Origin of the sequence: Bacillus sp. CGMCC 1.16607 (genome assembly GCF_042683745.1) — a bacterium.
Lineage (GTDB): Bacteria > Bacillota > Bacilli > Bacillales > Cytobacillaceae > Pseudoneobacillus.
On sequence record NZ_JBHUJX010000003.1, the window covers coordinates 57,672 to 115,342 of the forward strand.

Sequence of the window (57,671 nt, forward strand, 5' to 3'; positions counted from 1 at the left end):
TTTGGTATTGGAACGTTCTTATACTCTTCTCTTAAAGATTCCAGTTTCTTATCCATTTATTAGCTCCTCCTCAGTAATTGCGATACGTAATAGCTTTAATCCTTTGTATAGCCTCGTTTTTACTGTATTAGTATTTTCTTCTAGAATCTCAGCGATTTCCTCCAACTTCAAATCCTCAAAGAAGCGTAGTGTGATGACGGTTTTGTAAATAATCGGCATTTCATCTAAAGCCTTGTGAAGGTCCATATCCTTATAACTGTCTTCTTTACCTTTACTTAAAAAATCAATCATTTCATCATCAGCAACAGTTAATTTCTTTTGTTTTCTTAAAAAGTCAATTGCTGTTCGAACAACAATCTTATAAAACCAGCTTTTCATCGAGTGTGGGTCTTTTATTTTGTTCAAAGAGCTCAATGCTTTTTTTATTGATTCTTGAACAATATCCAATGCATCCTCTTGATTTTTCACATAGCTGTAGGCTAAACGGTAGAAATCATCTTTGTGATCGGTAATACAGACGCTAAATCGTGCATGTATATCATTTATTTCCATTTACCAAGAGCTCCTTTTTTAAAAAGTACAGTTCATAACCGGTTATATAGTATTGACGTAGTACCCTATATAAAAAGTTTTCATAAAAATAATAAACAATTATTCATATATGGGTCGACGTGCTAATTGGGTTAGTTAAAAGAACACAATGGAATTCTGAGTATTCCCACAAATAAATTGATGGGTTTACTAATTATAGGTAATATAAGAATGGAAAATAAATGCAAATTTTGGGAGAGCTAACAATGATTGAAATAAGAAATTTAACTTTAGATAGAGCTAAACGGACGATCATCATATCCGATATTCACGCAAATTTAACTCTATTAGAAAAATTATTAAAAAAATTGAATTATACAGACGAAGATTACTTGTTTATAAATGGTGACCTATGTGAAAAAGGATCAAATAGTTTAGAAGTAGTTGAATATATGCGAGCCTTGTCCAAACAAAGAAACAATGTATATATTACAAAAGGAAATTGCGATGTCGTTTTTCGCTATGTCTTTAACGGTGTAGAAGGAATTTTTCCCTATATGCAAAAACAAAAGAACTCGATATTAAATGAGATGCTTTTTCAACATGGGAAATCAATTGAAGATTTTACAGATCTACAGGACTTAGCCGAATTCTACAGACAACATTTTCATGAACAACTAGAATGGTTAGAATCTTTACCGATTGCTTATGAAACAGAGGATTTCATTGTGATTCATGCTGGGGTGGATGATATTGAAAATTGGCAACTTACCGATGAAAAATTTGCCTTATATAATCAAGCATTCTATGAAAAAGAGCATCAAGCGAATAAAGTCGTCATCGTTGGACATTGGCCAGTCGTTAATTATCGTTCTACACAGATAAGTTCACATAACCCCATTATTGATATTCATAAAAGAGTGATTGCATTAGATGGGGGTAATCAAATTAAAATGGAAGGACAATTAAACGCGGTTATTTTTGAAAATAACACCTATTCTTTTACATATGTTGATGAGTTATCAGAGGAAATCCTTGTCCGAAAAGATCATTTGGATACAACAGGAAGAATAGGAACCGTAACCTATCCGAATTATGAAATGACAGTCCTACAAAGAGAGGACTTCTTCACACTTTGTGAAAATAGCAAACTCGGAATCAAACAATGGGTGAAAAATGAATATCTTATTTCAAAAGACGGCCAAGCATGCTGCAAGGGCGATTTCAGCACAACCTTCTTATCCGTTTTGCAAGGTGAAAAGGTCTGGATTGTCGACCAAGAATGTGAGGGATATATGCTTGTTAAAAAGGAGAATGGCGAAGTAGGTTGGTTGCCAAAAAATATATTTGAAAATTAAACTAAAAAGGAAAGAAAAAATAAGTGAAGTCTTCATTTTTTCTTTCCTTTTTAAAATTAGGTTTTTTCTATCATTTTCTCTTTTCTTGGAGAATAACTAATCCCGACAAATACAAGTAATATTCCTAGGATTTGATAGAAGTCAGGACGGTAATTCAAAATCATCACATCAAGTAAAATAGCAACAATCGGATCAACAAAAACTAATATGGCTATAGTTTGGGCTTTCAGTTCACGTAAACTACTAAAAAACAAGTAGTAAACAAATCCTGTGTGGAAAAATCCTGTCACTATAATATAGAGCCAATTTTCAAGGGTAATGTGTTGAAAATTGGACCACTTCACTAAAGGTAACAGTAGTATAACCCCTAGAATCATTTGGATCACCGTTGCAGGCAACGGTTTAAGAATATGAATTCCCTTCCCTGCAATGGAGGTAAGGGCGTAAAAAAGTGCTGCTGCAAATCCCCACAGAACCCCAGTCGATAAAAATCCTGAAAACGAGGTATGCTGATGAATGCCACCAACTAACAATGTTCCTAAGAAACAGATAAAGAAAAAAATAAATCCTGTTCTAGTTATTTTTTCTTTAAAAATAAAGGATCCTAGGAGCAGCACAATGACAGGTGCTAAATGATAGATAGATATGGCAACCGTAATAGGCATTACCTCAATGGAACGAAAGAAAAAGACCCAGTTTACAATCAAAAACACACCACATAGAAAGGTAATTAGATATTCCCGACGAGGAATAGGTTTTTTCTCCTGTGACTTCATCTTTATTGACTGAAAGCCCCATATAGTACCAAGTAAAACACTTGCACAAAGACAACGCACAAACACCAATTCAAGGGAAGGCAGTCCTGTTTTTACTGAGAATAAACCAATTGAACCAAAAATAGCCATAGCGACGGCAAACTTTAATTTTGCGTACATCTTTCACTTCCTCCCTGAAGATTGCTCCAATTCTACTATTCATAGTTTAAATTACTATTATTCTAGTTATTCGTTATACAAATAGCAATTGCGATGATACACTTTATTTTGAGGAAATATTTAGATATATTAAGTTTTTTACAAATAAGGTGGGAACAACTTGAAGGCGATACGCTTATTATTAGTAAATTCATTTCTTATGAATGTTAGTTTTTTTGCTTTTATTCCATTTTTATCAGCCCATATTACGGGAACCTTAGCACTTTCTGCTGGGATTGCAGGACTTGTCCTTATGCTGCGCCAATTAACACAACAAGGAACATCCTTTTTGTCTGGGGTATTGGCAGATCGATTTGATTATCGTTTGATGATTAGTGTAGGTATGGTATTACGTGGAGCGGGCTTTCAATTGTTTGCCATATGCGATACACCACTTGAGTTGGTTACTGCTGCCATTATTACAGCTATAGGTGGTTCACTATTTGAACCAACAAGTAAAGCGGCATTTTCAATCTTTACACCTCCAGAAAAACGCGGTGATATTTTTGCACTTGATAAGATCGTTCGCCATTCGGGGATCATTTGTGCTGGAGTATTAGGAGGGATTTTATTACAGCTTGACTTCTTTTTTTCCTCACTCGTATGTGGTGGAATCTTTATTTTCAGTGGGGTTATCACCTTTCTCATTCTTCCAAGTGAGAAAGTAGTGGTTCCGAAACAGTCCCTAGCTAATTCATGGGGAAAAGTGAAATCCGATCGAAAATTCATCTTTTTTACCATTAGCATGATTGGGTTTTGGTTTATGTTTATGCAATTGTATTTGACGATTCCATTACATGCAGGGAAAATATTCAATAGTGCATCATTTGTCTCTAGTTTATTTATTGTATATGGAGTAATCGTCGTATTTCTTCAATATCCGCTGCAAAGATGGACGAAGAGGTTTCAAAGATTGTCCGTTATTAAAATTGGGATGATCATAATGGGGGTAGGGATATTACTATTTGGCATGACTGATAACTTTATATTATTTTGGATAGGGTTCACGACATTTGCAGTCGGCATTATGCTTGTAGAGCCAACCTCCTATGAATACACAGCAGAAATTGCTCCCCCCGAATTTTCCGCCAGCTATTTTGGGTTTGCCTTACTTGCCATGGCGATTGGCGGTGGAATTAGTCAAGGAGCAGGTGGGTGGTTGTTTGAACATATGCCCCAGGTTAATTGGTTGATTGGGGCATTAGCTGGAATAATCTCTGCCTTATGCATTCAGGTATTACAATGGAAGACAAATAGACTTCATTCATTAAAGGGATTACAAGGTTAAAATACTAAAAGTCTGTAGATAAGACAGAGAATTTTTCCTATCTTGCGGAAAAGGTGGGAATATTTCAGTTTTAGTCGAATAGATGGAAAAAGAAGTCTAAAGTGGACTTCTTTTTTCCATTACTTATTTTTTTATGCAATTAGGCCAATTATTATAGGAATACTCGTGCTTGAAATCGTTAGCGGTAAAAACCATTTCCCAAAACCACTTCCCCAGCCCAAAGCGATGGAGATTGTTTCAAATAAGATGAGCGAAAAGAGAACTTACAGATGACGTTGTACCGCTTATATTGTGATTCTGATATCCGATTATCTATTTAACTATCTTTTCCCATTTTCACCTTTACAATCTTATGATTGAGATAGCGGTAGTTTAATAGATACTTTCGTACCTACTCCCTGCTTACTTTTAAATTCAATCCTTCCATTATGTTCATAAATGATTCTAAAAGACAGCATTAATCCAATACCCGTACCTTTATCCCTTAAAGTAAATAAAGGTTCTCCTAATTTTGAAATGATATCTGGTTCTATTCCACACCCCTGATCTGCAATCTCAACACATATTTGATGGTCTTGTGAACACCCTATAAATATTGAAATGATCCCCCCTTTTGTCATTGATTCAATAGCATTTTCTACAATATTAACAAACGCAACTTTTAGCTGGTTTTTATCCCCGATCATTGAGATATTATTATTTTCAATATGAATAGCAAATTCAACGTTGTTAAAATGTGCCTCTTGTTTCAGAATTTCAATTACTTCTGTCATTATCGTTACAACATTGCAACGCTGGACTAAGTTTATGTTCGGATTTGCCAATGCTAAATATTCTTTAATCGTTGTCTCAATTTGATTAATTTCACTTGTAAGAACAGTTAATATCTCTTCATTTTCTATTTTTGATTCTACAAGTTTAAAAAAGCCTTTTATCGAAGTAAGCGGATTTCTTACATGATGGGCAAAACCTCTAGCAAGTTGGCCAGCTACCATTAACTTTTCAATTTTCGCTGATAATTCCTCTGCTTTTTTTCTATCCGTTACATCTCTTGCTACAATCACTACATATCTTGGAATGTTTGAGTCATGAATTACTGGGACGACCTTTGACTCGATAACTTTCCACTCACCATTTTTATGCTTTGCCCTATACTCTATAAAAAAGGGTTTTCCAGTATTTAATGCCTTTTCATGCAATAAAGCTATTTGCTCTTTGTCCTCAGGATGAAGTATGTTAAAAGCTATTTCCCCTTTATATTCACTAATGCTGTATCCTAACACTGAAAAAATGGATGGAGAAACATATGTTACAATCCCTTCACGATTTACAATACAAATAACATCTGACACATTATCTTCTACTATTTGAAGCATCTTTATTTTATCTTCGTCAAGTTCCTCTAATTTAATTTCCTTGATACTCGGAAATAAATGAAACAACTTCCATTCCTCCAATAAATGCAAAATTAATTACTGCAATTTATGATTTGTAGAAAAATCAGAATATTTTTATAATACTAAAGTACCATAAAAGTGCCTTAGTCTAATCTGTTAAATTTTTTGCTGCGTGATATCGCTATTAAAAAAGAACTGAATACTCAGCTCCTTCAAATCTTTTTTATTATCTTTTATAAATGATACTCTAAGCTTCCATCATTCTTTGATATTTTTTTTTCACACCACAAGTGGTTCTTTGTAATGACTCACTAATTTGTTGATATGTTTTACCAGCATTTAATAGCTCAATAAGAAGTTGTTCTTCCTTTTTAGTCCAACTTTTATAATGTCTAGAATTCCTATTTTCCAATCGCTCTTTTGCTACCCATAACGGTTCAGGCGGAAGAGAATTCTTTTCAATTCTAGAAAAATCTATTTTATCTCGATTCTTTTCAGCCCACTGCCAAAATAAATTTATTTCCACAAAAGTAAAGCGCTTCTTTATTCTTGTAATTCTTCGAGTAAAAGGTAACCCATGTCTATTCATCCATCCTAAGACGGTATTCCGATCAACACCTATAATTTTGGCAAGTTCACCAGCAGTAACCATTCCAGTACTTGCTTTTGTATTAGAAGTTCCTGTTATTCGTTTCAACAAAATGATTATAGATTGAATGGAACGACCCGTTTTCTTAGCTAAGGTTTCAATCGAATACTTACCCAAATTTTCCAAAATAAATTGTACATCTTTATTTTTTTTATCCAATCCTTCATTTTCCCCTTTACTATTGTTTTGATACTTTGGTGATCTGGTTTAGATATTTCGTTAAAGATTATTGGATTTTGCAAAATACTATTATTGAAGTACATTAGTAAGATTGAACTTTTCAAGAAATATCTGAATCTGATTACTGTCTAGTGGCTTACTTATAAAATAACCTTGAATGGAATGGCAACCCATCTCTTCTAAGATTACTAATTGGTTTACGGATTCTACCCCTTCAGCAACAACTTCCAAATCTAATCGATTAGCTAAATCAATAATTAGCTTAATAATTTCTTTAGATTTAATGCTTTTATCCATTTCTTTAATAAATGATCGATCAATTTTAAGGTAATCTATTGGAAGAATCTTCAAGTAATTGAGAGATGAATGCTCGATCCCGAAATCATCTATTGCTATGGTTACTCCTAAATCTTTTATTTCATTTAAAACAGATGTTATTTCATTTACATTATCTACTGTTGCTGATTCTGTAACTTCTAATGTTAATTGGGACGCATCAAAACCAATGGATTGCAAGATTTCATTTATTCTCGTTGGTAACTTTGAATCTAACAATTGGATTTTAGATAAGTTAATAGCAATTCGCTCTAATTCCAAACCTTCTTTTTGCCAATTTTTAAATTGTAAACACGCTTCACTAATAACCCAATCTCCAATTTGGTCAATCATATAATTATTTTCAGCAAGCGTGATAAATTCTAATGGTGAAATGACTCCAAATTTAGGATGATTCCATCTAACAAGAGCTTCAACACCATAAATTTTCGAATCCATAATTTTATATTGGGGTTGATATACTAAAAATAATTCTCTATTTTTAATCGAGTTGCCGAGATCATTAAGTAATATTGAATTTCTTTCCGTATCCGCACCCATTTCACTAGAATAGATAGAATAACAATTTTTATTTTTACTTTTAGAATGATACATAGCTATGTCTGCATTCTTTAATAATTCATTTATATTTTCACCGTTTTCCGGAAAGAGACTAATACCTATACTTGCAGTAAGAAAATGTTTCTTATTCTCCACAAAAAAAGGATCTTTTAAGATATCTAAAACTTTTTTTGCAATAATAACCAATTCTTCCATTTCCGTATACGATTCTATGATTAAAGTAAATTCGTCTCCACCCATCCTAGCTAAGAAAGCTTGTTTATCTTTAGTAGCCTTGACGATACGTTTACTAAAAGATTCTAATACCTGATCACCAGCTAAATGTCCTAATGTATCATTTATCATCTTAAAATTATCTAAATCTATAAAAAACAGCGCAAATTTATTCATTTTATTTTGTATCAATCTTTCACAATGCCTAGAAAAGTGATTTCGATTCGGTAACCCCGTTAAATTGTCAAAAAAGGCGAGATTTTCAATTTTCTTTTCAAATTCAAATCTTTCCGTAACATCAACAGCGTAACCGGCTAACTCGTCTATCATTTCTCCTCCGATTGTTGGCTTCATAACAATATGGTACATTTTTTCCTCAAACACAATATCAAACTCACAATCTTTTCCTTCAAAACCCTCTTCAATATAAATTTGGAAATTATTCACTACCTCATTCGGGAGTATTTCTTCCATTCGCTTACCTATAAACCCATCAGGAGAAACACACATTTGTTTTAGCTTATTACCCTCCAAATATGAAATCGTTACTATTCCGAAATGATTTTTTTCCAACTTAAATATTAAATCTGGTAATATTTCTATCGTTCTTTTGAAATCTTCAGCCACTTGAAATTTTCTATAATCAGACTCTAAAGCAGATTGTGCCTTTTTATTGGCTACCCTAAATGATAAAACGATCAATAAAATCGTAATAACAAATAGAGAAATTAATAGAACAATCAATTTGTGCTCTATTTTTTTCTGATAGGATTGATCTAATGTAACTAACAAGATTTGCTTCTTGTTTATTGGGACATATGCTTTTTTATAAGGCTTATTTTGATACATGATGTTTATTAATTTTATCCCGGTTTCCTTTTTGTCTTTAAAAGAACGTATGATTTCAAAATCATTCTTTGTACCTATTTTGTTCGTACCATTTACAATGGGTAGATCTAATTGAGGTTCAACGATATTTTTCTTAGGAGATAAGAATGAATCTATATTAATAACAGCCACTTCTTCTATCCCTTGGTGATTGTGGTTAACTATTTTATTTATTAATGAGCTCGTGTCACCTTTTGAGATGAGATTAGCAAACTCATCACTTGAAATATATGGATTGATGATAAAATCGGTAGATCCGTCATAATAATAGGCATACTTAAAGTAAATATTATAGATTTCAGATTTTGATATGGGTCCTACCCAATAATTTGGTTTGTAATACCCTTTATTAATATCAACTGCTTCTCTGTTGTATAATTTCACTAAAGCATCGTACCAATAATTCCAGCCTTTTGCATTTAGACCTTCCTCATTTTGATCTGTTGACTTCCTAATAACGATTCCATCTTCCTCTTTCACAAATAACGATATGTCATGTAGATTCCATTTCCTTTTTAATTCATTTAATTCTTCGTAGGTAATATCATCGATCTTTTTCCCTGACAAACTATCTGAGATCGATTTTGAGATGTTGTGAAGAAGTAAATTAATCAATACTTCCTTATTTTCCATTGCTTCATCATTTATCTCAATGGAGTGCATAATTAAATCAGATATGACTTCAGCTTCCTCCATTTGCGATTGATTAATGATGTCACGTTCAAAAAAATAGTATACAGAAATCAATACTATTCCCAACACACTCATAATCAAACTTGTTCTAAATAATATTTTGCTAACCGGTATATGAATTCTATTCCCCACTAAACCCACTCCAACATTTTTTCGTTATTAGTTCCAACACTTTAATCTTTCAGTTGGGGTTCTATTTGTCATGTAATATATTTATAGAAATTTACCTTTATATTAATAACTTGTTCTATATTATTGAGGTTTCACGTAATATTAATTCGTCCTTATTGTTTACCAGATTCTAATGACTACTTGTTTACACTATAGATCTGTAAAAATTCTAATGGGGTAATATGATTGAGTGTGGGGGTATTACAGATAAGTGTTTATACAAAGGGATGAAGTATTTTAACAGAAACAACTCACGACAAAGTTTAAATCGTGAGTGTTATGTATGTTACTTACTTATTACGATGTTTTCTAACTCTTTTACAGATTGTTTTACCTGATTTAATGTTTTAATTGATTGTGAATTATTAATAAATTCCTCTTCCACACTTGCTAATACTTGTTCAGATGCAGCTGATGTATTTTCAACTAATTTTGATGATTCGTTCACTTCATGAATAACGATTTGAGCTCTATCTTTAAAATCGGACTGCTGAGAAACAATCTTATCTACAACAACATTTAATGAAGAAATAAAGTCTATTAATTTATCCACATTCTCAATGACTACTGAAAGCATACTATTTGATTCTTCTTGAACAATCTGCCCTTGTTGTATTTGCTCAACTGCATTATCTGCCTGAATTTTAAATTGTCTAAGAATGGTCTTAATGTTTTCAGCTGAATTTCTTGATTGTTCAGCAAGGAGTCTTACTTCGTGTGCAACAACTGCAAAGCCTTTTCCATTTTCACCCGCTCTTGCTGCTTCAATCGCTGCATTTAAGGCAAGTAAATTAGTTTGTTCTGCAATATTTGTAATAATTCCAACGATATCATCTATTTTATTTGTCTGTTCTTTCAAACCATTAATTACTACACTTGTTTCATTAATAATTTTTTGATAAACCTGGGCACTATCTTCAAATTTAACTAAAGTTTCTCTGCTTTCATTTGATAATTTATTGTTCAAATCAATTTCTAAAGCAACATTTTTCATTTGATTAGAAATTTGATCAATCAATACACTCATATGATTCAGTTCAGTAACTGATTTTTTAATATTATCCACTTGGTTCAGTGAACTAACTGCAACATCTTGGAATGCTGCCTTAATCTCTGTTGAAGATTGCACAGATGTTTCAACATTATATTGTAATAATGAAAAGCTAGATTGAAGTTCTTCTACCGTTTTTGATACAGCTAAGTAAGTACCTTCCAAATGGTCTGCTCGCCGCTTTGCTTCATCTTTCTCGGCGATCATAACATCAGACAAATATCTTCCTATTCGAGTCACTCCCCATAAAACCATAGTTGTTTGTAAAATAACACCCACAGTCACATTCCAAAAGGCAGGAACAAATGCTGGGAAGAACCATTCAATGGCAAAATTGTAGGCAATGTAAATAAATGCTGAGAAGGATAGTCCAGAAAACCAAATCAATTTACCATCTAGGTAAATTAATGATAACGCCAAGCCGATGAATAATATTTGAAAAACAGTAGGAAGGGAATTAAAGAGAAAAATTTGATAAATTAGAAACAAATTAAAAATGATGGTTCCGATATATTTAAAACTAACTGTCAATCTAGGAATAAATAGTAGTGAAAATATTAGGGTGGTTGCTATTAAATTACCTGTCATAAACTTAAGGTGTACATCACTAGTAAATGGAATTTTTCCAAGTACTAATACGTTGAATTCGCCATAAAGATTTATTAACAATAAGCAAAAAAACCAAAGATTGTTCCGGTTTTGTAATTTTATTAAATCGGTAAAGCACTTATTTTTAATGAGTTGAATAAGACCCATTTCAAATCCTCCATTCTAAAAGGTTTATTTTTTAAAAAATATCCTGGAAATTAATTTACTCTTCCACCCCAATGATTAGTCAATATTTACTATTTCGCCTATCCTTTCACATAAATTAAATAATACTATTTTCCCGAAAAATAAATACGCAAAAAAATAGCAAGTGCACGCACCTTTTTTGCGTTATTCGACAAAATGTTCTAAAGACACTTCGATACTAGTAATAGAGGATCTAATAAAAAGGTAATTTATTTTCCAATTTTTGCATTCTGCTTTTTAAACATTGTGGAAGTAATCCAGGAAAATTGCGGTGTTTAAATGATGGCGTTTTTTCCACGATAAGGTTTCTGTAGAAAGAACCATGAAAGCCTAATAATATGAATAATATAAATAAACCTTACGGGATTAGTCCTGTAAGGTTTTAATGTCACTTATAATCTCATCATATGGTATCTCGTTTAGACCTGTATAATTTTTATATACCTTTCCCTCTTTATCTACCAAATAAAATTGGGTTTCATGGATTACTTGATCACCTTGATCTGGTTTCTTTACAACTGATTTAAAGCTATCTAATGCCAAATATTCAATATCTTTTTGTGAATACCCTGTTAGAAAGTTCCAGTTTACAAAATCAACCTGAAAACTTTCACCAAATTTTTTTAATACATCAGATGAATCTACAGTAGGATCCACACTGAATGAAACAAACTGTATATTTTCTATTTCTTCCTTTTTCGACATTGTTTGCAATTTTTTCATATTGTATGTCATCGGGGGACAAACGTCTTCACATTTAGTAAAGATAAAATTGGCAATCCAAACTTTCCCACTTAAATCCTTTAATCCAAACGATTTTCCGTTTTGGTTTGTATATGTAAAATCTTTAACAGCGTCATTTACTGAATCTGTCTTTTGACCACACGATGACAAAATAATAAGTATAACAAATATCTTAACTAACGATATCCTCTTCAACAAACTGCACTTTTTCTTCATCAAAATCGCTCATTTCTTTATGTACATTTTAATAATAATTACGAGAAGGTTTCGATCTATACAATCATTTTATCTCCCCTTCCTTTCTATCTAAAAAAATATTTTACTATTTAATTTATATTGCTTAACCGCAATAATTTCTCGTTATCACGCATTTTTTTGCAGGTCTTTACAAGAATGCGAAGTAATAGGATTGAAGATTCGGATTGGCAAATAGACGTATGAGGTTTGCTTATACATAACAACAAAGGCTATATATTTAACTACCGATCCCACCTTATATCGTACTTCCAAGCCTTTTTTCTCCTTCTTCTCCCTCAAAAAAACACGAGGAAGATTGAATGAATTATTCAATCTTCCTCGTGTTATCTAATATAGTTATAGTGCTAACTGTTTTGTTGTTAAGAGTGATGCCCTATTGGAAAGCACTTTTGCCTCTAATGCTACTAAACCTCAGTGAGCGCATGTTTCTATTATTGTATTCAGTGAAATAAAGATACCCCTCATACTACCTTGAAAGATGAGAAACCTGGTTGAAGTCATTTATCTCCCATTTCTCTTTATGATAATGAATATTGCTCAGGCAAGCATTTGATAGTTTGGTTTTCCCCGAACCAATTTCCCCATTTGATACAATGGCTAAAATAGAATTGATCACGGCTCCATGTGCAACAACTAACACTTTACCGTTCTTGTACTTTTTATTGACTCTGTCTAGTCCTGCCATTACTCGCTTATTTAAAGATAGTCGATCTTCTTGAAGGGGATATTTTTTATCTGGATACACTGACAATCTTTCCTGTAATGTCATACCCTCTGCTTGACCAAATGATCTTTCGATAAATTCTTCCATCTCAACAATGGGTATATGCAAGTCTTCGTTAATGATTTCAGCTGTTTGCTTTGCCCGCATTAATGGACTTGTTATGATTGCATCCCACCGAGAGGCTTTTAAAAATTCCCTGCATTCCTCAACTTGCTGGATACCGTTTTTATTTAAAGGGATATCCGTTCTTCCTTGAAGTTTACCTAGAGCGTTCCAATCAGTTTCCCCATGCCTAATCAGACAAATAGAAGTTATATTGAACTCCCCCAAACTAATATCCTAAACATCCATTATGGTTGATAAGTCATATTTACTTCTTCAACGATTAATAGCAATTCACTTAAATCATCAATGATATAATCCGCTTCAACATGTTCCCATTGACTGTCTTTCTTCCAAACTCCCAACATTCCTATATTCTTACAACCGTTCATATCATTTTCCGGATGGTCTCCGACGTACATACTTTCATTTGCAGAAACATGAAGAAGGCTCATAGCTCTTTTAAAAATGTCAGGATTTGGCTTTTTTATTCCTTCCCATTCAGAAATAAGAATGCTATCAAAACAGTTTTCAATGCCTAAAGCCTTTATATTATCCATCTGGAACTGCCCTATTCCATTCGTTATCATTCCTAAACGAATGGCTTTACTTTTTAAAGTTTCTAACATTTGAATTAAATTGGGAAAAGGAACACAACTATACTGAAAATTATCTAAATAATCTTGCAAAAAAAATCCCCAAGAAACTCCGTTAATATTAAATTCATCAACCAACTGTTGATACACTTTATCTTTCCAAACATAACCGCGGGTATCCAACTCTATAAATCTCGAAGTATATCTTTCTTTAGGAATATGCCCAACCCAATCGTTCAAACGTTCATATTGTTGTTCGATAAATTTTTGGACTGAAGCATCCCGATTTAGCAGCGTGCCATCTAGATCAAATATAACGGCTTTAATCAAAAGTATTCCCCACTTTTTACATTATTCAATATTGCTCTGATGCTTTATCTGATTAATTAAAAAACCTTCAATTTTTTTTGTATCATCTGGATGAAAGAAGTGAGAGCTTTTTGGTAATAGATGAAGTTCCTTCGAATAGCTTGATTCTAATTTTTCAAAGAATTCTAGGACGGGCTTCTTGTTCACATGAACATCCTTCTCACCGTGCAAAAAGGTAACAGGTAGGTCCATTTTTCTTACGGATTCCTTGAAATTAAATTGAGCTAAATCATTGATGAGAATCATTCGTGGGTTATAAACTAATTTGAATCCTTTATAGAAAGTATTGTATACATCCTTTAAGGTGTAGTCTTTGGATTGGAATAATTCTTTTGTGGACTTAAGCATACCAGGATGTTTTACATCCTCACCCGAGTAGATCATACTATTGAACCGTATTAACCATTTTCTTAAAACACTCCACTGTTCATAACTATCAAGAAAAGGAGCTTCTCCTACTGATTCCAATTCTTTTAATGCCTTTTTATTTCCCTTTTTTCTTGCCTGCTCTTTTGCCCAATTTAAAGCTAATTGATCATTTTCACTCCAGCTAATGATTTGCGATAAGCCGACATAAGAATAAAACTTTTCAGTTTGTTCACTCGCAAGCCGCAGTCCAATTATGCTTCCCCATGAATGGCCAGCAAGAAAGATCTTTTCCTTTTTAAAACGCGTTCTTAACATGTCCGTTAGTTCATTTGCATCGGAAACAAATTGTTTAATCGTTAATGATTCCTCAGGAATGTCAGGATGATACGATTTTCCTGTCCCTCTTTGATCCCAAAAAACAAGGACAAAATGGTTAACCAGTTCTTTTGTGTTTGTGGCGATGGTATAATCTTTTCCTCTGCAAGCTATCCCAGGTATGGGCGTTGATGGTCCACCATGTAGAAATAAAAGCACAGGATTGTTACGATTTTGTGCTTGGATCAGTATAGATTGTTCAATTCCGCCAAGCATTACTTTCTCAACTAAATCTACTCCTTCATCAGATATGACGAAATCTGGCTTCCGAGATAATAGCTTCATAGAATCACCCTTAAATTAGTCTACTTGCTTTGTATTGGATAGTATCCAATCTGTTATGGTTTCTAAATAATAAGGTACAAACTCTTTTGTAAGTTGCGAATATTCCTTTAAACTTCCTGTTTTTGCGAGATAAAAAGAATGGTTTGCCTTGGGGAATGTTTTAATTACGTAATTATTTTTACCTGCTCTTTTAAATGCTTCTTCAAAAATAGGAATATTCTTCGTAGGTGGTGTTAGCGGGTCTAATTCTCCAAAAAGTGCTAATACAGGACAGTTTATGCTTCCGATAATTGGTTTTGGATCATAATCGATCATATAGCTAAGTGGGTGAAATTTGATAATCGGCTTCAATTTAAGGATTAATTTTAATAGAAGCGCTATTTGACCGATTTTCTTGTTAACTTTATTTTCTGGGACGCCATCTATGATTAAATGGTTTCTACTGTCTGTTAAAATTTGTTCAAATACAGACTCACCAGGACCTGCAGAATTGATGATAAACGCCATTTCACTTGATTTCGTTGCTGCCAATTGGCAAATCCATCCCCCTTGACTGTGCCCAAATAATCCAATCATAGCTGCATCAATTTCTTTTCTCGTTTTCATAAAATCTAGTGCAGCCAATGCATCATTTGCGCGGTCCTCAAATGTACATTTCCACTTACTACCTGAAGAATCACCTACACCTCGCTTATTGAAAATGAGACATGCTATACCATGATCGATGAGATAGTCAGAAATTCTCATTAAGAATCGCGAGTTTAGTGGACTAGTATATTCTGAACCTTGTAGAAAAATAACAGCAGGGCTTCGTTCATTAGTGGACGGTAATCGTAATAACCCTGTTAATCTATGTATACCGCTGTAAAAGGAGACTTTTTCCTCTTTACTCATCTTTTATCCTCCTGCTTTTATTAATCGACGTAGTTCCTTATCATCTTAAAAATTTTTCCAATTATCTCCTTCATCATATAAAACAATCTGCCTCCAATCAATTTTTATTTTCCCAGAAATGTCTTTATATTTGAAAGACCAAAAAAACGTTAAAAAGATTTTATTTTATTCTCCTACATTAATCCTTTGAAAAACTTCTATCTTATTCCAAACAGATTTCCATTCCTTCTTACTTATACGGTTTTCATATAGTAATAACCGGTCATTAGATTCCATGAAATAAGGAGTAGGCTTTACATCCATATTTATCACATCACCTATTCCACAAGGTGCAGTCAGTATCACATGATCTTCTTCATCTAATTTCACTCCTAACGCAGTTACTGTTTCAGGGAATTTCGAAATTGCATCCACGGATGAAAGATAGGGAGGCATATTGTTAATAACGTGCATTCTTGCTTGGTTTTTCACTGACCAAGGGATATCGGGAAGTAGAAGCTTTAGTTTTTTTTCCAGTTCTTTTTCATCTACCTCATTAATGTTCGCAGGGTCATAATAAATGACATCAACATCAGGTAAAGCAGTTCTTTCATTAAAATGATGTAATACATCCCAAATCTTTGATCGTACAAAGCCTGCACATACCCACCAATCAGGCAACCCCAATGATCTTGCGGCTTTTAATATATCCATCATCCATTTATCTTCTTGTATATGTGTAATAATATCTTCCGCATTTTTGATCATTCTCAAGACTCCCTTGCAGAGTGTAATATTTTATCATTTCCTTTAAGTACCAACTACGACTAACACTAACTTGTTCATACTAAGACATAATTAATGTGTAAAATATAGTCTTATAATAACAGTCCCTATTAGGTATATTTAACTTATTCTTATTTTAAGGAAGTGCCTATAAATGTTTAAATTGACGAAGGATCAACAGAATTTAATGATAGCTGATATTCAACATTTCTTTTCCCAGGAAAGAGATGAGGAAATAACTGAATTTGCTGCTGAAAGAGTGTTAGACTTCTTTAAAAAGTCATTAGCACCGCATATTTATAATGCCGCGATTCAAGATGCAAAAATCGTGGTGGAACAGCAAATGATGTCAATTGAAGAGGAAATTTTATCTTTAGAAAGACCTGTTAAACGCTAATACATTTATATACCCGTAGCATGTTCCAAAGTACCAATAGAAGCAAACTTTTCCTACAGATTAAAGGCATCCTAGTAGTAGCCAAGGTAATGTGGAAAGAACTTTACATAACATCCATATGAAATAATCAAATTCATAGTAAAAAAGTAAAGCTAAACTTTTTGTGCTTAGCTTTACTTCATTTTATTATTATCAAGTTTATAAAGATTCACTTTGTCATTAAACAACCAAAATTCAATGGATATTTCTCTTTTTTTATCCACATATCCGATAATTTCTGCTCCCTGTTCAGCGCGAACATACTGATTATTTCCATATGCCCTTATAACATCTTTCTTTTCATCACCAATTTTTAGTCCTTCTGCAGTTTCCACATTACCGTTAGATACAATAAATCTTGTAATTTCCCCTGTTTTATTAACCGCTATTTCAATTCCGGGCTTGAGATCAAAATAATCATAATCTGTTACATTCCTACTTTGTTCTACTCTCTTCCCATACTTTTGTAATATTTCTTCATTATTAAACTTATCATTTAAAAACAGACCTTCAATGTTTTCCTTAGATAAATCTGTTGTTTTCGTAAATTTGTGATGATATGAACGAGGGAAACTATCGTTAAATGAAAAAGCAGATAATAATAGAATCATTCCAATTGTAATTGTAAAAATGAATATATTTCGTTTCATCTATAACTCCTTTATGTTTTTTATTAAGTTTAATAATCTTACCATAAATTTCATAGCGTCTACAAAAAGTAAAAAATCAATAGCTTTGTCAATTTGCTAATTAAGCAGTTATATTTGTAGCCAATATCGTTACAAAAATTTTACAGTCAAACCTTGTAAAGCGATGTATATCGTGTTACGATGTTATCGTTAGTTTTATATAATTGAGGTGGGTTTATGGATAAGGAAATTATGAAGGGTAGTATTGATATCTTACTTCTTTCCATTGTGAACACAAAGGATATGTATGGATATGAAATGGTAAAAACCTTAAAAGAAAATAGTAATGAACTTTACAATATGAGTGAAGGAACTTTATATCCAGCTTTGAAAAGATTAGAAAATAAAAACTGGATACAGTCCTATTGGGAGAACTCTGAAGTAGGGGCAAGGAGAAAATACTACCGAATCACGGAAGACGGCAAGAAAGAATTACAGAGGAAATTACAAGAATGGAAGAAAGTAAATAATTTAATCAACGTATGTTCGGAGGGAATGGCTTGGATCAAAACCTTGAAACCTATCTTAATCAGATAGTTCGCGAATTAAATTGTAGTGAAATTGAAAAAAATGAAATTGCTGAGGAAATGAGAGACCATTTACAATTATTAAAAAATGAATACATAGGGCAGGGTTTTTCTGACGAAGAGGCTACGGAAAAGGCATTGCAAAGTTTTGGTGATAATAGAAATATAAAAAAGGGACTCCAATCTTCCTTATTTCCTTATTATAAGATTTTCAGATTCGGGATTTGGAGTTTATTTAGCTTATATTCCTTTATATTACTCTGGAGTTTACTGTTAATGCGAATGATAGACAGGATCATTGATCATGGTTCTTTTAATGGCTACTTCCGGTACACAGAGGACGCAAACAGTTTTTTTAATATTGAAGTATGGAGGCTCAATTCCAATCTCATCCCGTTCCATAGCACGTATGAATATATGATTGGAATCGATCGATTTAACTTAGATATCATACTCCATAACACTATAGGAAATATTCTAATTTTTGTACCTCTTGGCATATTCCTGCCTATTTTATTAAAAAAGTATCATAAGTTTTCGAAGATATTTTTAATCGGGTTCGTTATATCTTTTGCAGTAGAAGTTTTACAATTCTCCCTTCAAATTGGACAGTTTGACATCGATGACATTATCTTAAATACGCTTGGAACGATAGTCGGATTCTCCCTTTTTAAATTTCTTATCCAAATTTCAAATCTTACTAAGTGGAATATTGTTCAAAAAATAACAAACTAATCATTATTATCATGCAACCAACAGACAAAACGCTCAGAGCAATCTCTGAGCGTTTTGTCTGTTGGTTGATCCGACTTATTTCATAAAATGTACACCTATTAACATTAAAAAAGAAATACCGATCATGCAGGCTACCCATAACCAAGCAAGCTCCATATTACCTGAATCAAAGGCAACATAGATTGCAGTCGACATCGTTTGCGTTTTTCCTGGGATATTTCCAGCGAACATTAATGTAGCACCAAATTCCCCTAAGGCTCTTGCAAAGCTTAATATAGCACCCGAAATGATCGCTCTTAGTGCAAGCGGTATCGAAACAAATATAAATAATTTAAATGGATTTGCCCCATCCACTCGAGCGGCATTTTCGATATCCTCATCAATCGCTTCGAACCCCGTTTTAGAGGATTGGTACATTAATGGAAAAGCAACAACAGTCGCCGCAATAACAGCTGCCCACCAAGTAAACATAATTGGTTGTTTAAAAATCCACTCCATCCATTGCCCTACTGGACTGTTCCTTCCAAATAAAACAATTAACAAAAAACCCACAACAGAAGGCGGTAAAACTAAAGGCAAAAGGAAAAAGGTTTCTACGATGGCTTTCCCTTTGAATTTTGTATTAGCCATTACCTTACCTAATACTAATCCTACTACTATAACAATGACACTTGAGACAATCGCTATCTTAATTGAAAGGATGACTGGTGACCAAAATTCTAATGACATTTTATTTTAACCCTTTAAATCCGTATTTTTTAAAAGTTTCCATCGAATCTTCATTTTGAAGGTACTCATAGAAAAGTTGGGCTTCTTTTAAATGGGAACTGTTCTTAATCACTCCCAATGGATATATAATTGGTGCGTGGATACTTTCATTAGCAGTTGCTACAATCTGAACCTTTGGTGAAATTAAAGCATCCGTTTTATAAACAATTCCTGCATCCACATTATTCGTCTCTACGTATGTAAGCACTTGCCGAACATCCTTAGCAAGGATAACTTTCCCTTCAATCTCTTTCCAGACATTTAGATTTTCTAAAGTTTCTTTCGCATACTTCCCTGCGGGTACAGACCCAGGGGTACCAATTGAAATTCTCTCAGCCTTCTTCAAATCCTCGAAAGTATTGATTCCTAGATTTGAATCCTTCGGAACCACGATGACTATTTCATTTCCAACAAGGTCTATTCCTTTTTCCGCTACAATTAATCCTTCTTCTACTAAAGCATCGAATTTGTCCTCCGCAGCAGAGAAAAATAAATCAACAGGTGCTCCTTGAGAAATTTGTTGTTGAAGTGCCCCTGAAGCTCCAAAATTATAGTTTATCTTCACATTAGAATGTTTCTTCTCAAACGTTTCCTTAATTTCATTAAGCGCATCTCGTAAACTGGCTGCTGCTGAAATGGTTAACTCTACACTTTTTTTAGAAACCCCTTGTCCCTGTTTTTTAGCATTATCATTCATTTTACATCCAGCCAAGGAAAATAACACTAACAACAGCGAGAAAACTAAAAGATAAAGCTTTTTCATCATCCCACTCCCTCTCATGTTAATTATAATTAAATATGATTAAATTGAACACGAGAATAGAAAAAAATGAGGCACAGGGGTCCCTTGTCCCAGAAAGAAATTTTATCGAATGCGTTCAATCACTCTTTTAAAATAATTGGATGGCTTTATTTGTCAGGAGAAAACAAATTGAGGGCTAACTCAGTATCAACGAAGGCGGCTTGACCGTAATATTCAATTATACTGGTCCATTTAAATTCAAATATATTATTTGCTAATCCAGCCTTGACGGGATTTTGAAGTATATATCGGAGAACCGTTAAAATGTATTGGGTTCGTTATCTATTAAATGGCCTTATAATTTTAAATATTCAATACTAAATTAAAAATTTCCTGCAAGTTCAATAGGCTTGGTACTATTCACTCACAAAAAGAAACGGGACACGGTCCCCATGTCCCTTCTTGATTCTATAATGTTAAACCACCATCGACTAACAATGTACTACCAGTCATATAACTTGAACCTTCTGAGGCAAGGAATGCAACTGCGCTTGCGATTTCCTCTGGTTCAGCGAAGCGACCCATTCTCATAATGCTTGTTTCAGCAGGAATATAGCCGGTTTCCCGAACTCTTTGCTCTACACTTTCTGTTAATGGTGTGCGGACACCTCCTGGACAAACCGCATTGACGCGAATTCCTTTTTGCACATATTCAATTGCTGCAGCTTTCGTTAATCCGATGACGGCATGTTTGCTTGCAGAATAGACTCCTGCGCTGTGCTCTGCACGAATACCTGCTGTAGAAGCAGTATTAATGATATGACCAAATCCTTGTTTCTCCATCACTTTTAGGACATATTTCATTCCTAAGAATACACCTTTAACATTTACCCCAAACACCTTATCAAACTCCGATTCTTCAGTATCTGCAAACATACAGAAGTTTTGAATAACCCCTGCATTGTTAAAGAAAACATCGATCGTTCCAAAAGTATCTACTGCGGTATTTACATAATTTTGTACATCTGCTGAATTCATTACATTCGCTTTAACAAAGATAGCCTCTGATCCTTTTTCGCGGATAAGAGAAACCGTTTCTTGCCCTTTTTCTTCATTGAAATCTACAATTACTAAATTAAATCCATCCTCAGCTAATTTTAAAGCTGTTGCACGACCAATTCCCCCAGCTGCTCCTGTAACGATTGCGGTTTTTTTACTCATACTATTCTCCTCATTTCCCCAATATGTTCAAGATGCTGTTCGACACCTTGTCTATTAAATGTTAATATATCTTTCAGTGAAGAAACAATAAAAATACTCCATCGTATAAGAAGTTAGACAAAATATAAATAAATGTAGAGAAAGGTTTGTTGAAGAATGATAAAACAAGATCCACGTATTGCAAAAACACTTGAATTATTAAAAATAGGTTTTATTGATCTATTGCTTGAAAATACACTTGAACAAGTTACTATAAAAAAACTAACATCTAGTGCAAAAATCAATCGGACTACCTTTTATTTACATTTTACTGACATTAATGATTTCGTTGAACAGATGATAAATCAGATCATAGAAGACTGGACAATTATTGCAAATGAAGAGGATCCTAATTATTCCTATCACAGTATAAGTGATCCTTATCCAGGTTTTATCAAATTGTTGCAACATATCCATGATGAAGCGATCTTATATAGAATTCTTCTTGTAGAAAACCGAGTTCCTGTCTTTACAACTAAAGTTAGAGAGTGGGTCATAGGTTACATTAAGCCAGGTTTTGAAAGTGGCAATGTGGCCTATGATGTTAACTCATATGTACCTTCTTTACGTCATATTCACCTGGCGAGTGGTACATTAGGGGCAATAACTTGGTGGATAGAAAAGGATTTCCCATTGAATGCTCAAGACTTTGCAATTGAATTAACAAAAATCGGAGTTAAAGGAGCACTTTTTTCATAAAGAGTTGGGACATGCCTGTCCCCTCGTCCCACCATCGCACAAAAAAAGGGACATGGTTCCCCATGTCCCTAAACTTGAAGCGATTTTGCTTGCATTTGATACATTTGGTTGTAGATGCCGCCTTGGGCGAGTAGTTCGTCGTGGGTGCCTTGTTCTTTGATGACGCCTCGATCTAGTACGAGGATGCGGTCAGCATTTTTTATGGTTGAAAGGCGGTGGGCAATAATAAAAGTCGTACGTCCTTTTTTAAGCACATCCATTGCATGCTGAATGATTTCTTCTGTCTCAGTATCAATATTTGATGTGGCTTCATCCAAAATTAAGATGGCAGGATCAAAAGCGAGTGCTCGTGCAAATGATATAAGCTGACGCTGTCCAGAAGAAAGGGTACTTCCTTTTTCAATAACAGGTTCGTCAATCCCCTTTTCAAGGTTCTTAAGTACACGTTCTGCACCTACCGCTTGCAATGCGGCTTCTACCTTTTCTCGTGTGATTTTTGGATCATTCAAGCTGACATTCGAAGCAATTGTTCCTGTAAATAAGTAAGGATCTTGTAAAACAATGCCCATATGCTGACGTATTGTCTGTCTAGGCAAAGACGTTACATCAACGCCATCAATATAAATCTTACCCATTGATGGATCATAGAAACGGAATAGCAAGTTCATAATGGAACTTTTACCGGATCCTGTATGGCCAACAAGTGCCACTGTTTCACCACGATTTGCTTCAAACGATAGGTTCTTCAAAACATATTCATTTTCTTTATAAGCAAAAGATACATCATCGAATGTGACATGCCCTTCGTATCTTGGCATAACTTCTTCTGATACCTTTTCCCCAGTTGTATCTAGCACTTCAAACACACGCTTTCCAGCAACAAGTGAGCGCTCAAGCTGTGAAAACTGATTGACAACATTTGTAATCGGATTAAATAATTTCGTTAAATAATCAACAAATGCATAAAGTGTACCCGCGGACACGATCTCTGCTGTTGTGATTGATTGTGTCCCAAAATAGACAATGAAGATCGTAAACATAATGAGGCGTAACGAATTTACTAAGTTGAATGATGTGGCTGAATCTAAAAACAGTAATTTTCGACCGTAAGCATAATGCTCTTCATTCATTTCATCAAATTCCTTCGTCATTTGCTTTTCACGACGAAAGGCTTGGATGATCGTCATCCCTTGAATCGATTCATTAATCATCGCGTTAATATCAGCGATTTTTGTGCGAATCACTTCATTATATTTTGACGCATATTTTCGATAAAAAATCATCCACAGATAGACTATTGGCATCATTAGTAAAGCAATAAGTGCCATTTTCCAATTCAGGATAAACAGTGCGATATAGACACCAACAATCGAAATGAAGCTAGTTGCAAAGTTTGAAAGTACTTGCACATATAAATTTCTTACTGCTTCTGTGTCGTTAGTAACACGTGCGACAATTTTCCCTGCTGGAAGATTATCAAAATATTGAATCGGTAAGGTTTGAATATGACCAAATACGTCTTGGCGTAATTTTTGGACAACCCGGTGTGCTCCCATTTGCAAATAAATGTACATAAAGTACCGCAAGATCGCTGTTGCTATGGCTAAAATTAAAAATAAACAAAGTAGCCAAGCAATTGGTTCCATTTCAATTTTTCCAATCGTCATATATTCATCGATAATATATTTTGCAATGAATGGTCCTGCAAGCTCTGTAAACACAGCGGCTGTTAAGAAAAACAATCCTAAAAAAATGGGTCGTTTAAAATACATTGCATATTTCGTTAATCGTTTACTCGTACTCATGATTCGCCTCCTTCTAGCTGTTGACGGTCAAATTGTTCTTTATACCAACCATTTTGTCCCAGAAGCTCCTCATGTGTTCCTTGTTCAGTAATTTGTCCCTCATCAAGAACAATAATTTGGTCTGCATGCTGTACACCAGATAAACGATGTGTTGTAATAATCGTTGTCTTCCCACTTCGTTCGTTCTGAATGTTTTGAATGATACGAGCCTCCGTTTTGGCATCGACTGCTGATAGGGAGTCATCAAGGATTAATATTTCAGGATCTTTGATGAGCGCACGCGCAATTGACACACGCTGCTTCTGGCCTCCAGATAAAGAAACCCCTTTTTCTCCGACAAGTGTTTCAATTCCCATCGGCAAGTTTTCCAAATCCTTTTCAAAGTATGCAAGGCGAATGGCTTCCATTAATTCGTCATTTGTTGCATCTTCTTTACCAAATAAAATATTTTCCCGAATGGTACGTGAAAATAACACATGATCCTGTGGCACATACCCTATCCAGTCAAGAATTTGCTCTTTTGTTTGTGAGGCTATATCGATCCCAGCAATATTTAATTGCCCTTCACCAAGTGGATATTCACGTAATAATTGTCTTAAGAATGTTGTTTTTCCCGCTCCTGTTTTACCAACAATCCCGAGTGTCTCTCCCTTTTTTAATGACAGGGAAATTTGCTGTAAATTTTTCACCTGACTCGTCGGGTATTGGAACATCAAATCATCAAAACCAATGACACTTGGCGTCTTAATAGAGACAGGATTTTTCGTATTTTGTACGTCTGCTTCATAGTTAAGAGTCTCTTGTACGCGATCAAGAGAAGCATTTCCCTGCTGCATGACATTTATTAATTCACCAATGGCAAAAATCGGCCATACAGCAAGACCTAAATACACATTAAATGTAACAAGCTGACCAACCGTCATGTCACCATTTGATACGAGAACGGCACCATAACCAAGTGCTACGACGTAACTAATACCAGTTCCGACTTTAGTAATCGGTCCAAATAAGGCATTTATTTTCGCGGTATGCATATTTTTTTGGTAAACTTCCTCGCTCATATCTGCAAACTTCATTTCATCCTTTTTCTCTTGCACATAAGCACGAATGACACGAACACCTGCAACAGATTCTAGGACACTATCATTCAGTTCCCCAAATGAGTCTTGAGCTTTCATGTATCTTTCATGTACAAGCTTACCTAAATACTGAATGAGCGCGGCCATAATCGGTACAGGCAGCATGGCAAAGATGGTTAATTTCCATGAAATCATGAATCCCATCGCACAAATAATCGTTCCTAGAAATAAAGTCGAATCAATTAATGTCATGATTCCGAATCCTGCAGTTAGCGAAACGGAATTTAAATCATTTGTTGCACGAGCCATCAAGTCACCCGTACGATTTTTCTCGTAAAAGGTGGGCGTCATATTTAAAAATTGGCGCATTAATTTACGGCGCATTAGCTTTTCAAGATTAAGCGCCCCTTCAAATAAGCGATACTGCCAAAAGAAATTTAAAAAATAGCCAAAAACAATAATTCCAACGAATATAAGCATATATTGGACTAAAACTCCACTAGTCATTTCACCAGTAGTTATAATATCGATAATAGATCCCAGCAATTGTGGTGGAATTACCTCTAACACTGTCGCTATCAATAGTAAAAAAATAGCAACTGAATATTGTTTCCAATGCAGTTTAAAAAACCAACCTAATTTCCCTAGTACATCAAACATTTATCAACCCTTCTTTCTCGCTTTAGAATGTGAACAATAGCTACCCACTATCTAGCAACTCCCTCTCGAAAATCAATGTTCTTTGCCTGTTCCACATTGTCATCTACTCCTTTTATCAATTTACTAATTTATTTCTAAAACACAAAAAATGCATACCCTAAAAAGAGCATGCATCTTTAGGAAAGGTATAGAAGACGTGCCAATACCTTTCATTGTATTAGAAATTCACAATTATACAGACAGAAGGTATGGACAATGTATAAAATTTGTAGTTTTAACGTAAACATTAAGATTTCTCATTGTCCTTACCTCCTTTCGTCTAGCTTCGTCGGCTAGGAGCTCGAGTCATAAGCCAACCTGTCATAAAGGTTAATGAACAACCTTCACGTCATCTCGTCTTATGCTCGTCGTTCCTGAGCAAGCCGCCTCCACTTTTCTTGGAATAATTTGTTTAGTATTATTGAAGATTATCACCTTTATTAGATAATTGTCAACTGTCAGACAAGTTGTTTGTAATTATTTTTAATGTTTTTTATTTCGTACAAAGCGAGAGCATTATCCAATTCTTTATGTACTCTTAATGGGACGAGGTCCCCGTGTCCCACCATTAAAGACAGAAAAAAGTTAGACAATCGTTTCGTTATATAGGTCAAAAGCCACTATATAAATAGGTATATTTTCCTCTATAATAAACTTACTTTTACAATATTCTGATTTTTAAAAGGTAGGGGAGGCTACGATGTCAACTGTTTCACTCAATAGAACCGAATGGCTTGATGTAGCGAAAGGAATTGCCATCATGTTAGTAGTGATAGGCCATTCTGCTAGTTTTGATGTTTCTCCCATCTACTGGTTTCATATGCCCGCCTTTTTCATGATTAGTGGTTACCTTTTTAAACCACAGGATCGTATTCCCTCTTTAAAAGCCTGGATGATCAAGCGTGCTAAGCAATTGTTTGTTCCCTATTTGTTCTTTTTACTTCTTATTACAAGTTTAAGATATTTGTTCCTATTGTATAACTCAGAATTGACCTTTCATTCGTTTCGAGAAGATTTTTTAGATATTATGATTGGTGGTAGGTTTTTTCCTAGCGATTTCTATATGGTTATGTGGTTTATACCATGTATATATTTGACTCAAGTTACTTTTGCCGCTATACATTTTTTCATAAAATCCAATGCCGCTCGTTTTGCCATTATTTCTTTATGCTATGTTTTAGCTCATATAGAAGCTTGGTTTCTGTTGGAAAATAAATTAAATTATGTGCCATGGAATTTAGATGTCGCGTTACTGGCTATTTTTTATTATGCATTTGGTTATTTCGTCAAAAGGGTAATTATTTATAACCAAAACAAGAGGAATAAGCTTAAAATCACCATGATTGGTATTTTAGCAGCAGCCATCTTTATAACTACCATCTACGTTCAGGGAGATTATTTGTTTAATATGCGTTCGGTCGTCTATACTCATTTTTTCCTTGATTTAAATGTGCCCATCACACTCTCCATTTTACTTTTGATTTTAAGTTGGGGGATTTCTAAGCTAGGACACTTTTTTGGAATCATTAACTACATAGGAAGGTCTTCACTCATTATTATGTACACACATGTTCCTATTAAATTAGTTTATGAACATTTCTTTCAAACAAATAACATGATGATTGTCATATTAGGTATTATTTTACCATTGCTTGTTTCAACGTTTATTTTAGAAAAAAGTCCATTGTTAAGCTATTTGGCTTTAGGAAGAACGGATACCTCGTTTCCGTTCTTAACAAGTCCAGTGAAGAAATTGGGCTTTTCACTGAAATAACTCGGAAAACTCGTGAAACTATATGAACCAAGCGACTCATAACTCATGGGGGGGAGATATTTTGAACTACACTACAGAAGAAAAAGCAATTACTAATGAAGTTATAATTCATTCACCTTTAAATTTAACATGGTATGCATGGACCATTTCCGAACGAGTTTCTGAGTGGTTTGCTCCTGAAACGGTAGTAGAAGCTAAAGTAGGCGGGGCATATGAACTATACTTTATTCCTGGAAATAAAACTGGAATGAATACAAAAGGTTGCAAGATCACTAAACTTATTGATGAAAAAGAGCTCCAGTTCACTTGGAAAGGACCAGACCAATTTGAACAAATCATGAATAATGAAAATGAATTAACTACTGTTACCATCTATTTTGAAACACTTGACAAAGAATCTACAAAAGTAACAATCAAACATACTGGATTTAAAGATGATGATAGTTGGTCGGAGGCTTTCAACTGGCATCAAATGGCTTGGTCGGGCGTTCTTAGTAGCTTAAAGTCTGCTCTTGAAAAAGGCGAAGGTAATTTATGTTGTCAACCTTAAATTGATCTATCCACACAATGACAAAGTGCCAGGCATATCCCAATTTTCTGGATGGTGCTAGGCACTTTATGTTATTAATGATACGATTATAATTTCATAATTGGTATCAAATATTTAAATTCATGACTATCCACATTTTCAAACTTCTCCAACTTCTTACCAGTAGGTACAAAACCAAATTGTCTTATCATTTGTATAAACTGAAAGCAAATGAATTCATTCCCCACGGAGCATTCCATACTGGCAAAAAGTGTAGGATCTTGTTTTTCTACATACCAATTAGTATCTAAAGGAGGGAGAATATTTTCAGTCAAAGTAAGAAACCCCACTTCTCCCATCATTTGATCCCCTCTCGAATCTAGTTGACGTACATAATAACCTAATCCTAATTTAATATCCATTTCTGATAGTTGCTCTCGATCTTGGAGCATAACATCTTGAAAAGGATGAGCTTTTCGGGGTACTACATGCTTATGCCAAATAAATGTAGCAGACTCTTCCCAACGAACAAGATGCATATGATTCTCTTGCGGTCCTATCCCGCCGAGGTATTGCTGGGCAATTTTTAAAGCCGAGAGCTTTGAATGTACTTCTTGTCTCCATTTTGAAATTAATTTGTTCTTTTCATTCTCATTTGCTTGTAGAAAATACTTAATTTCTTCGATAGGAATATCTGCATTTCGTAAAGAGTGAATCAGAAGAGCATCTGAGATTTGCTCTTCTTTATACACCCTGTAGCCATTTTCAAGCCTACGTTCTGGTTTTAATAGATTTTTTTTATCGTAAAAGCGCAACGTACTAGCTGTTAATCCCGTTTTATCTGCAAATTGCTGGATGGTGAACACAATGGTGGATTCCTTTCCTATTACATCATTTGATAGGACCATATATTAATCCTATTTCCATCTGGATCATAAATATGGAATCCACCCCAGCCTTTTAATGGATCCCCTGCAATTTGTGACGGAGAAATCCCATTTTTGATCAGCTTATTATAAGCTTCGAAGAATTCTTCAGGTCGAATATCCAAATAGGTTCGGACCGAAGGATTTCCTTTCACTGGCCGGTCAATTTTTTCCAGGTAAATATTATCCATTAATACTTCCTTCAAAACATGTTTGTCATAGGCATCTTCCGTCTGTAAATGGGCATATCCTTTTTCTGGATCGACACTTACTTCGATAAAGCCTAGATTCGTTGTATACCAATCAACCGCTTTATTTATGTCAGTTACCCCAATTCTTGTGTTCACTTCGCCAAAGCCTAGCACTCGTGCATCAGGATAGGAATCTTTAAAGCTTTGATTTTCATACACAGTGATTCTAGCATTTTCAAAACCATAGAAATCATAGCTTCTCATCCCATTCGGCAAGGTGATGGGATCCGTATAAGCGATATTATTTTCAGTAAAGTAAGCTATCGTTTGGTCCAAATCACCTATTTCAAAGCATAGTCGGACATTCCCTTCTTCATCTCCACCATTTTGGAAGTGTTCATAATCACCTTCGAAGGACTTTAATGTGACAACACCAGCTTTTGGCATCTTTAAGAATGCCTTTTTCCCAACAGGAGTAATAATTTTGTCAAGACACTCCCAACCTAAATGAGTTGTGTACCAATGAATCCCCTCATCAAAACCGTCCCAAGACACCATAATAAAACCGCCATCCCAACGAAACATCATACTCTTCACACTCCTAAAATAATAGTATTAATAACTCTACTATTATCCTAAACCTTAAAGTTAGTTTAAGGTCAAGAATCTTCTAATAATTCTGTTGAAAAAACTAAATAAACCTAGCAAAAATAAATCCCCCACTTTTTTCATTAAAAGGCATCGGATAGATTCCGATGCCTTTACTAGCTGCCCCTATAGATATTTATCCACTTCAATATTATCCTTCATAAGGACTACTTTGTTTTCAAAAGCACTTAGTATATTTAATATTTCTGGCTTACTTACATTTTCGAAATGAGCATTCCAACTAAACATCTTCTTAAAGATATCGAAAGTAGGCCGATAGTTTGCCTTTTCCAGCCCTAATTTTTGAAAAATAAATCTCCTCGCAATTCGATATTTTCTTTTAGAATAATCTGTATCTAAAAAGATGATGAGATCAGCTTTTTGAAAACTTGGGATTAACCATTTATGGTGAACACCTTCTACAATCCAAGATTCGGAATAAATAATTTGATTCAAACAGTTATCCCGCTCTTCTTCACTTCTTCTTATATCTCCAGTTTTTGACCTTTGCCAAACCACATTATCTAACTCGTAGAATGGAATTTTCAGTTTAGAAGAAAGAACTTTTGCTAAGGTTGTTTTTCCACTGCCAACTGAACCGATAATATGTATTTTTTTATTTTCCACTAAAGACCACCGCTTTAAAAATGAATGATACCCATTTCTGTAGAAGCCTCGAAAATTCCTCTTTTCAAAAACTACTTAACTAATGCCGCTCTCAAATGAACACCATATTCCAAATAACCTTTTAGACAGGTCATCATATATACCCAGCCTTCTTTATTATCGATCATTTGATTTAATATATCTTCATCATTTTCATTAAAGCCTTCTTGTTTTATTTCAATAATTGTACTCGAATGATCTAACTCTTCTAGTAAAATTGTGACAGCGCCTCCTAAACCTTGAAACACAATCTTCTTATTTTTTACGATTTCCATTATTTCTATATCACCTTGAAAACCATACTCATCATATCTCAAGGTAATGGTCTTTCCTTGTTCCCATCTTTCAGAACTGGATGAGAACCAAAAGTTTCCGATTTTTTCAGGATCAACGAATGCTTCAAATACTTCATTTGTTGGTTTAGAAATTTTTAATTTTGTAATATTATTCATCATCATACTACTCCTTTATAGTGGATGTTTTTTATATTAAAAAGATGGCAATGTATTTATGTAACATAAGCTTTTTAATTTTGATTTTTCTTCTACCCTCCCCTAAATCTATTTTCATGTGCCCAGTTCTTTTATACAATTTTACTAAAAATTCAAAATTCTTTCCAATTATTTTATCAAAATTGCGGATTTTAAGTCCGTTTCGTTGTAGAACGAGTCATATTAATTATAACCTTGACCCAAAAGAAAGAGCATGTTTTGAAAAAGATGGTTCAAAACACGCTCTAACTAATTTCAATAGAATTAACTTATTATTGACTCTCTAATTCTTTAATCTTTTGAGTAAGTTCATTAAATCTGCGATCGAGTTCACTATACTCTGGGCTTTTTGATGTTAAAAAACTCAATTTCCCTAATACTTCTTGTCGCTCTGTCTCAAGCTTTAAGCGCTGTTCGGCAACTAAATCCACTTTTTCATTTGATTGGTCTAATTTCTTTTGAATACGTTGATTTTCAAATACCAATTGAATAGAAGTTGTTTTACTTAAGAAATATTGATCGTGTGAAACAACAATCAACGTACCTTTGTATTCTTCTAATGTTTTTTCCAATTGCTCTCTCGAAGGCAAATCTAAATGGTTAGTCGGTTCGTCTAAAATGAGGACATCTTTATCTTCTAGTATATATTGCATAAGCTTACACTTTACGCGCTCGCCCATGCTCATCAGCTCAATGGGCTCAGACCATTGACTTGAAGTAAATCCTAAATGCTTCATTAAATTTTGAACCTTGCCCCGTTCTTGAAATGTTTCACGTTTAAATAATTGTTCAGGCGTTTCCTTTAGAGGTAAGTCAAATACTTGCTGTGTCAAATAACCAATATTCGCAGATGGAGAAATCCAAATGTCCCCGCTAGCCTGCTCCTTTCCCATAATGATATTTAAAAAAGTCGTTTTACCACTGCCATTTGGTCCAGTAAGTGCTACTTTTTCACCATGTTGGATCGTAAAATTTGTCTGTTCAAATAATAGTCGTTCCCCAAACTTCTTTGTTAAATTTTTCACCTCTAAAAATCGTTTGCCAACCTTCGTATTGGCTTCTAAAGAAAAACGAACTTGATGATCTTCTTCCACACGTTCAACCTTCGATTTCTCCAATTCCTTCTCGAGACGTTTACGCTTCGATTTGACTTGAGCATCCATTCGTTTTGCTTTTACGCGGTAATATTCTTTTACTCCTTCTTGCTTTGTCGATTGTGCATGCGCTTTTTGCGACCATGATGTTAGTTCACTTATTTGATTTTCGACGAGTTCAATTTTACTTTGTTGTTTTTCGTACTCTCTAGCTTGTGTCAATCTCCGTTGTTCTCGAATCTTTATATAATGTGTAAAGTTTCCTTTTTGCTCAATTAATTTCGCATTTTCAATGGACCAAATTTTTGTCGCAATCTTATCCAAAAAATATCTATCATGGGAAACGACAATAATGGTACCTGGATAACCTTTTATTTGATTAATTAGTAGCTGTGTACTTTCCATATCAAGATGATTTGTTGGTTCATCTAATAAAAGTAAGTTCGGTGATAACCCGAAACCTTTTGCAAGACGAATTTTGAGCTTTTCTCCACCGCTTAACATTTCGTATGGAACATCCGGGATATGCCATTTCGTCATCAGGGTTGCTTCTAATGATGAAACTTCATCAGAAGCGTATGTTTGTTTCTCCTGGTCTACTAAAAAAACATCTGTTTTGTCATTTCCCCATTCGATCTGCCCTTCAGTTGGTTTTACCTGTTCAAGTAAAATTTGTAGTAATGTTGACTTGCCGCTACCATTACGGCCAATTAAGCCAATTACTTCTCTACGACCTATTGTTGCGCTAATATCTCTAAATAGAATACGGTCCATTATTTCTAAACTGATATGATTTAATTTTATGATTTCTTTCATCGTATCACCCTTTCTTTTCAAGGGAGGAACTAAAGCGCAAGCGCCTTGATTAGCCCCGACAAGCAAATGCCGACCCAAAGAGGAGGTTTGCTCTTTAACCTCATCTTTGGGGCGCCATTTGACCTCGAGGTCGACAAAAACGCGACGTCCTGTCGCATTGTCGACACTAGTACATCCTGTACGTCGGGGCTAGGCGCTGGAGCTGGACGTGGACCATACAATTTAATGAATTATCCACATCCGAGTTTTTTATAGTTTTCAAACTATAAAAAATCCCCCCAAATAATTTGGAAGGATTAGTTGCTTTTTCATAACGAAAATAAGCTATTTATTGAATAGCTTAAAAAATGATATGGAAAATGGGCAGACTAATCCTATTCGTTAATTTGAAAAAATATTCTCAAATGTTTGAAATAAGATTAGTTTAACATCGGCCACCCATCATCCCTTCTAATATGATTAATTATAGTATACCTACAAAATGAGCGATTGAAAAGAACAGAGTTTTAGAGGTATCGACTCTCACTCTCCATTAAGGTTTCAACCTATGGCATTTCGACTAACTTTTTGACATATTCTAAGAACCTTTAAAGAAGTTATTTCTTTTAATATAATTGTTCATTCTTACATGATGTCGATTTTCCAAATAGCTCATAACTTTTAATTGTTTTTTCCACTTTTTATCTAAAAAAGTCCCACAAACATTGCACTTAATTAACGACGAGTCAATCTGCTTAAAACATTCTTTGCATTTTATTTTCTTCATACTTCCTATTGTGAGTAATCCAAAAACAACCTTAACAATCTCATAAATAAAATATAAACAAATAATAATACCAAGAATCAGATTCAACATATTCCCTCCTCAAACTCAAGATCACTCACTAAGCTTTCTCCACCGATCATGCTATTTCCTTCCAATTGATACATAAAAAGTATCATAATAAGTTATAATTTATTTCTTTAAATATCTTTATGACACTTTACTTAAGACGGCAATATTTTAGCAATAACTTTCTAGTAAAATGTTTTATAACATTGGGAAAGGACTCTTTAAAATGAACAAAACGATTTTAATCATAGAAGATGAAGAATCTATTATTGATATATTAGCCTATGCGTTACGAAAAGAAGGATTTTCCGTGCACTCTGCAACAACTGGTAAAGCGGCTTTAAATAGATTCCAAGGTACAGAGATTGATTTAGTTATATTAGATCTCATGTTACCTGATACAACAGGCTTTGAACTGTGCAAAAAAATAATGGCAACAAGTAATGTACCTATCCTTATGCTTACTGCGCGCGATGATATAGTTGATAAAGTGCTTGGACTAGAGCTCGGTGCCGATGATTATATGACAAAACCATTTGATATCCGTGAGCTGGTTGCTCGGGTAAAGGCATTGCTTCGCCGTCAGCCGAAAGAAGCGTTGTTTAACTACTTAGTCGTTAATGAATCAGTCAAAATCGATCCACGTTCCCATACCGTTATTAAAGATGAAGAAGCAATCTCTCTTAAGCCGAAAGAATATGAGCTGTTACTTTTATTTGCTCAAAATAAAAACCGAGTTTTCACTCGTGAAGAAATTTTAGATACAGTCTGGGCAATGGATTTCGAAGGCGGGTTACGAACGGTTGATGTACATGTTCAAAGGATTCGTAAAAAATTAGATCCTTCCATCATCGAAACTGTTTTTGGTACTGGCTATAGAATGAAGGGATATTAAAATATGAAATGGTCGATCCGCAGGAAATTTCTATTAGGTTTTTTAATACTGTTTACGTTTGCTACGCTGATTTTTAATCAATTATTGGAAAAAACAATTGAAAATAATACAAAAAATTTCTTACAAAATGAACTAATAAAACAGCAGCATACTTCAAAAGAATATATTAAACAGTTCTCTCAACTACATAGTAATGAAGAAGACATATTTATTAAATATGGCAGTACGATTGCTCAAGTTCTAAGTAATTTGCATGCACAAAGTGTGGCCATTTATAGAACAGATGGCAAGTTTTTATATGAAGCTGTACCCATTAACCAACCTTTGTTAATTGAAAACCAAAAATATGAACGGGATGTAAATGAAAATAGTAGTAATGAGCTGCAACGGGCCTTTCAAAACCAAGCTGCCTATACGCCGAAAGCTTTGGCAAAAGGGACAATTATTTACTTTGCTTACCCTGTTTATATTCAAGATATTTTTTATGGTGTGATTAGGTTTACCGGTGACTATTCAGACACGTTTGAGCACAATAAACAATTATTGAATAGCTTCAGACTCCTCACCATCTGTTTATTTATCGGTGTTTTTATCATTTCTATTTTATTAACGAATCAGATTACTAAACCGCTACACTATTTAACAACCGCAACGAAGCGTATAGCAAGTGGTGATTATAACGAAATAATTAACCTTAAGAATTCCGATGAGATTGGGGAACTAGCCAATCAGTTCCAACATATGCAAAATGAAATTCGGCAGCGTATCAACGAAATTAATGAAGAAAAGGAAAAAGTATTGTTACTGGGACAAAAACGGACAGACTTTTTCAACAATGTGACTCATGAACTGAAAACTCCCCTTACGACCATTTCAGGATACGCCCAGATTATCGGTGAAAAAGACTTTGATGATGCTATGTTTTTACAAAAAGCTGCGTTTAAAATCTATTCAGAAAGTGAACGTTTAAACGATATGGTGACTCAATTACTTTCCTTCTCAAAAGCGCAGATGTCAGGTGTCATTAAAAATAAGGAAGTCTTTGATCTATTCCCTTTTATCCAATCCATTTGTGAGGATATGCAACTGAAAGCGAAAAAATATGATATGGCAATTGAGCTGATCGGTGAAGTCTTTATCATTAATGCCCTCCATGATGATATGCGCCAAGTGTTCATCAATCTAATAGACAACGCGATTAAGCATGGAAAAGTAAATCAGATCATCCGTGTAAACGTGAATGAAACTATTACCATTACAAACCATTGTGAGCCAATTCCTTCTAATCTTATTGAACAGATTTTTGAACCTTTTATCCATCGGGTTGCTAACGAAGGCCATGGCTTAGGATTATTCATTTGTAAGCAAATCATCGAACAGTACGACGGTGCCATTTCCTTTCATTATGAAAATGAGCAAGCAATGATTGAAATTTCATTACCGCGGCGGCAACAAGATGGCAACATTTCATCACGTTTTGGCAATAGATCTGTCCTATGATGTTCATGTACAAAATGATGAGGAGGAAATGACATGAAACGAAAATTCCAAGGATTGGCTGTATTAACACTTGCAGGTATCGTTGCAACAGGATGTTCATTAACAGGAAAGGCAGATATGCAAAAAACAGTAACGATTAATGAGAACGTACAGCTTGAAAGTTCTTTAGCTGATAGTTCACTTGCCGTAGCCCATGAAAAGACAGTCAAATTACCAGTAAAGGCTGATTATACTGGGTTTCACGGCGACAAAATTTATTTCAATCAAAAGGGTGGATCGTATTTAATAAATACCGAAACCCTCGATGAATCAAAACTAGCAGATAAATCATTTTTCGCCATATCTGAAAATGGCAATCGTGCGCTTTCATTAGTCGATGATAAAATTTATATACTAGATTTTGAGACAAAAACGGAAAAAATAATTGGGCATGGTACCGAGACGTATTTATATTATTTTGCCGATGCCGCTGGAAAAGAAGTCATTCACATGGAGAACGACAAAAAGCTTTCAGTAAACGTTATCGATGTCGATTCATCCGAGGTTACCACTTGGGATTTAACAAAGAAATTTGAGGTTAATAACTTTAATTTAACTTCTATTAAAAGAGATACAAATGGTATTTATATCTCAGCTAGCTCATTAGAAAATGGCTATGGTCTTTACCACTTGGATACTAATGGGGAAATGAAAACTGTATCCACATTAGATAAAATAAATTCACTAGATCACTATGACTTTATTAGTCCAACTAAAATTATCTTTAATGATATTTACAAGGGGAAATCAGGGATTTTCATCATAGATTTACAGTCAAATGAAGTTACACAGATCGTTGCAGGTGGGGAAGACGAAGAAGGAATTTGGGTTCCATTTTACAAACTTTCACCGGATCACAGCAAAATTCTCTTTGATACACCTGTTCAAGTTGGCGATAAATATAAAACAAATGTTTACATGGCTGAACTAGTCAATAATCAGCTTGAAAATACCGTGCGAATTATGGAGAATGCCGATTTGTATGCAGTTATTTCAACAACAGGATTTTGGAGCTCAGATTCCAAAATCGCTTACATCAGCACCTCCAAACCTGGGAATGAATCGATTGATACAGTTGAAGTCTTTACACTTCAATAGGGACAAGGGGACAGGTTTTGTCCCTATTCCGTGGGACAGTGTACCTGTCCCCCTGTCCCTTTAAAGGAATCCCACAAAAAAACAAATCAATAAATATAACACAGAACCTACGTTTAAATAGTTGACACTAAGTGAACCAAATGTTTTTTGAAATTTATAATTACTTCTTAATCCTACATAGCTTCTCGCAATTTTAGACTGACTTACATTTGAGATAAATCCACCTGTGCTAGAGAAATAAATAAATATCACTGTAAAAAATACCCCTGCATAAAACATCGCATCGATAAGCGGTATTTTGGCCTTATATGAAAGTAAGTATGATAAACCAAATTCCACCAACATCACAATTACTGTAAATAAAACAAATCTTAGTACCCTCATATACATTCCTCCAAATAATAGTTTTCGGAATTTAAATATGCCTTCAAACAGAAAGTGGATATGCAGGTATAACCCCTTCATTAAGATATACGGAAAATATTGGGTGTATGTTTCATTATTTTTTGAAAACTTACCAAGTTGATTAATTGACAAAATTTTTCATTTATGCTATAATTTACAATTAATATATCTGTGTGTATAATAAGATTCTCCTGGCCAGGGGAATCTTATTTTTGTTTTATGGGGGAATTGATGTATGAAGAAGAATGAATCAAGTGTAACTTCCTTAGTATCAGCCTTTGGTCGAGCATACCACAGTAAATATGACACACCCAAGATTTTTGATGATTTCATTGCAGAAGATTTAATTACCCAAAAGGAATTTGCAGATATTCGTGAGAACATGATAAAAGGGATTCAATTTTTTAATCATGATATTGCTGATAAATTTCAAGACCAACCAGATGAAATTTTAAAATGGATCACTCAGGTTCAACTTTCCCCAACTCCTTTAGCACGTGCTGCTTATTGCGAAAAAGTATTATTTCATGAAATATTGCTAGGCACGAATCAATATGTCATTCTAGGTGCTGGATTAGATACCTTTTGTTTCCGTCACCCAGAATTAAACGATCGTCTAGAAATATTTGAAGTTGATTATCCAACTACACAAGACTTTAAAAAGAACCGTTTAGCAAATGCTAATTATCATATCCCGGATCATCTTCATTTTGTTTCAATGGACTTTACTAAAGAATCTACTGTTCAAAAGCTTGTTGAAGAAGGTTTTATGCCTAACAAAAAAACTTTCTTTAGTCTTCTAGGCGTTACTTATTATTTAACAAAAGAGGAAATTGCCAACCTGATTAATAACTTATTTGCTGAAATCCCAACGGGAAGCTCTATCGTCTTTGATTATGCAGATGAAAAACTTTTTGAAGAGAGAGGAATATCTAATCGAGTTCAAAATATCGTTCACATGGCTTCGACTAGTGGGGAGCCAATGAAATCATGTTTTACCTATGATGAAATGGAGAAAATGTTAGAAAACGCAGGTTTACTCATTTATGAACATTTATCACCTGATGCTATTAATAATCAATTCTTTCGTGATCGGGCGGACTACTTATCTGCATTCGAAACGATTCATTATATCCACGCTGTAAAAAAATAAGTAAGAGGGGGATAGGTAAACCTGTCCCCCTCTTACTTAAAATAATTCTACTAATTCCTCAATTTTCTTAATGGAATAATCAAAATGACTTACCTTCCCAAAACCGTAGCTTGCATACACAAAAGGAATGCCTGCGAACTGAGCTGCTTTCATATCCCCTTCCGTATCTCCAACATAAACTGGATTTTTTAAATTATTTCTCTCCATAATTAGCTTAATATTTTCTCCTTTAGAAAGCCCCGTTCGACCTGGATTTTCAAAATCTAAAAAATAATGTTCTAATTGATGAAAGTGATAAAAAGACTCGATATATCCTATTTGACAATTACTAACAATGAATAGCTTATATTTTTGCGATAGGACCTTAAGAGTTTCCTCCAGATTTTCATAAAGAGTTCCACCATGTTCACAAAGATACTCAGTTTCAACTAGGCAGCATTCATCTAAGATCTTTCCTCGAGCGCCTTCTTCCAAATAAGGGAAAAGCTTCTGTCCGATTTCTTTCATTTGAAGACCCATACAACCTTGTAAATCCTCAACAGTTAATAATTTTTTTATTTCCTTTTTCGTCTTTAACACATTATTCCAAACATTTAATATTGGATCTGTTGAATCCCATAATGTCCCGTCTAAATCAAAGATTATACTATCCATTAAATAGGTACCTCCAGTTATTTCAATTCTATCTTTCTAAACATTTGATTTTGTGCTAAGTAGCTTTACACCCATACCTATAAAAACAATGCCAGTTAATTTGTTGAGAATGGATTCGGCTGTTTTATTTTCTCTAAATTTTTTCGTTGTAAAAGATGCACCTATGGCAATAGTCAGACACCAAATCGCTCCTGTTAAACAAGAGGTTAAACCTAATATTAAAAACGGGATCGGACCTGAACCGCCATTAGCTGTATCAATGAACTGAGGTATAAACGCTAAAAAGAATAGCGCGACTTTAGGATTCGTTACATTTGTAACCAAACCTTGAAAAAATATCTTTTTATTCGTTTGTTTAGGTAAGGACGCCTTATTTTCAGTGGAGGAAGCCTTTGCTACTATCATCTTAACTCCCAAATACCCCAAATAACAGGCTCCAATAATTTTGATTGCATTAAATACTAAAGCTGAACTCATTAAAATAACTGATAAACCAAATGCCGCTAACAATGTGTGAACGATTGTCCCACATGTAATGCCTAGTGTGGAATATATGCCTGCTTTTCTTCCCTGAGAGATACTTCTGCTAATAATATACATTGTATCCGTTCCAGGAGTTATACTTAAAAGAATAGCAGCCATTAAAAATACTTCATAATTAACAATTCCATGCAAAATGAGTCCCTCCCTTTTTTATAACACGATAAACTTTCCTAATAACAATAATAATCACTTTACTGAACAGTTCACTAATATAAAACCATTTATATACTAGAAAAGGAGCCATTTACACGGCTCCTTTTCTATTCAAAGCTTTAATATTGTCACTTACATTAGATTTACTTCTATAAACTATTCTAGTCCATGTTGGTTTGGAATAAAGTTTGATTAAAAGTGTGCTGTAAACATTAATTTTACAATAGAGGAAACTCACACACTTTGAAAAAAGATTAATCAAAATGTGCGAGTTTGATTTTTAAATGAAGTAAATTTTTATAAAAAAGTTCAATCAAAAAATACATGTTTTAATTATTTCAACTTCATATTACTAAATTTATGTGTGCTTGAACATTTAGAGAATCATACAAATAAATCCATCTCATCATTGTTTATAGTATTATAATAAATACTTTTTGGAGGATCTAACTTCTCTACAGTACATTTCGTACCCTGAGACTTCTCAATTGCTGTGTCATGTAATATTTCGACTTTTACTGCCCATTTGAAGTTATTTCTTCATACTGGGCATGTTAAGTCCCCATTTTGATTAGTTATTGTCTCAAAAATTATAATTCTCCCCTCACTCAGATATAAATAGAAGTAGATGGATATTCCCAATCAATTGCTATATGCTTAAGATAAAAATTAGGAAACCCTAACAATAGCGTCTCTAGAATAACAAGTCGGCACTATTTCAGCATTACAATAAACCATATTTTGTATTATAGTATAAATATAGGGGGTAATTATATTGTTTTCTATACCTACTTTAATCATCTGTTTTATTTTTAGTTCCTTACCTTTCATTCCATTGTTTAGATTAGTTTCTCCATTAAACCAAATGCTTATTATGGGTAATAATAAGGGCATAGAAAGAGATGTATTTAGTCCCTTTGATAAGCTAAAGCTAGAAGATTTTCGCGATTTCAAAAATTTTATTAATATAAATTTTTATAATTTTGATTCTCATGAGAGAGATAGTATATATAATTTATGCCTAAAAGTAAGAAATGGATTTTTTATCCATATTTCTACAGGGTTTCTTTACTTATTTCTGTTGTTTCTCTTGATAATTAATATATTTTCAAATTTTATTTTCGAAGATAAATTTACTATTATTGAGCAAATATTATGGATGTTTTCTTTATTATTACCGTTTTCAATATTCTATTTAATACCTCTCCTTCGACTAATGAAGAAAATGAGATTAGCAATCTTTTTAGAATTTTTAATTATTAAGCTATTACGTTTCCCAGATGTAATAATTAAATATGTATGGAGATCGTCCATTGGTGTTTCTAAATTTATAATTTTGTCTATATATATGTGTTTTATTATATATTTGTGGACATTAATACCCCAAATATCTCACCTTAGAATTGAAATACTTTATTATTTTTTCTGTTTATGTATATATCATTACGGAATTAATTATGTGCTAGGAAGTTTATTTAATAAATTAGATAAAAATGCATATCCTGATATTTCATTGGAACATAGCAGAAAAATACAAAAGAACTTTAATTACTTATTCATGTTTATGATTTATGTTATCGCATATTTAATTAAAATTGAGACTTCAGGTATTTTTATTTCTATAACCTTAATATTTTTATTGGACACATTTATTTCTAATCAACAGCAAATCATCAAAGAGTATAAAAATGATAGAATAAAAAAAATGTAAAACTAGCATACATATATTTACAATAACTATGATAAGTATAGATAAGCCCACAATAATTATATAGATCCAATATAACCAATTGCCGTTTTCTCATAACAAACGGGCATCCGTTATCCCAAGAGTTGTTTTTGTAATACTCTGCATGTGTCCTTTTATTTCTGTAGGTTTCTCTTTTCTCCCATTAATCATTTTTACATAGGGGATTACAATTGACATTATGAACGTTACAAATATAAGTAATAATGTAATAACAAAGTAAATCGTACTTGAGTAATATAAAGGAGCAATTGTGAAACCAAAAGCTATAATTACAATACCGATAATAAATTCAGTCGCTGGTCCAGAAAGTGCAAACGAAAGTACTCTCCACCTATTGGTATCAGAGTAGACATTGTTCCAAGGATATGCAATTCCACGTGTTTTTCGATTTTTTTTAGGCCTTGTCTATCGAAGAATAGGTATTCCAAAGCAACAATAACTATAAAGTTTTTTTCCATTAATATCACCAATCATAATACCGCACTCAGTTTCCTTGTATTTATATTTCAAAATTATATAATGACCAATTTCATGAACATAGGTAGTGAATTTGAAAGAGTAGGTTAAAGTTAGTAAAGTAAGCAATATCAACGAAATTATTTCCAGTTATAACTAATCCCCCTTCTAAAAATTCTCTGCCTCATTATTTCAAATATATTTATGTGAACCATCCTCACTATTACATATAGAAATGAACTTAGATTACGGGATAATAACCCTTAATTTCATATAACTTTTTATAAGAATACCCTTATCGAAGCTGTAGACTTCTTGTAGAGAATCTATTGTAATTGTGTCGCTTTTAAAAAAAGTTTGATTAAAAATATCGTGTTAATCCGTATTCTATGGTAAACAAAAAGAATCCATTTTGAAAAAAGATTGATCAAAATGGATTCTTATCTATCAGGTTTATGTTTCGATTTTATAAAAAAGTTTGATCATGTTCTGCCTGTGTTACTCCACAATCGCGCCCGTTTGCGGAATATTAGTTTTTTATTTCATAGTATCGTTGTACTGCGCAATAATTAGTTCTGTTGTTTTTTCATATTACTTATTCAACATTAGCCCTAAAAAAGAAGCGTTATGAGATACACGCCAGATTACTTCAGTTCCATTAAAATCAAGGCTTGCACCTGAATGTAGAATTAATATTTAAAGTCTATTATTATCTATTTGTTCTCTCTAGTTAAAAATGAATAAGTATTCAAGTATTTTTCAGCTATTTCTGGTATATGGGCCACATATCTTTAAAATGCTTAATTGCATCATTAATAGGTAATTCCCATTCTACACAAATTTTCATAGAGCTAACTTTTTTCTTGAATGGAATATGAGAATATACTCCCTATGTTTTTGGAATATCCTCTTCTTTTATCTCAAAAATAGCAGAAGGGGTCAGACGATCAGGATAGAAGTTGCTAACTCCGATAGCTCTAACCTTACCCTATCGTCTTCCAATTCCCCTTTAATCTTAGTTCCACTTCTTGATTGGGAACTCTTCCTTCTTGAAATTAACTTGTGAACTTTTTCAAGTGTGTTTTAATCACTACAAGTTATTTAATCTGTCTAAGATTTCCTTAGGCAACTTAATTTCAGTTGCCTGTAGGTTGGTTTCGATTTGTTCAATGTTGCTTGCCCCAACAATAGCACTTGCGATATTTGGATTACTTAATATCCATGCTAGGCTTAAATGTGTTAAACTTATTCCTAATTCCTTTGCAAGATTACTAAAATTCTCTATTCTTTCATAATCATTTTTTCTCATATATTGTTGAATAGTTCGATTGGCTAAAGGATTAGCACTTCTACTATTTTTTGGAGCATCCTTACCATACGTATATTTTCCCGTTAAAACCCCTTGTGCCAGTGGTGAGTAGACCACCTGACTAATGCCCCGTTCATGGCAAGTAGGTATAACTTCTTTTTCAATTTCACGATTTAATAGATTATATTTTGGCTGATTGACAATTAAACGGTTCCAGTTATAACGATCTATTACTTCAAACGTTTCTTGGATTTGAGTAGCAGTCCAATTACTAACACCAAAGTAGTGAATTTTTCCCTGCGTAATTAAATCGTTAATTGCCCGAAGACTTTCTTCGATTGGGGTATCAGAATCAAAACCATGAAAGTAATATACATCAATATAATCTACCCTTAACCTTTTCAAACTTGCCTCTACCTGCTCAATGATATGCTTCCGAGAAAGTCCCTTATCATTTGGCCATTCTCCCATTGGCCAGTAAACCTTTGTTGCAATAACAAGCGATTGTCTTGGGAAATCTTGAATAATCTCACCGAATAATGATTCAGCACCTCCTCTTTCATACATATTGGCTGTATCAAAAAAGTTAACACCTAATTCATATGCGCGATGAATTATTTTGGACGTTTTCTGCCTATCGATATAATTCCCGTAAGTAAGCCAACTCCCAAGACTAATTTCACTAACCTTTAATCCAGACTGCCCTAATTTTCGATAATTCAATTTTTTCCTTCCCCTTCCATGATAAATGATCTTTATCATGATACTCCATGTTTGTCAGAGAATTATCAAAGGATGGCAGATTAGTGATATAATAACAGCATATAAGTGAAAATGAGGTTGTTTAGAAATGCTACAGTTCAATAAATTGAATTATTCCATCACATATAACAACATAAATATTTCATTCTATCCAAAAGAATTTCAACTTCTATACTTTTTATACTCCAATTCCCATCAAGTTTTTTCACGCGACCATCTATTAGAAAAAATTTGGAGTAATGAATCACCTATAGATCGGACAATAGACGATCATATTTATCGAATCAGGAAAAAAATAAATAGTATTCCTTTTGTTGAAATAAAAACAGTTCGCTCAAGTGGTTATCAGCTTGTAGATAGGCAACATATTTTTCCAAAGCCCTCCTATGGTAATTCTGACATTACTAGAATTACATCTGAATTAATCGAAAAATATAAACAGTTGGGGCAAGGTAATCAAATTATACAACTTGAAAAGACTAAAGATGTACTAGATATCCAGTTGCATTTTTTCTATACCTTTTATTCAAGAATAATGAATGGGGATTTTGACTGGGCCATCAAGACAGAGGAATTTCCATTTTGGAATAAACTTTACTTTCTATTGCAGTTTTATTATATGATTCAGTTTGAAGCTTCCAAATCAGTCTATTATTTTGAATGTGCACTTGCTCATAATAGAATGCCTTATAACTATCAGCGTGATACTAAAATGCTAAAAATTTTCGACGCTTATATTGAAAACAATCAGTTAGATCAAGCATTTAAAACTTTAGAATTAACAGATTTTTATATTAAAAAAGACGAATTATCAAATTATCTCATACCTACTAAAATAAAGTATATCTATGCATATTTATTCTCTGGAAATTTGGAAAAAACTGAGGAGACAGTTCAAGAAGTGGAATCATTACTAGACAACTCTCCGTATTACCGAGAAACTGGGAATTTTTTGATTGCTAGAGGAATATGGCTTCTTATTACGGGAAAAGAGAAAGAAGCAGAAAAATCTATTCGAGATGGTGTTTCTTTTTTAAAGGAATCAGGTTTTACATGGTTTTATATTAAAGGAATCCATACTATTTTGTTTAACCTTAAACGTCATTTTTCAAACGAAAGACTTCTGAGTATTTATTCAAGGGAATGGACTCTCTTAGATAAAACATACCATTTTTCACAAATGGAAAAGAATTTATTAGGACAATTTAATACATACCTTTAGGAAGTTTAAAGGATTTGTTTTAACAACTGTTTCAAAGAGATTCTTATAAAATGAATATCTAAAAAGCCGAATGAAAAAGAAAATATATTCAGTTCAGCTTGACTATGTCAAAATACTAGAGTCTATACTCTGCCACAACGTTAAGACTGTAATAGTGTCATATAGAATCTAATGAAACCATTTTTTCAGTAAACAATTTAAAACCTAATAAAGGCGCCTCCTGTACGGTCCTAAGAATCTACTTTTTTTTATTTATCTAGTTTAACTGAAGCAAGCCTTTAGTTTTAGTACATTATTTCACAAAGTCACCTAAAAATGGAGATCTTTGCTGCGCAGTAAGAGTCTACTACGAATTAGGGGGTTACACTACAATCTGGCCCTATTACTGAAAAAAGGCACAATTCTTCTTCAAGAATTGCGCCCGATTGTTGAATAACAGATTCAAATTTATTGCATTTTATCATCGTATTCGTATTCACACAATATCTTTTTTTTTCATTTTAAAAAAACTCGTATATAAGTACGGTCATCCTTTGTGGTTTGTATTCATTTCACACTGAATGAGCTCTACTGCTTCTTCAAACATCTCTCTATTATTTCTTTTTAGGCCTTCTAATAATAGTGCTACGTTATCAGCTGTCAGGAAAAAAGAGAGCTTTTCGTACTTATGTTGAACGTTTTCTTCCTCTCTCAGTTCCATTACTTTTTTAGTAAATATTTCTCCACACTCCTCCAACAAATATAAATATTCATAATCAGGGTCACCAATCTTCATGTCACCAAAATCGATGATTCCAGTTATTTCTTGTCTCTTTAGATCAAATAATAAATGGTCCATCGATAAATCAGCATGAAGGAGCTTAGGTGAATATCTGAAATGGTTTTTATCTTCTAGGTATGTTTCGAATCGAAAAGCAATATATGTTTGCATATCTTGTTTGATTTTAGTAAAGGCTTTTTCCTTCACCTCATTGAAAGTCTCTAAGTAATATGGATAGAAATTCGTTTCAGGTATATTTAAGTTTTTCGCCTGTTCAACACAGAATGAACTGATCTGATCCATAAACTCGGCAATTTGATGGGCGATTTTGTTCTTTGTTTCTGATGGTAATGAGCAAAATAGTTGTTCATCCATAGGCTCTCCTGGCAATAATCTGTAGCCGACAAAGGGATAACCATTATCTTGTTTCCCACAATAAATAAATTCCGGTATTTTTAGAGAAATATGTTTTTTTAGGCTTGGTAACGCCTTTATTTCTTTTTCTGTATCAATAGCTCCGTCTTTTTCTTTTGGAAATCGAAATACTATCTCATGATTGATCAGATAGGCACGACTCATCCAGCCCTCACCAAGTTGCATTATATGATTAATTTTCAAGTTCTTAAAATTACTCATAATCATTTTCTTAACCCACTCAAACTCAGCATTCTCGATACTGCTATCCATCCTAATTAGTCTCCTTTGCTAGTATGGGCACTTCTACTTTCAATAAAATCCAACCTTTAATTCATCAATACAAAATCCATAAAAAATGATTTTTTATCTCTTCATATCTTGAAAAAAGTATTTCGCTCCAAATACTATTACACACATCCAAATTCTATACTTTTACTCAACATCGTGCTTTTTAGCTTAATAACATCTTTATTATGGTTTATTCCACAATCTGGCCCGTTTGTTGAAGCAACAAATCTTCTATTGACTGATATTGAGGAATAAGAAAGTACAGTTTTTTGTATGCCTATTTCACATAATCTTTGTTATCAGTAATTGTTTAGATTAACATTTTAAGGAGTTTGTGTTGAATCGAACTTCATTGATCTGTTTTTTTGCTGTAATAGTTGCATCAGCAATAGATTTAGACATTTGTTCTTTTGAAATGTTTCTCCAATTTTCATCTTTTTTATTAAAACAATAGCTATACGTAATTCCTCTGGACGAAGATATAATAGCTCCTAGACCCTTTTCATCGAAGAAGACAGCTAAATCTTCTGCTTTTCCACCTTGTACACCTAACCCAGGTACTAAGAAGATTGAGTGTGGTAACAATTCTCTTATTTTTTTTGCGTCCGATGGGTAGGTTGCCCCTACGACAGCTCCAATAAATGAGTAGTTATTTTCACCTTTAGTTGCTGCGGCTAAAGCATTTATATCTTGCGCCATTTGCATGTACAAGATTTCACCATTTTGTAGCTTTAAATCCTGAATTTCGAATGAAGAAGGATTTGATGTTTTTAGTAACAAAAATAGACCTTTATTGTTTTTTTGTGCAACTTCAATAAAAGGATTGTAGCCATCACTTCCTAAGAATGGATTTACAGTGACCATATCACCTGATAAAGATCCATTGGTTAAAAATGCTTGTGCATATGCTTTTGAAGTTGAACCGATATCTCCTCTTTTTGCATCGTTAATTACTATTACGTTTTTTGATCGAGCATATTGTATTGTTTCTTCTAAAGCTTTAATTCCTGCGCTACCATGTACTTCGTAATAAGCAAGCTGTGGCTTTACTGCTACTACATGATCACAGACTTCATCAATTACTAATTTGTTAAAGTTTATTATGGCATTACATATTCCTTCTGTTGTTTGTGTTGTTTTGTTTAACAAGAAGTCTGGGAAATACGTTATATCAGGGTCTAATCCAACTACTAAAGCTGTGTTTTTTCTAATACTGTGCTCAATCAATGTGTCTGCGAAGTTTTTCATATGTATGGGCTCCTTAGTGTAATGTGATATATCTTTACCTTATCACCAACAATAGAGTTTTACATCATGTTGTTATAAATATTTACTAGTTCCCCATTATTAAAAATGGAGTGATTATTATGATCATTTATTCCATTATCTAGCCCATTTGTTGCACAAGAAAAATCCTGCATTTCAAGTAGAATATATGATCAAACTTTTTTACAAACAGTACATCTTTTTTATAAACGATACGACTTTCTTATAAACAGTAAAACTTTGTTTCAAACCGACAAATTGATCATTACAATAGATTCTTCATATGTCTAACGTGACAATAAAGTTGTTTAAGAATTGCTCTTGGTTTAGTGAGTATATTTGTAAAAATGAAAAAAAACAGGGTAGTATCCCTGTTTTTTTCTAACGAATATTTAGCGTATAGTTCTTAACGAATAAAAATAACGAATAGTTATCGATATGAATTTACTTTAACAAATACGAATACGGAACGTCAAGCGAACATATCAATTTTTATTTAATATGTTGCAGCTACTTCAACAAGCGAAATGCGTTGTAATGAGTTCTCTGTAAGAATTATACTACTTTTTGAGGTTCCATTGCTCAATATTTTTGCTTCATCATCAATTAAATTCTCTGTACGCAGTTTTTCGATCAGTGCACTGCAGTCATTAGGTGGAATTCTAAGTTCTGTGGATAAACTATTTCTCAACCACGATACTCCCAAAAACTTATCGGTATTTTTGAATTGATCCTGCCAATTCTGAATAAACAGTATTGCTGCATATATATAGTTTTCAATATCAATAACATTATCTTCAATGTTAATAAACTCCAATAAATCTTGGCTATAATGTGCATAAGTAGTCATATCAATATGCTTTGGTAAAGCTTTAGATAGATAAAAAAGTTCCACTCTTTTTCCTTTGTACATCAGACGACTTAAAATTGGTATCATATCACTGTCCGCTGTAACAAAAACATAACAAGATATGTTAGGGTCTTTATAAGTACTTTCAATGGCGTCAATACATAATTCAATGTCAGAAGAATTTTTTCTATGATCCCCTTGCTTCTCATTAGAGTATACATGCCTAATTTGAACTCTTTTCTTCTGAAGGCTAGTTAAGGATGTTTTTATTTTTTGAAAATCCGCATAAGCTCTAAATGTTCGAACATTATCTTGTTTATAACGCTCCCATAATTGAACAAATAAATTTTTTGCTGAATCATCAGAGTCAGGATTATGCTTATAATTATTTTCTAGAGTCCAATAAACATTATCATAGTCAACAAAAATAGCCACATTGTCCAATTTACTTTTATTATTCATTGCTCTCACAGTTTTTTCAGTGGTATTTCCAAAAATATCACCTAGTAACCCCATCATCTGTATAGCTTCTTCGTTAGAGTCTTTTTCCGTGTATCCAACTAATTCCATGTCTACAGTTTTTTCTTTGCTGACTATTTCTTTATTTAAATCAGTCATAAAACTCCTCATCCCTTTGCGACAATTAGCTTATTAGTCTATATAATAATAATAATAATTTGGAAAAACTAATAAAAATTCCTTTATAAATCAAATTTGCTTATTAGGAAAAAGTACTACATTCCCATAAGCATTCTTCCCTTCAATATTATTCCTCAAGTCGATTTCGCCTAGCTGAGCTAATTCAGAAATAATTATTCCTGTACTAAATGATATCTGTTCTAATGTAAGATCATACTTTTTAATCAATAATTGAATCGCCTGTTTAATTAGCATTGGTTTCTCAATAGGAATTACATCATCAAGAGGCTCATTTAACCTCCATTTTTTTCGACTGATCTGCTGCCTCAAATATAAAGCATAATCTTCTCTAAAAACCCCTAATTCTTCAGCCCTGTATATAATTGCTTGAACTGAGACTTTCCAGTGCTCCTTTAAGATAAGCAAGTAGTCTAATCCGGAGGAGGATAGCTCTGGAACCAGAGTTGATTCCGGCATTAAAAACGAAGAAGCAAATCGATTGGCTTCTTGTTCTATTCTTTTGTGTTTACTTTTATCATTAACTTCTTTTTCAGCATAGGTTGAATGCAATAAAATATGACCTAATTCATGTGCAATATTAAATCTTAAACGAACTGATGATAGCCTTTCTTTGTTTAAAAGGATATAAGGTCTACCGCTATAATAAACTGTACAAGCATCAATTTTTTCATTTTCCATCTCAGAAAATGCTATAATTATTCCTAATCTTTCACATAACGCAGTAATATTACTGATTGGTCCGTCCCCTAGGCCTAGATAACGCCTCATTTGCTCTGCAACAGCATCAATTTCCTCAAAGGAGATTTGTCGTAATACTGAATGTTCTATAATAAAACTAGGTTTAACAAACTGAGGTAATCTCAATTTCGCCTCAATGAAGTTAATTACATAGGCTAGAGTACGAACCTTTTCTTTTACTTGATCTTTATATTTTTTCGCAACTGCTGCACCACTTCTAAAGAAGTGAGTTGTTTGTGGATATAGTAATTCTTGATGGTCACTAAAGAAGAAAGAAGGTGTAAATTGTAGTAGATCAGCTAACCTTCTCACTACTTCTAGATCTGGGCTTGCTTTATCATTCTCATACTTCGATACAGATTGATGACTTACTCCTAATTCTCTCCCTATATCCTCTAAGGTAAACCCGCGTATTAACCTAGCTGTCTTTAATTTCTGCCCTTTAAAATTATGAGTTTGATTCCTTAAGTTCATTGTTTTCCACCTCTTCAGCAAATTGCTGAAAATCTTCTAGACTAAAATCATTTATATTTTCTAGTTTACTTTTCGGATATCTACCTTTATATACAGCAAATTCTTTAAGTAATTGAATATTATCAATCCATTTCCTGTTTGCACCTGGAATCCCAAGTGAAACAAATAACGGCTCATGGCTTTGGTAACCATGATTTAATTGAAAATACTTTTGCTTATTCTCAACAGTACTAAGGTACTGACTGTTCCCATCAAAGTCAATGTAACTTTGAAATGGTTGAATGTATTGATCCCTACAAAAAGCAGCACGAGCAATTTTTCTATGGCTTCCTACTTGATTTATATGTAATAGGATTTCATCTGAATAAAGCTCAATTAAAGAAGCCGATTTGTTTGAAGTATAGCTAACTCTCCAGTTTAATGGAAGGTTTCCATTTTTTATTTCTTGAACTAAGAAAAACTCTACTGCAATATTCTTTATATTAGGAGTTAATGTTCTACCCCTTATCCAATTTAACAATGAAGTATTTTCCACAATTCTGAATGACCACTTGTAAGCATCCAAAATTATCTGGGGTAACTTTATTCTTACTTCAATTGGAAATGCTTCCTCAATTACTTCTCTAGCAGTTTTATCGGGAACAATAATATGCATTCAATCACCTCTTTATATCATTGCAACCATTTTACAATTTTACATCAAACTTTGCAACCACAAAACCAAACGTTCATTCTGGAAAATTAAAAAATTAAGGCACTTCGAATTTAATTTCGTAAGTACCTTAATCTTTAATATCTAACTTTAATTATATACCCTATCACTCTCTCTTTTTGCTATAACAAACTAGATTGTCAACACTAAACTAGACAAATTTTTTAAGGTGTTCAAGTTTATAATCGACTGGACTTACATAACTAAACATCACTATGTAGAAGTCTTGAAGCTGTTAATTGACAAATTGTTCTGTTCAAATTAATCATTTGAACACTTATAATTAATTAAATTCACTCTCTACACAATTGGAAACTGCGCTTTCAACATCTTTGCACCATATCGGCCTTATCTTACCATTCTTTAATACCCATACAGTGTAACCTTGCTTACCACGTTTAGTTCTTTCATCATCCCACTCACCTTCAGTGACAAGGCGAATCTTAACTGGTTTTCCAGGTCCAATTGAGTCTAAATGAAAAAGCTTGGTAGCTGAATCTTGAGAAATCAAATGATCTCCTTTTGTATCAATAGCTATAATTGAATTTTCACCCCATATAATAAAATCCGGATTAAAATTATTATTTCCTGCTAAATCCAGCAACGGTATTTCAAAATAACCTCTGGATGGGTTTCTAAGCCATTTTAACCCACATTTATCTATAGCTTTGGCAAATGTTTTTTCTAAATTATTTAGTCCGCTATATCCTTCATGTACTGAGTTTTTATACCTAATCATTTCACCTTGGTTCATTGGAATAGAAGATACTTCTAGTAAATTATAGTTATTTTGCATCACACTAGAATAATCAATATATGTTTTAACAACCTTATTTGCTGATTCTCTTAGATGTTCTGCTGCATTACTACTATACTCTACTAAGGCATCTAATTTTGGAGCTTCAATATCACATAGATTGACAGCTTTTCCATACGTTTTTTGAGCTTCTCTTATAAATACCCATCTTGCAGAAACACGGTTGCTATGGTCAACTTCAATCCATTCTTCTTGATTGTCATTATCTACCCCGATTGATTGTAGAACCTGAATTCGCCCGCCTTTACCCACTGTATTAACAGTATCATATCTGAAATCTTGTATTCTATCAGTTATTTCTTTTATTGGTTTTTGAGCATTTTGTGAGTTAATTGATATTTCTGGCACCTGTAATTTCCATTTAGGCTTAAGAATCGGATTATCCTGGCTAGACCCTTTTTTATAATAAGTAAGATTGATTTCAGGGGAATCTGCGGTTATCTTCTCCTTAACTTCTCGTAATACTTCTTCAAAAGTATTCTTTTCATCTGTCCTTATGAAAAAATGAGCAGTATTTAACTCTTCTGATGCGTAATGAGTAGCACCAGGTTGTCTTAATACTCTTCCAATAATCTGAGTAACTTGTATTTGTGACCCCATATCTTTATCAATATAGGCAAAATAAACTGAAGGATCATCCCATCCTTCCTGTAAGGTTTGATTAAATATAATATGGGTATAATCACCAGATATAAAATCATCATAGTCCGAGTCACCCCCTGAAAAAAGATGAAAATTCTCAGGAGATGGGAATTTTTTATCGAACTTCAAATTGCAATACACAGCTATATTAGAAGGATTAATCCCTTTGTGCTCTACGAGATATTTCCATATTACAATAGGCCTAGCTTTCCTATCATCAAAAGGTTGTTTAATATCATCTTTTTCTGCACCAGATATAACATTGGTATTAGTAACATAAATTGCTTTTGGTCTAAAACGCATATTAAGCTTTTTACACTGTTGCTCAACTTTTTCAATATTTGACACCATGTCATCTATAGCAATTTCCATTGGTGTTAAATATCCTCCCAATAACAAATTTTGTTTTATCAACCCTGATTCAACAACCCTTGAACTTTTTACACTAGTATAAAAGTCTTCGTCTTTCCAACCTTTATCCGCCTTAAGTCTATCAATAGTATTTGATAGAGACTGTGGCACTTTCATTGTTGCACTCGCTGCAATTAAAGCATCTGGATTTAGTTCCAACAATAGATTAGTTTGCTGATCAGAAAGGTTATGCCCTTCATCATATACAATTATCAACGGTCTTTTAATACCTTTTGCATTTCGACGATCCTTTAATAAATTCCATAAAGAATCATCAGCACTGTCTAATTGCACCCTGAAAATTTTTCTATCTCCTTGTTCTTTATCTTTTTGATTAAATTTACCTACTGTGGCTACTAAAAGTAAGCCGGAGTCTGGTGACTCTATATCTCTCTTATTGGCATCTAGAAGTGGTTTGACATTAAAGCCTCCAAGTAAATTTGAATACTTACCTGATGATAAATTGGTATAGGTTTGCCAAACAACGACTTTTCCTTTCGAAAGCCAAAGTACTATTGGTTCCACAGGAAGTAGACATCTTATTTGTTCTATTGCATCTGCAAGAATTAACGTTTTACCACTCCCTGTAATTGAAGAAAGGTTTTGATAAAATGGTACAATTTTAGTTCTAGTAACTGTAAGTGGGTCCACCATATATTCAACAAATCGATTTGCGATTTTAGTTGATGCCTCTATCTGAAACGGTAAAAGATTCAATTTTTACTCCTCACCTTCAGTCCCATTATAGGGATCACTATTTTCATTTAACCCTAAATGAGCTAAAATTTTATCTGGTATTTTGTAGAACTTAACACTATTCGATTGAAAAACTTCATACCTTGCATAAACATGATATGGACCATTTAATTTCTCTCTTTTAGCTTCTTCAATAATAGTCCCATATGTTTCTAAATCCAACTGCCCTACCTGATCATCACCATTCCAAATAATAAAATATCCTTCGTTGTCATCATTCTTTCCTACTAAATAGCGACACTTAGTATTTTCTATTCTTATTAAATTAGAACTAGATCTTCTTTCATTTTCCCAATGGGATGTAATTACTAAATCTACTAATTCATCTTTTTTCATTGTAAGTACTGTGCTAGCATCAATCTGTTTTGTTAAAATTCTAAATTCAAAACCACTATTAACAGGTTTATGTTTTTGGACAAGAACTCCATTCTGATCAGGACGCTCACCAGTAATTACTCTACGGATTCTCTCTTGAGTTAAACTTCTAGCATATTTGTCCCCTTTTTCAGAATTACCTTGTTCAATTAAAATAAATTTCCTTTTTGCCCCAGTTTCTTGGTTTAAATCCAACACTGCATGTCCAGTTGTTCCTGAACCAGCATATGGATCAAGTACCAACCCTTCAGAAGGACACCAAAGTTGAATAATTTTTTTCATTAACTTCAAGGGTTTGACAGTTTGAAACTTATGTCCCTTTCCTATTATCTCATCGAGCTCATTAATACCAGTCTGACTATGTCCAGATTCTTCATAATTCCAAGATTGAGTTCCTAATTCGAAAGGCGTATCATAATTGTCATCGCCCCAATATGTTAAAGGGACTTTTCCCTTTTTAACATTTTTCAAGTATCTTTTGATTGCAGGTCTACCATTCCCATTTTTAGCAAAATATAATATCGGCCAAACATTATTTTGCATAATATTAATTGCTACTTCTCTTGATAATTGGATAACTGGTGAATGAAATACATCTTCACTTTCAACTACTGGATTATTATCTAAATTTCTATCTACAGGAATAATGGGAATTGGGGCATCTTTTATTACTAGAGCACTAACCCGACCATCTCCAATAGACCTCTCAATATACTTTGAGCCCCATTGTTCTAACCATTCTTTCATTGTTTTCTTAGGGAAGGACCAAGCTCTCGCTCCAGGATAATGTAAAGCTCCTGTAAAAGGCGATTGAATTGCATAAATATCTTTCTCAGCCACTGTTGCTACAGTAGCATTATCATTTCTCCAAAGCCCTTCAGGATCTTTATCTGGATTCTTATACTTTGAATTAGTCGTACCCTCCCTCGGTAATAGTCCTGTCTTGGCTATTGCTCTATCTTTTGCATACACTAGTACATATTCCGTACCAGTAGACATGTGTTTGCTATCACTTTTAGGAGCATAAGATTTTTGCCAGTTAATTATCCCTATCCTATTTTCTTCGCCAAATACTTCATTCATCATCATTCCTAAGTGAAATAGTTCATTATCATCAATACATATGGCTATTACACCAGTGGGTTTAAGCATTTTCCACATCATATGAAGACGTGGCATCATTGCTTTCATCCACTTTGTATGTTTAGAACCATCATCTTCAGAAACTAAAGTCCCAAGATCTGGGTCATTTGGATCACTATCCCACTTATCATTATACCGAAAATAATGCCCAGTATTATATGGTGGATCTGTCAAAATTAAATCTACTTGTTCTCTATACTTATACAAAGTGACCATTCCCTGAAGATTTTCGCCCTCAAGAATGATATTTTTAGACTGCTGCTCTTCAGTTCCTACACATAATTTTCTATTAACTCGAGTTACTCTTGGCCTTACCTTCTTATAAATCTCTTCTGCTGTTCGCTTTCCATAAAAGCTTAGGGATACCCCTCCATTCACCATATTTTTAAGGATCTTCAATAAGTCTTCTTTATCTAAAAAGTCTAAATTGCTATCATTCAGGTCTATATTTGTGTTCATTTGTCTATTCCTCCTGTAAGAGTATTTGTTAATTCCAATTATAGAACACACGTTCTCTCTAGTCGAATGTTTTTTAAATACTCTTAAATCTATGTTGTTATATCTAAGAAGTTTTTCAATCTTATTTTCAAAACATTTCAGCAAATGGAAATGTCTAGTAATCTAATTTGTTCAATAAAACCTCTGCCCTATGCTGAACCCCTTTAGAGCTGTGTTTAGCTTTCACCACTGTAATACCTTGACCTTCAATGATTTTCAATGACTTACTTGTCCATGTTCCACTGTCATTCACAAGATTTATAAGCAGTCGATCATAAATAGTTTTCCATTCACGAGTTACAAGCGATGATAATATCAACATCGACAAAGAGCGATTTTCCCGTTCAATTTCTATAATGTTGTATTGTTTTCCATTTCCCAAATATATTTGAGCAATTACATAACGCCGTTTAGTGACGTTATCACCCAATTTCGTAAATCTACGTTCACCATGACCATCTGGCAACACATCCATAATTACTTGTATTGTTCCTACAATAGGATATTGCTCAAGTGCTTTGAGGACATTAATAAAATCTTGAAGCTCGCCTTGTGCCTGAATTTCATGTAGCATTTGATGCTCTAATCCTCGCACGAGTTGTTGGCCACCACTATCTGCGGTAGATCGAATGGAATCATGATTAATGTAGTATATCTTCGTGTTTTCATCTTCCTTCATTCGTTGCTTGGAATGGCTACCTTTAATACGTTTAATTGTAGGAACTGATGTGTATTCATGTTTTAACTGATTCATTTGTACAAGATCAAAGTCTTCTGTAGAACCATCTAATTGTTCATCTAATGTGAAACCCTCTTCATCACCCTGTCTATTTAGAGACCGATAAGTGTATTTTTTTGACTCATTGGATTTCTTTTGATCTTGTATTTCCGGATGAGAAATCGAAATATGCTGGTACGATATATTTTTATTTTTCACATTAGCAATTTGTAGT

At 33.6% G+C, this 57,671-nt stretch carries 51 protein-coding genes and 1 pseudogene (2 of these 52 cut by a window edge); 14 read left to right on the forward strand and 38 right to left on the reverse strand.

Annotated elements, in window-relative coordinates; genetic code table 11:
• Positions 1–56 carry the 5' end (the start) of an anti-sigma-V factor RsiV gene (gene rsiV / locus ACFSO7_RS00490; RefSeq protein ID WP_377874370.1) on the reverse strand. Its footprint begins 790 nt before the window's first position, so the window shows 56 of its 846 coding nt (coding positions 1–56); the start codon lies at positions 54–56; its stop codon lies beyond the left edge, outside the window.
• Positions 49–552 carry an RNA polymerase sigma factor SigV gene (locus tag ACFSO7_RS00495; protein WP_377874372.1) on the reverse strand — a complete coding sequence of 168 codons (504 nt, stop codon included), beginning with the start codon at positions 550–552 and terminating at the stop codon, positions 49–51. The genes rsiV and ACFSO7_RS00495 overlap by 8 nt, the downstream gene beginning before the upstream one ends.
• A 245-nt stretch (positions 553–797) precedes the next feature.
• Here ACFSO7_RS00495 and ACFSO7_RS00500 point away from each other — a divergent pair, with 245 nt between their 5' ends.
• Positions 798–1,889 carry a metallophosphoesterase gene (locus ACFSO7_RS00500; RefSeq protein WP_377874373.1) on the forward strand — a complete coding sequence of 364 codons (1,092 nt, stop codon included), beginning with the start codon at positions 798–800 and terminating at the stop codon, positions 1,887–1,889.
• A gap of 56 nt (positions 1,890–1,945) precedes the next feature.
• Here the strand turns inward: ACFSO7_RS00500 and ACFSO7_RS00505 are convergent, their stop codons facing one another.
• Positions 1,946–2,824, reverse strand: coding sequence for a DMT family transporter (locus ACFSO7_RS00505; RefSeq protein ID WP_377874375.1), 879 nt, complete (start codon positions 2,822–2,824; stop codon positions 1,946–1,948).
• A gap of 160 nt (positions 2,825–2,984) precedes the next feature.
• Here ACFSO7_RS00505 and ACFSO7_RS00510 point away from each other — a divergent pair, with 160 nt between their 5' ends.
• On the forward strand, positions 2,985–4,151 hold the full coding sequence (locus tag ACFSO7_RS00510; RefSeq protein WP_377874377.1) for an MDR family MFS transporter: 1,167 nt from the start codon (positions 2,985–2,987) through the stop codon (positions 4,149–4,151).
• Between the two features lie 350 nt (positions 4,152–4,501).
• Here ACFSO7_RS00510 and ACFSO7_RS00515 read toward each other — a convergent pair whose 3' ends face one another.
• The 11 genes and pseudogenes from ACFSO7_RS00515 to ACFSO7_RS00565 all read right to left on the reverse strand — a co-directional run bounded on the left by ACFSO7_RS00515 (position 4,502) and on the right by ACFSO7_RS00565 (position 16,548).
• The gene (locus ACFSO7_RS00515; RefSeq protein WP_377874379.1) at positions 4,502–5,593 is read right to left on the reverse strand and encodes an ATP-binding protein; all 1,092 of its coding nucleotides are present in this window, start codon (positions 5,591–5,593) and stop codon (positions 4,502–4,504) included.
• A 202-nt stretch (positions 5,594–5,795) separates the two neighbouring features.
• Entirely contained in the window at positions 5,796–6,356 is a 561-nt protein-coding gene (locus ACFSO7_RS00520; protein WP_377874381.1) for a helix-turn-helix domain-containing protein, read from the reverse strand.
• 90 nt (positions 6,357–6,446) lie between these two features.
• Positions 6,447–9,200: a putative bifunctional diguanylate cyclase/phosphodiesterase gene (locus tag ACFSO7_RS00525; RefSeq protein WP_377874383.1), complete on the reverse strand. Its 2,754-nt coding sequence runs from the start codon at positions 9,198–9,200 to the stop codon at positions 6,447–6,449.
• Positions 9,201–9,525: 325 nt separating this feature from the next.
• On the reverse strand, positions 9,526–10,545 hold the full coding sequence (locus ACFSO7_RS00530; protein WP_377874484.1) for a methyl-accepting chemotaxis protein: 1,020 nt from the start codon (positions 10,543–10,545) through the stop codon (positions 9,526–9,528).
• Positions 10,528–11,046 (reverse strand): annotated as a pseudogene (locus ACFSO7_RS00535) (DUF4077 domain-containing protein); the annotation flags it as partial. The pseudogene ACFSO7_RS00535 and the gene ACFSO7_RS00530, both read right to left, overlap by 18 nt.
• Before the next feature lie 405 nt (positions 11,047–11,451).
• Positions 11,452–12,045, reverse strand: a complete 594-nt coding sequence (locus tag ACFSO7_RS00540; RefSeq protein ID WP_377874385.1) for an SCO family protein — start codon at positions 12,043–12,045, stop codon at positions 11,452–11,454.
• Between the two features lie 508 nt (positions 12,046–12,553).
• Complete coding sequence (locus ACFSO7_RS00545) at positions 12,554–13,126, reverse strand: histidine phosphatase family protein (protein WP_377874485.1); 573 nt, start codon at positions 13,124–13,126, stop codon at positions 12,554–12,556.
• 35 nt (positions 13,127–13,161) lie between these two features.
• Complete coding sequence (locus tag ACFSO7_RS00550) at positions 13,162–13,839, reverse strand: HAD family hydrolase (RefSeq protein WP_377874386.1); 678 nt, start codon at positions 13,837–13,839, stop codon at positions 13,162–13,164.
• Between the two features lie 21 nt (positions 13,840–13,860).
• A complete protein-coding gene (locus ACFSO7_RS00555) occupies positions 13,861–14,907 on the reverse strand; it encodes an alpha/beta fold hydrolase (RefSeq protein ID WP_377874388.1) in 1,047 nt (348 codons plus the stop codon).
• A gap of 15 nt (positions 14,908–14,922) precedes the next feature.
• A complete protein-coding gene (locus tag ACFSO7_RS00560) occupies positions 14,923–15,801 on the reverse strand; it encodes an alpha/beta hydrolase family protein (protein WP_377874389.1) in 879 nt (292 codons plus the stop codon).
• A 165-nt stretch (positions 15,802–15,966) separates the two neighbouring features.
• Entirely contained in the window at positions 15,967–16,548 is a 582-nt protein-coding gene (locus ACFSO7_RS00565) for a nucleotidyltransferase family protein (RefSeq protein ID WP_377874391.1), read from the reverse strand.
• A 172-nt stretch (positions 16,549–16,720) separates the two neighbouring features.
• Here ACFSO7_RS00565 and ACFSO7_RS00570 point away from each other — a divergent pair, with 172 nt between their 5' ends.
• On the forward strand, positions 16,721–16,963 hold the full coding sequence (locus ACFSO7_RS00570) for a DUF2164 domain-containing protein (protein WP_377874393.1): 243 nt from the start codon (positions 16,721–16,723) through the stop codon (positions 16,961–16,963).
• 173 nt (positions 16,964–17,136) lie between these two features.
• On the opposite strand, the gene ACFSO7_RS00575 is transcribed toward ACFSO7_RS00570, so the two are convergent.
• Positions 17,137–17,652, reverse strand: a complete 516-nt coding sequence (locus ACFSO7_RS00575) for a hypothetical protein (protein WP_377874395.1) — start codon at positions 17,650–17,652, stop codon at positions 17,137–17,139.
• Between the two features lie 216 nt (positions 17,653–17,868).
• On the opposite strand from ACFSO7_RS00575, the gene ACFSO7_RS00580 reads away from it, so the two are divergent.
• The gene (locus ACFSO7_RS00580) at positions 17,869–18,228 is read left to right on the forward strand and encodes a PadR family transcriptional regulator (RefSeq protein ID WP_377874397.1); all 360 of its coding nucleotides are present in this window, start codon (positions 17,869–17,871) and stop codon (positions 18,226–18,228) included.
• Positions 18,192–18,953, forward strand: a complete 762-nt coding sequence (locus ACFSO7_RS00585; RefSeq protein ID WP_377874399.1) for a VanZ family protein — start codon at positions 18,192–18,194, stop codon at positions 18,951–18,953. The genes ACFSO7_RS00580 and ACFSO7_RS00585 overlap by 37 nt, the downstream gene beginning before the upstream one ends.
• Positions 18,954–19,028: 75 nt before the next feature.
• Here the strand turns inward: ACFSO7_RS00585 and modB are convergent, their stop codons facing one another.
• The 3 genes from modB to ACFSO7_RS00600 all read right to left on the reverse strand — a co-directional run bounded on the left by modB (position 19,029) and on the right by ACFSO7_RS00600 (position 21,684).
• Entirely contained in the window at positions 19,029–19,682 is a 654-nt protein-coding gene (modB, locus tag ACFSO7_RS00590) for a molybdate ABC transporter permease subunit (protein WP_377874401.1), read from the reverse strand.
• A 1-nt stretch (position 19,683) separates the two neighbouring features.
• Complete coding sequence (gene modA / locus ACFSO7_RS00595; protein ID WP_377874403.1) at positions 19,684–20,484, reverse strand: molybdate ABC transporter substrate-binding protein; 801 nt, start codon at positions 20,482–20,484, stop codon at positions 19,684–19,686.
• A 447-nt stretch (positions 20,485–20,931) separates the two neighbouring features.
• Entirely contained in the window at positions 20,932–21,684 is a 753-nt protein-coding gene (locus ACFSO7_RS00600) for an SDR family NAD(P)-dependent oxidoreductase (protein ID WP_377874405.1), read from the reverse strand.
• 156 nt (positions 21,685–21,840) lie between these two features.
• Between ACFSO7_RS00600 and ACFSO7_RS00605 the strand changes: the two genes are divergently transcribed.
• Positions 21,841–22,422 (forward strand): TetR/AcrR family transcriptional regulator, encoded by a 582-nt coding sequence (locus ACFSO7_RS00605; protein ID WP_377874407.1) that lies wholly within the window; start codon positions 21,841–21,843, stop codon positions 22,420–22,422.
• Positions 22,423–22,490: 68 nt separating this feature from the next.
• Here ACFSO7_RS00605 and ACFSO7_RS00610 read toward each other — a convergent pair whose 3' ends face one another.
• Entirely contained in the window at positions 22,491–24,227 is a 1,737-nt protein-coding gene (locus tag ACFSO7_RS00610; protein WP_377874409.1) for an ABC transporter ATP-binding protein, read from the reverse strand.
• A complete protein-coding gene (locus tag ACFSO7_RS00615; protein WP_377874411.1) occupies positions 24,224–25,966 on the reverse strand; it encodes an ABC transporter ATP-binding protein in 1,743 nt (580 codons plus the stop codon). Before ACFSO7_RS00615 ends, ACFSO7_RS00610 begins: the two co-directional genes overlap by 4 nt.
• 739 nt (positions 25,967–26,705) lie before the next feature.
• Here ACFSO7_RS00615 and ACFSO7_RS00620 point away from each other — a divergent pair.
• Together ACFSO7_RS00620 and ACFSO7_RS00625 are read left to right on the forward strand one after the other, a co-directional pair.
• On the forward strand, positions 26,706–27,779 hold the full coding sequence (locus ACFSO7_RS00620) for an acyltransferase family protein (protein ID WP_377874413.1): 1,074 nt from the start codon (positions 26,706–26,708) through the stop codon (positions 27,777–27,779).
• Positions 27,780–27,840: 61 nt separating this feature from the next.
• A complete protein-coding gene (locus ACFSO7_RS00625; protein ID WP_377874415.1) occupies positions 27,841–28,329 on the forward strand; it encodes an SRPBCC family protein in 489 nt (162 codons plus the stop codon).
• An 86-nt stretch (positions 28,330–28,415) separates the two neighbouring features.
• On the opposite strand, the gene ACFSO7_RS00630 is transcribed toward ACFSO7_RS00625, so the two are convergent.
• From ACFSO7_RS00630 to ACFSO7_RS00655, 6 genes are all read right to left on the reverse strand, one after another.
• Entirely contained in the window at positions 28,416–29,216 is an 801-nt protein-coding gene (locus ACFSO7_RS00630; RefSeq protein ID WP_377874417.1) for a MerR family transcriptional regulator, read from the reverse strand.
• The gene (locus ACFSO7_RS00635) at positions 29,195–30,013 is read right to left on the reverse strand and encodes a VOC family protein (protein ID WP_377874418.1); all 819 of its coding nucleotides are present in this window, start codon (positions 30,011–30,013) and stop codon (positions 29,195–29,197) included. The genes ACFSO7_RS00630 and ACFSO7_RS00635 overlap by 22 nt, the downstream gene beginning before the upstream one ends.
• A gap of 186 nt (positions 30,014–30,199) precedes the next feature.
• On the reverse strand, positions 30,200–30,700 hold the full coding sequence (locus tag ACFSO7_RS00640; protein ID WP_377874420.1) for an AAA family ATPase: 501 nt from the start codon (positions 30,698–30,700) through the stop codon (positions 30,200–30,202).
• A 71-nt stretch (positions 30,701–30,771) separates the two neighbouring features.
• Complete coding sequence (locus tag ACFSO7_RS00645; RefSeq protein WP_377874422.1) at positions 30,772–31,191, reverse strand: SRPBCC family protein; 420 nt, start codon at positions 31,189–31,191, stop codon at positions 30,772–30,774.
• A gap of 311 nt (positions 31,192–31,502) precedes the next feature.
• Positions 31,503–33,140: a ribosomal protection-like ABC-F family protein gene (gene abc-f, locus ACFSO7_RS00650; RefSeq protein WP_377874424.1), complete on the reverse strand. Its 1,638-nt coding sequence runs from the start codon at positions 33,138–33,140 to the stop codon at positions 31,503–31,505.
• A 577-nt stretch (positions 33,141–33,717) separates the two neighbouring features.
• Positions 33,718–33,993, reverse strand: a complete 276-nt coding sequence (locus ACFSO7_RS00655; protein ID WP_377874426.1) for a hypothetical protein — start codon at positions 33,991–33,993, stop codon at positions 33,718–33,720.
• A 205-nt stretch (positions 33,994–34,198) separates the two neighbouring features.
• Between ACFSO7_RS00655 and ACFSO7_RS00660 the strand changes: the two genes are divergently transcribed.
• From ACFSO7_RS00660 to ACFSO7_RS00670, 3 genes are read left to right on the forward strand one after another with little or no spacing between them, the layout of a single operon-like run.
• The gene (locus ACFSO7_RS00660; protein WP_377874428.1) at positions 34,199–34,867 is read left to right on the forward strand and encodes a response regulator transcription factor; all 669 of its coding nucleotides are present in this window, start codon (positions 34,199–34,201) and stop codon (positions 34,865–34,867) included.
• 3 nt (positions 34,868–34,870) lie between these two features.
• Complete coding sequence (locus ACFSO7_RS00665) at positions 34,871–36,367, forward strand: HAMP domain-containing sensor histidine kinase (RefSeq protein ID WP_377874429.1); 1,497 nt, start codon at positions 34,871–34,873, stop codon at positions 36,365–36,367.
• Between the two features lie 33 nt (positions 36,368–36,400).
• The gene (locus tag ACFSO7_RS00670) at positions 36,401–37,504 is read left to right on the forward strand and encodes a TolB-like translocation protein (protein WP_377874431.1); all 1,104 of its coding nucleotides are present in this window, start codon (positions 36,401–36,403) and stop codon (positions 37,502–37,504) included.
• A 60-nt stretch (positions 37,505–37,564) separates the two neighbouring features.
• Here the strand turns inward: ACFSO7_RS00670 and ACFSO7_RS00675 are convergent, their stop codons facing one another.
• On the reverse strand, positions 37,565–37,888 hold the full coding sequence (locus tag ACFSO7_RS00675; RefSeq protein WP_377874433.1) for a hypothetical protein: 324 nt from the start codon (positions 37,886–37,888) through the stop codon (positions 37,565–37,567).
• Between the two features lie 256 nt (positions 37,889–38,144).
• On the opposite strand from ACFSO7_RS00675, the gene ACFSO7_RS00680 reads away from it, so the two are divergent.
• Positions 38,145–39,062: a class I SAM-dependent methyltransferase gene (locus tag ACFSO7_RS00680; RefSeq protein WP_377874435.1), complete on the forward strand. Its 918-nt coding sequence runs from the start codon at positions 38,145–38,147 to the stop codon at positions 39,060–39,062.
• Positions 39,063–39,098: 36 nt separating this feature from the next.
• Here the strand turns inward: ACFSO7_RS00680 and ACFSO7_RS00685 are convergent, their stop codons facing one another.
• Positions 39,099–39,716, reverse strand: a complete 618-nt coding sequence (locus ACFSO7_RS00685) for an HAD family hydrolase (RefSeq protein ID WP_377874437.1) — start codon at positions 39,714–39,716, stop codon at positions 39,099–39,101.
• Between the two features lie 36 nt (positions 39,717–39,752).
• The gene (locus ACFSO7_RS00690) at positions 39,753–40,391 is read right to left on the reverse strand and encodes a LysE family translocator (protein ID WP_377874439.1); all 639 of its coding nucleotides are present in this window, start codon (positions 40,389–40,391) and stop codon (positions 39,753–39,755) included.
• A 796-nt stretch (positions 40,392–41,187) separates the two neighbouring features.
• Between ACFSO7_RS00690 and ACFSO7_RS00695 the strand changes: the two genes are divergently transcribed.
• Entirely contained in the window at positions 41,188–42,123 is a 936-nt protein-coding gene (locus tag ACFSO7_RS00695) for a hypothetical protein (protein WP_377874440.1), read from the forward strand.
• A 1,585-nt stretch (positions 42,124–43,708) separates the two neighbouring features.
• Here ACFSO7_RS00695 and ACFSO7_RS00700 read toward each other — a convergent pair.
• Complete coding sequence (locus ACFSO7_RS00700; protein WP_377874442.1) at positions 43,709–44,650, reverse strand: aldo/keto reductase family protein; 942 nt, start codon at positions 44,648–44,650, stop codon at positions 43,709–43,711.
• A 127-nt stretch (positions 44,651–44,777) separates the two neighbouring features.
• Between ACFSO7_RS00700 and ACFSO7_RS00705 the strand changes: the two genes are divergently transcribed.
• Positions 44,778–45,911 carry a winged helix-turn-helix domain-containing protein gene (locus ACFSO7_RS00705; RefSeq protein WP_377874444.1) on the forward strand — a complete coding sequence of 378 codons (1,134 nt, stop codon included), beginning with the start codon at positions 44,778–44,780 and terminating at the stop codon, positions 45,909–45,911.
• Between the two features lie 526 nt (positions 45,912–46,437).
• Here the strand turns inward: ACFSO7_RS00705 and ACFSO7_RS00710 are convergent.
• The 8 genes from ACFSO7_RS00710 to ACFSO7_RS00745 form a co-directional block, all read right to left on the reverse strand.
• Positions 46,438–47,358 carry a phosphotransferase family protein gene (locus ACFSO7_RS00710; protein WP_377874446.1) on the reverse strand — a complete coding sequence of 307 codons (921 nt, stop codon included), beginning with the start codon at positions 47,356–47,358 and terminating at the stop codon, positions 46,438–46,440.
• Positions 47,359–47,691: 333 nt separating this feature from the next.
• Complete coding sequence (pyrF, locus tag ACFSO7_RS00715) at positions 47,692–48,624, reverse strand: orotidine-5'-phosphate decarboxylase (protein WP_377874448.1); 933 nt, start codon at positions 48,622–48,624, stop codon at positions 47,692–47,694.
• 514 nt (positions 48,625–49,138) lie between these two features.
• Positions 49,139–50,110 (reverse strand): NYN domain-containing protein, encoded by a 972-nt coding sequence (locus ACFSO7_RS00720; protein WP_377874450.1) that lies wholly within the window; start codon positions 50,108–50,110, stop codon positions 49,139–49,141.
• A gap of 90 nt (positions 50,111–50,200) precedes the next feature.
• On the reverse strand, positions 50,201–51,364 hold the full coding sequence (locus ACFSO7_RS00725; RefSeq protein WP_377874452.1) for an ImmA/IrrE family metallo-endopeptidase: 1,164 nt from the start codon (positions 51,362–51,364) through the stop codon (positions 50,201–50,203).
• Complete coding sequence (locus ACFSO7_RS00730; protein WP_377874454.1) at positions 51,339–52,019, reverse strand: hypothetical protein; 681 nt, start codon at positions 52,017–52,019, stop codon at positions 51,339–51,341. Before ACFSO7_RS00730 ends, ACFSO7_RS00725 begins: the two co-directional genes overlap by 26 nt.
• A 340-nt stretch (positions 52,020–52,359) precedes the next feature.
• A complete protein-coding gene (locus tag ACFSO7_RS00735) occupies positions 52,360–54,663 on the reverse strand; it encodes a DEAD/DEAH box helicase family protein (RefSeq protein WP_377874455.1) in 2,304 nt (767 codons plus the stop codon).
• A 3-nt stretch (positions 54,664–54,666) separates the two neighbouring features.
• A complete protein-coding gene (locus ACFSO7_RS00740; protein ID WP_377874456.1) occupies positions 54,667–56,730 on the reverse strand; it encodes a site-specific DNA-methyltransferase in 2,064 nt (687 codons plus the stop codon).
• Between the two features lie 103 nt (positions 56,731–56,833).
• Positions 56,834–57,671, reverse strand: the 3' portion of a protein-coding gene (locus tag ACFSO7_RS00745; protein ID WP_377874458.1) for a Tn7-like element transposition protein TnsE. The gene runs 698 nt beyond the window's last position; 838 of the gene's 1,536 nt are visible here — the last part of the coding sequence; its start codon lies off the right edge, out of view — the gene reads right to left on this strand; its stop codon occupies positions 56,834–56,836.

What these genes read in the sequence shown, in the direction of transcription:
- ACFSO7_RS00575 (WP_377874395.1), bottom strand. Translation starts at nt 17,652, where the DNA reads ATGAAACGAAATATATTCATTTTTACAATTACAATTGGAATGATTCTA.
- ACFSO7_RS00505 (WP_377874375.1), bottom strand. Translation starts at nt 2,824, where the DNA reads ATGTACGCAAAATTAAAGTTTGCCGTCGCTATGGCTATTTTTGGTTCA.
- pyrF (WP_377874448.1), bottom strand. Translation starts at nt 48,624, where the DNA reads ATGAAAAACTTCGCAGACACATTGATTGAGCACAGTATTAGAAAAAAC.
- ACFSO7_RS00665 (WP_377874429.1), top strand. Translation starts at nt 34,871, where the DNA reads ATGAAATGGTCGATCCGCAGGAAATTTCTATTAGGTTTTTTAATACTG.
- ACFSO7_RS00720 (WP_377874450.1), bottom strand. Translation starts at nt 50,110, where the DNA reads ATGACTGATTTAAATAAAGAAATAGTCAGCAAAGAAAAAACTGTAGAC.
- ACFSO7_RS00645 (WP_377874422.1), bottom strand. Translation starts at nt 31,191, where the DNA reads ATGAATAATATTACAAAATTAAAAATTTCTAAACCAACAAATGAAGTA.
- abc-f (WP_377874424.1), bottom strand. Translation starts at nt 33,140, where the DNA reads ATGAAAGAAATCATAAAATTAAATCATATCAGTTTAGAAATAATGGAC.
- ACFSO7_RS00565 (WP_377874391.1), bottom strand. Translation starts at nt 16,548, where the DNA reads ATGATCAAAAATGCGGAAGATATTATTACACATATACAAGAAGATAAA.
- ACFSO7_RS00605 (WP_377874407.1), top strand. Translation starts at nt 21,841, where the DNA reads ATGATAAAACAAGATCCACGTATTGCAAAAACACTTGAATTATTAAAA.
- ACFSO7_RS00540 (WP_377874385.1), bottom strand. Translation starts at nt 12,045, where the DNA reads ATGAAGAAAAAGTGCAGTTTGTTGAAGAGGATATCGTTAGTTAAGATA.
- ACFSO7_RS00560 (WP_377874389.1), bottom strand. Translation starts at nt 15,801, where the DNA reads ATGAGTAAAGAGGAAAAAGTCTCCTTTTACAGCGGTATACATAGATTA.
- ACFSO7_RS00500 (WP_377874373.1), top strand. Translation starts at nt 798, where the DNA reads ATGATTGAAATAAGAAATTTAACTTTAGATAGAGCTAAACGGACGATC.
- ACFSO7_RS00620 (WP_377874413.1), top strand. Translation starts at nt 26,706, where the DNA reads ATGTCAACTGTTTCACTCAATAGAACCGAATGGCTTGATGTAGCGAAA.
- ACFSO7_RS00725 (WP_377874452.1), bottom strand. Translation starts at nt 51,364, where the DNA reads ATGAACTTAAGGAATCAAACTCATAATTTTAAAGGGCAGAAATTAAAG.
- ACFSO7_RS00670 (WP_377874431.1), top strand. Translation starts at nt 36,401, where the DNA reads ATGAAACGAAAATTCCAAGGATTGGCTGTATTAACACTTGCAGGTATC.
- ACFSO7_RS00710 (WP_377874446.1), bottom strand. Translation starts at nt 47,358, where the DNA reads ATGGATAGCAGTATCGAGAATGCTGAGTTTGAGTGGGTTAAGAAAATG.
- ACFSO7_RS00675 (WP_377874433.1), bottom strand. Translation starts at nt 37,888, where the DNA reads ATGAGGGTACTAAGATTTGTTTTATTTACAGTAATTGTGATGTTGGTG.
- ACFSO7_RS00630 (WP_377874417.1), bottom strand. Translation starts at nt 29,216, where the DNA reads ATGGTCCTATCAAATGATGTAATAGGAAAGGAATCCACCATTGTGTTC.
- ACFSO7_RS00555 (WP_377874388.1), bottom strand. Translation starts at nt 14,907, where the DNA reads ATGAAGCTATTATCTCGGAAGCCAGATTTCGTCATATCTGATGAAGGA.
- ACFSO7_RS00495 (WP_377874372.1), bottom strand. Translation starts at nt 552, where the DNA reads ATGGAAATAAATGATATACATGCACGATTTAGCGTCTGTATTACCGAT.
- ACFSO7_RS00635 (WP_377874418.1), bottom strand. Translation starts at nt 30,013, where the DNA reads ATGATGTTTCGTTGGGATGGCGGTTTTATTATGGTGTCTTGGGACGGT.
- ACFSO7_RS00530 (WP_377874484.1), bottom strand. Translation starts at nt 10,545, where the DNA reads ATGGTTTTATGGGGAGTGACTCGAATAGGAAGATATTTGTCTGATGTT.
- ACFSO7_RS00600 (WP_377874405.1), bottom strand. Translation starts at nt 21,684, where the DNA reads ATGAGTAAAAAAACCGCAATCGTTACAGGAGCAGCTGGGGGAATTGGT.
- ACFSO7_RS00580 (WP_377874397.1), top strand. Translation starts at nt 17,869, where the DNA reads ATGGATAAGGAAATTATGAAGGGTAGTATTGATATCTTACTTCTTTCC.
- ACFSO7_RS00730 (WP_377874454.1), bottom strand. Translation starts at nt 52,019, where the DNA reads ATGCATATTATTGTTCCCGATAAAACTGCTAGAGAAGTAATTGAGGAA.
- ACFSO7_RS00610 (WP_377874409.1), bottom strand. Translation starts at nt 24,227, where the DNA reads ATGAGTACGAGTAAACGATTAACGAAATATGCAATGTATTTTAAACGA.
- ACFSO7_RS00705 (WP_377874444.1), top strand. Translation starts at nt 44,778, where the DNA reads ATGCTACAGTTCAATAAATTGAATTATTCCATCACATATAACAACATA.
- ACFSO7_RS00660 (WP_377874428.1), top strand. Translation starts at nt 34,199, where the DNA reads ATGAACAAAACGATTTTAATCATAGAAGATGAAGAATCTATTATTGAT.
- ACFSO7_RS00680 (WP_377874435.1), top strand. Translation starts at nt 38,145, where the DNA reads ATGAAGAAGAATGAATCAAGTGTAACTTCCTTAGTATCAGCCTTTGGT.
- ACFSO7_RS00685 (WP_377874437.1), bottom strand. Translation starts at nt 39,716, where the DNA reads ATGGATAGTATAATCTTTGATTTAGACGGGACATTATGGGATTCAACA.
- ACFSO7_RS00570 (WP_377874393.1), top strand. Translation starts at nt 16,721, where the DNA reads ATGTTTAAATTGACGAAGGATCAACAGAATTTAATGATAGCTGATATT.
- modB (WP_377874401.1), bottom strand. Translation starts at nt 19,682, where the DNA reads ATGTCATTAGAATTTTGGTCACCAGTCATCCTTTCAATTAAGATAGCG.
- ACFSO7_RS00615 (WP_377874411.1), bottom strand. Translation starts at nt 25,966, where the DNA reads ATGTTTGATGTACTAGGGAAATTAGGTTGGTTTTTTAAACTGCATTGG.
- modA (WP_377874403.1), bottom strand. Translation starts at nt 20,484, where the DNA reads ATGAAAAAGCTTTATCTTTTAGTTTTCTCGCTGTTGTTAGTGTTATTT.